Source organism: Paraburkholderia edwinii, from assembly GCF_019428685.1.
Taxonomy (GTDB): Bacteria; Pseudomonadota; Gammaproteobacteria; order Burkholderiales; family Burkholderiaceae; genus Paraburkholderia; species Paraburkholderia edwinii.
Genome location: NZ_CP080096.1, coordinates 865,074 through 921,184 on the forward strand (window position 1 = coordinate 865,074; position 56,111 = coordinate 921,184).

Sequence of the window (56,111 nt, forward strand, 5' to 3'; positions counted from 1 at the left end):
TGCTCGCGCTGTATCTGCACCTCGATTTCACGATGGCCGCCGAACTGGCGGCGCAGATCGATCGAGAAGACATAGCGGAACGCATGCAGGCGCCCCAAAGCATGATGTCGACGCCAATGGATGAGGCAATGCAGGCATCCGTGCTGCGCTTTCTCGAAGCGATGCATCGGCCGCTCGAAGCCGCTGTGCTCGGTACAGGCCTGCTGCGCGAACTGTATTTCCGCGTGCTGACCGGTGCACAGGGGCGCTCGATGCGAGAAGCGTTGGGGATGCGCGGTCAGTTCGGCAGGATAGGCCGATCGCTACGCCTGATTCACGCGGGCTACGCGCAGCCGCTCGATGTGGCGCAGCTTGCCGAGGAAGCCGGGATGAGCGTTCCAAGCTTTCATAGTCACTTCAAGGCGGTGACGCAGGTTTCGCCGATGCAGTACGTCAAGTCGACGCGTCTGCATCAGGCTCGCCTGTTGATGGTGCGCCAGGACCTGACCGCGGAGGCCGCCAGCAACGCTGTGGGTTACGCGAGTCCCTCGCAGTTCAGCCGGGAGTTCAAGCGGTTATTCGGCTTGACGCCTGCGGCGGAGACGAAGCGCATGCGCGAAAGCTTCGCGATTCCGGAAGCGTTCACCGATAGCATATTTGTTTCGTCGCACTGAGGCTGGCGCGCTTCGCTTGGGCGGTTCAGCGATAGATCGTCTTTGACGACTGCAACTTCGTGAATACGCCGCCTTTGAAGCGGAACCAGCCTTGCGAGCCTTGCATCACGACTTCGTTGTCTTGCCAGAACACGCGCTTGACCGTCATGCGCTTATTCGAGCGCTGCACGAGTGGCGGACGGCGGCGAAAGTCGTATAGCACCGGGCCCGAATCCGTTTGCACGAGCATGCGCGTGACCGTGTCATTTGCGCTGGCAATGTCGTCGAAATGCGTGAGCATGTTCGCGTCGAATCGATCGAAAACTTCCTTGTCCAGCATGCCCACGAAATCGTGATCGGCGCGCGCGAATTGCAGTTCGCCCGAGGGCGTGACGAGCGGGCCGGTTGCATTGCTTTGCGCTTGAGCGTAGGTCGCGAAGCAGGTGGCCGCGAAGGCGGCAAGGAAAAGTCGTCTCATGTTTTCTCTGGGATTCGGCCGCATATAAATGGACATAGTGGACATTGTCCCGCATTCCGCTCCATCAGGCACTAGCGAATATCACCCCGTTGGCCTGCAGCTCTAGTTCCGAATAGGTATCTCGCCAGGCTGTCCGTCTCATCTCGCGAAACCAATGAGCGATGGACCGGTCGATGTGCCCACCCTACGATGGCTAGCATCGCACATCACCGTTAGCCACGACATGTCACGAGATCCGTATAGCAGCACGCGCCGCCAGGGGCTGCGCGCCATTGGGCTGGGTACCGTATTGCTGACCGCCCTCTCGGCGGGACGTATCGCCACTGCACGCGAGCGCGGGGCGTCTGACAACGAATCAGCAATTCCGGGCGGCGCCACGACCTTGCAGGACCTTGCCCGCAGACTGGCGCAGGCGCCGCGCCATCGGCAGTTCGAGTCGGTGCCTTTCATGCTGACCGATCAGCACATGTGGGACAAGCAGGCTGCCGACGCTCTGCTCGGCTACCAGTACGCGTATAAACAGATGTGGGACGTCGCGGATCTCGCCGGTCCGTGGCCCGGACTCATGCGCGAGGCGATGAACGGGCAGGTGTTCGCAAACGGTAGACACGACTTTCTTGCCGTCTCCGCAACGCATGGTCTCGCGCATCTCGCGCTGTTCTCTCAAAGCATGTGGGACAAGTACGAACTGGCAAAACTCGCGGGCCCGCACTTTACACGTAATACGCTGATCGCCGAAAAAGACGGTGTCTCGCCGCATGACGCCTTGCAAGACATGGCGGGTTTCTACGGGCCGCAAAACAATAACGTGACGTCGCTGCAGCGGCGCGGCGCGGTCTTTGTTGCGTGTCACGACTCCATACACGCAATCTCGAGAACCCTCGCGCAGTCGTCTTCCTCTTCATCGCGTTCCGCTAATGAAATTGCAGCGGACCTCACCAACAACCTGATTCCCGACGCAGTGCTCGTTCCGAGCGTCGTGGCGTTCATGGTCGATCTGCAAAAGAAAGGCTTCACCTACGCCTAGCCCATCCATGCCGCGCTTTCACGCATGGTGAACGACAGCACCTCTTGTGGCGCCCTGTCGGGCATCACCTATTTTTACGGAGAACAAAGTGCCGAATAACGTGAATCGAACAGTCCGTTGCGCCATTGCAGCTGCCGTTATCGCCGCGGGATTTACTGTCACCGCTCATGCGGAACGCGCGAATCGTGGTAACCCCAAGCTCGAGTACTTCGACCAGAGCGTGGATCAGATGATCTACGACTTCATGGAAGAAAAGCATGTGAGCGGTATTACGATGGCCATTGTTCAGGCGCCGTATATCCCTCGTGTAGCGGGCTATGGTGAATCCGATGTGCAGAAGGGTCTGCTAGCCTCGAGCGACACGTTGTGGAGCATCGGGCCGATCACACAAGGTTACACGGCGATCGCCATCATGCAGCTGGTCGAAGCCGGCAAAATGGCGCTGAACGATCCGATCGGCAAATACGTTGCGGACTTGCCCGCTTCGTGGAAAGGCCTGACCGTGATGGAACTGATGCAGCACGCCACCGGGCTGCCCGATTACCGTCGCGCGCCCGGATTCGATGCGAGCCACGACTACTCGCCGCAAGAACTGCTAAAAAGCGTCCGCGACGAACCGCTTGCGTTCAAGCCCGGCACGCAGGTCTCGGAAAGCGCGACGAATTTTCTTCTGCTTGGCCTTGCGATCGAAAAAGCCAGCGGCATGTCTTATCACGACATGATCTGGAACGGCCAGATCAAACCGCTGCATCTGACCCACACGATGTTCGCCGAAGATTTTCCCAGCATGACGCAGCAGGATCCTGTCGAGAAAAACGGCAACTGGCACTCGCGGTTCACTAAGGACGCGGCCTATATCAACCCGACCGAGCCCGCAACCGGTTACGTGCGCAAGAATGGCCAGAGCATACCCGTGAAGCGCAACAGCACGTCAAGCCTGTTTGCGTTCGGTTCGCTTTGGGCATCTGCCGAAGATGTGAGCTTCTGGGACATCGCGCTTGCCGGCGACACCATTGTCAAGGAACAGGCCCACCGCGATCTGATTTACAAGCCCACCACCTTGCCGAACGGCACCGTCGTTCCCGCCGTGGCGGGCTGGCAATTCACGGCTCACAAGGGCTTTATGGACATCAAGGGTAGCGTACCAGGATTTAGCGCTTACCTAAGCCGCTTTACGGATAAGGACGAACTGGTCTGCGTCACGGTGCTCGCTAACGAGCAGAACGTCGATCTGACGGAGCTTTCGCGCCGCATCGCAGCCGCCTATGACGTGACGCTCGGATCCGGCGTCAACCCCAAAGCGCAGGAGACGTACGCGAGCGTGTTCGACGTCAATGAAACCACGGCGCGGCTCGAGCAGAACATCAAGGCCGCGGGTGGCAAGATATTCGCATCGCTCGATCAACAGGCGAACGGATCTCAGGCGGGGCTCTCGCTGCGACCCACGCGCGTCATTATCTTCGGCAATCCCAAGGCAGGCACAAAGGTGATGCAGGGCAGCGTCGCCGCTGCCGCAGATCTTCCGTTGCGAATCGCAATCTGGAAAGACGATTTCAACGAGACATGGATCGGCTTTGAGAATCTGGACGCACTGGCGAAGCGCGACGGCGTCAAAGACACGGCGCTGATTGGACAGATGAAAGCGGCGGTAGAGGAGATTGTCCGAAAGTCTGCGAATGTGTACCAGTAACCGCTGATGCAACCGTCGTATTCAGTATCGCGAACAAGTGGATGCAAACGCGAAAGGGACTTTATAAAAACAACGCGTTGTCCGAAAACCGCTGAATAAATGACATGGGCGCGATGCGTGGCGCGGCTATGCTGACGACGGTGATAAGCATCATGCGAGAAAGCAATGAAGAACTGGTCCAGACGATCCTTTGTCAAGGCTGCGTTAGCCTCGGGCCCGGCATTGGCTCTGCCGCGGCTCGCACTTGCAGAAGGTCGCACGCTGGCGGACATCCGGAAGCGCGGCACGTTGACGGTCGGCACCGAAGCCGCGTTTGAACCGTTCGAATACGTGGAGAACGGACAGATCGTCGGGTATGGCCACGACGTGCTCGAGCTGATGGCGGCCAGGCTTGGCGTGAAGCTCGATCAGGTCAACCTGCCGTTTCAAGGTTTGCTGCCGGGCCTGATGTCGCGCAAGTTCGACTTTGTCGCGACCAGCGTCGGCATCACGCCGGAGCGTGCCCGAAGGTTTGCCTTTAGCGAGCCGGTTGGCGTGGTGCGCTGGGTGCTGATGGTCCGGGCCGACAATGGCGCGATCAAAAGTAATCGCGACATCGGCGCAAAATTATCGGCACCCAACTCGGTTCGTCTTCCCAACCCGTCGCCGACGAACTGGAGAAGCAACTCAAGGAAAAGGGCGGCGAGGGTTACGCGGCGATCAAATTGTTTCAGGCATACCCGGACGTATCGATTGCGCTAGCAAACAAAACCATTGACGTGGCGCTTATGCCATCGAATGTCGCTGCCGTTCAGATGCGCAGGAAGCCGGACGAATTCCGCATCAGCGGCCAGATCGGGCAACCGTTATTGCTCTCGTGGGTGGCAAACCCCAACGACCTTGAAATCCGCAAGTTCATCAACGACTCGCTCGACGAATTCAGGGCGAATGGCAAGCTGGCCGCCTTGCAGAAGAAATGGTTTGGCGGCCCCATTGACACACCGCTGACAAACTACCTGCCGGCCGGTGCGGTCTGACGTTCACCAGCATGCTGGACTGGATTGCTAAAGGCAGCGCGGTCACACCGTTTTTCAATGGATTGATCGCGGGCGCTGCGCTCACACTGGCCGCTTCTGCCTGTGCATTCGCTATCGGGCTCGTGGCCGGTATCGCGTTGCTGCTTGCACGCGTTTCGCGGTTCGCTGCGGCGCGCGTACTGGTCGTGCTGTGGGTGAGTCTGATTCGCGGCACACCGGCGCTGATTCATCTTTTGATCGCGTACTACATGGTGCCGGCGCTGCTCGATATGTCGATCTCGCCGGTCACCGCCGGCATTGCGGCGCTCGCGTGCAATACGAGTGCCTACATCGTGGAGATTCTACGCGGCGCGCTTGGCACCGTCTCGCGAGAGCAACGCCTGGCCGCATACGCGCTAGGCATGCGGACGATACAGGTCTGGCGGTACGTGCTGCTGCCGCAGATCACTTACCGGGCGATTCCGCCGCTAACGAGCGAGTTCACGATTTTGCTCAAGGCGTCTTCGCTGATGTCGATTATCGCGGTGCCGGAACTGGCCACGGTCGCGCGCAACGCCACGCTGCAGACCGATTTACCGTTGCAGGTCTTCGCCATTACCGCGGCGGTCTATTTCGTCATGCTCTTCTGCATTTCGGCCGCTTGCCGGCTGTGCGAATGGCGTGTCATGAAACTGCTACCCGATGGCCGTTGATTTCTCGATCATCCGCCAAGCGATTCCGGTGCTGGCCGACGGATTGCGCGTTACCGCGATGGTCAGTGCCGCTGGAATTCCGCTCGGCATCGCGGCGGGGGCGATCGCCGCCTATGCAGCGCAATTTAGTACCTGGCTTAGGCCGGCTGCGCTCGGTTACGTGGAACTTGTCCGCAACATTCCATACCTGATCGCCGTGTACCTGTCTTTCTTCGGCTTGCCGAAACTCGGCGTGAGCGCATCGGCGACGATCATCGCGATCGCATGCACAGCGATCTATACCGGCGGCTATTTCTGCGAGATCCTGCGTGCCGCGCTGCGCAGCGTGCCGCGCGGACAAACGCATGCGGCGTTCTCGCTCGGCATGACCTTCTGGCAGACGCAGCGTTACGTCATCGCACCGCAACTCATTGGCTTTCTCGCCCCGCCGACGACAAGCCTCGTCATGACGATGTTCAAGGACTCGGCCATTTTTTCGGTGATGAGCCTGCCGGAAATGACATATCAAAGCAATCTGCTTACGGCGAATACGTTTGCCTATGTCGAAGTGCTAGGCACGACCGCACTGTTCTATTGGGTGTGCAGTGTTCTGATTGCCGGCCTTGGACGTTACGTCGAAGCGGCAATCGGACGTCGCACGCATCGCGTTTGACGTCCGATCTTTCTCAAGCTCTTATTCGCCGAAGATCGGGCCTTGGCCACCGGGCAAAAACGCCGGAAACATGTCGGCATGCGGTGCGCTAGCAGCGGCTTGCGGCCGGAATGTCGGTGCCGGCGGCGGCGCAGGTTCTCGCAGCGTGACCGCGCTATCCGCCGTGATCGGTACACTGGGCATGGCGAGCAGTTCCGTCTTTCTCATCGAACCCGCCGACGTGCCGAAGTAATAGCCGATGATGCTGATCCACGCCGTACCGAGTGCGCCGATCACGACATTCACCAGATTGCTGTTTTCGGGCGGCAACTCCTTTAACGTCATCAGCAGCAGAACGCCGAAGAAGCCGCCGGTTACCGACATCGCAAGCGCTTTGGGCACCCAGTCCTTGTTGGCAATACCCATCGCACGCGCATTGGCGCGATCGCGTGCCTGGATGCGCGCCATATTGGTCTGATAAGCGAAATGCGCCTGCGTGACCACCAGCTGCTGCAACTGCGCCGCGTTAGCGCCTTCGGCTTGCCTGAGCTTGTCGAGTGCCGTGGGGTCGTTTAGCGCGGTTTCGACTGCTTGCGGATCGTTGGGTGTACCGAGCGCGTGGGAAATAAGCGCGGCGGCGGTCGTCACACCGAGCCCGATCGGGCCGCCGATCAGTTCGGCGAGCAAAGGAGTCGCACTGCCAATGCTCGACGCTACTTTTGACCAGTCCATCATGCTGCTCCGAGAAGAAGGTTGGTTGCCATGCGGTCCGTCCATCCACGGCTGAAAGTGGGCCATGTATGCAGGTTTCGCAGATAGCGAAGCCGATAGGCCACGAATCGCAGGATAAATTTCATCGGGTCCGCGCTTTTGACGGCGGCCATCGTGTCTGGGCCGAACTTGCCGTCTTCGTGAGCGCCGGACGCCTTCTGCATCCACAACACCACGAGACCGCCGTTGTAGTTCGCATCGAATATCTGGAAGGCGACACGCGGATCGAGTTCGTCCAGATGGAGCGGGTCCCAGTATTTTTGCTTGGCGATCTGCATCGCGGTTTCGAGCGGCAAGTCCTTCATCGCGCCGGCATAGCCGAAGTTGCGCGCCACGCGTGCCGTTACGCCCCACATCGTTTCGCCGCCAGGGTCCGCGGGATGGAACGAATAGCCGCCTTCGTTTCCGATCAGGGCCTTGAACGCATCGTCGAAACTGTTCATTTAGCGTCTCCTTGCTCGAGATGTTGCTCGACAGACGACTCTTGATAGCTCCATTTACGCATTGACCGTGCCATCGGCCGCTGGCCTTTGCCGGTGGTCGTGCGCGCGTGTCGCACCGGTACAGGGAGCTGAAAAGTGTTGCTCGGTAGCCGACACTTTTGGACGAAGCGTTCGACAACGGAAGACAGCGGCGCCCACCGGAAATTTGAGCCATAAGAGCATGCGATCGACTCGCTACAGCATCGACGTCGTTTCAAGTGCAATTTAAATTCGATCCGCGAAGCATTCGACGGAGCGTATTCAACATGTTTTCAACACTTGCCCCCTGGTTCTTTGTGCTGATCTGGTCGACGGGTCTCGTTGCCGCGCGAGCGGTCGTGCCGCACGCGTCGACGGAACTGTTTCTGCTCGTGCGCCTGTTGCTCAGTGCGGGCCTGCTCGGCGTGCTCGCGTTCGCCGCACGCGAAAGCTGGCCGCGCGGACGGCAGCTTGCGATGCATCTGCTGGCCGGTGCGCTGTTGCACGGCGTCTATCTGAGCGCCGCCTATTGGACCGTTGCGCACGGTATGCCGGCAGGCGTGATGTCGCTGATTGGCAGCATGCAGCCGATCGTGACGGTGGTGGCCATGTTCCTGATATACGGAGAGCGTCCGTCGATGCGGACGGTAGCGGGGCTCGGTATCGCAATCGCAGGCGTCGTTTGCGTGCTCGCACCGGCATTGGGCGCTACTACGGGAGGCGAACATTTCGGTGTATGGGCCATCGTCGTTGCGGTCATCGCGGTGACGGGCATGACGGCCGGCACGATGATCCAGCGCGGACGACTCGCGGGGGACGGCGTGCGTGTCTCAGCGAGCGTGCAGAACGCCGGCGGCGCGCTCGTCGCGCTTGCGGGCATGCTGGTCGGCGGCGGGTACCAGTGGGACCACTCGCCGACGCTGTGGATCGGCTTGATCTGGTCGGTGGTGGGATTGTCGGTCGGCGCCGTGCTGCTGCTCGTCTGGATGGTGCGCATTCATGGTGCAACGAAGATGAGTACGCTGCTGCTCGCGGTACCGGCGCTCGCGGCCGGCGAAGCGTGGATTCTGTTCGGTGAAAAGCTGGGCGCGATCCAGATGCTGGGCTTCGTGCTGGCATTAGCGGGCGTCGTCCTCGCCCGTCGGGTTGCCACGCCTTCTCCGCCAAAAAAGGAGCAGCCGGTTGCGCAACGCGAGTTCATGGAGAACATGAAATAACGCTTGTCCTGCAAACGGTTTGAGTAATTGCATGACATGCGTATTAACGCTTTATTCCTTATGGATAGCGTGATCGTATTCGATCAAAGCTTCAGTTCACAATCCGTGACTTTCACCTGAAAGCATCTCGACTATTCTGTCTCGCCCACCTTCGCGTGGGCTTTCTTTGCATGCGAACCGGGGTTCCATTCTTTCGAATTTCGCAGTGAAGTTTCTATTTAGGATCACACAGTGACAGGATGCCGCGTGGCAGCCGTCTCTGCGGTTTTTTGCGATTCAAAGGGCAGACCATGAAGATCGTTGATGTCAAAAAGCGCGCGCATTCCATTCCTTTAACAAGCCCGACCTATTCGAAGGGCCCTTATCGGTTCATCGATCGCGAGTTTTTGATTGTGACTTATCGTACCGACCCGAAAAAATTGCGCGAGCTCGTGCCCGAGCCGCTCGAGGTCGATATGGACAATCCGCTCGTCAAATATGAATTTATCCGCATGCCCGATTCGGCAGGTTTCGGCGACTACACCGAATCCGGCCAGGTGATTCCTGTCACCTTCGAGGGACGACGCGGCGCCTACGTTCACTCGATGTATCTCGACGATCATGCGCCGACTGCGGGCGGCCGGGAGATCTGGGGCTTCCCGAAGAAGATGGGTCATCCTTCGTTGACGGTGGACAGCGACACGATCGTTGGCGAACTGCGCTACGGCAAAATGCTGGTGGCCACAGCAACGATGGGCTACAAGTTCGAAGCGCTCGATACCTCCGCTGCTAAAGCGACGCTCGAAGCGCCGGGCTTTCTGCTGAAGATCATGCCGCATGTGGACGGCAGCCTGCGCATTCTCGAACTCGTCGAATACCGCTGCGAGGACGTGCAGATCAAAGGGGCATGGAGCGGGCCGGTCGGTCTGGAGTTGTTCTCGCATGCGCTCGCACCGGTCAAGGACTTGCCGGTGCTCGATATCGTCTCGGGCACGCATATCATCGCGGACCTTACCTTGGGTTTCGGCCGCGTCGTGCACGACTATCTTGCGGATTCGACGCCGCGCGCGGTGGCGCGCGCGACGCGCAAAGGCGAGGAAGAAGAGCCGGCTCTCGCTTAAGCAGCAGGCGCCGTCGCGCCTGCTTTACCTGGCAGGCGCGGTCATTCGACGGCGGGAAAATCGATCACGGTGTCGTTGATCCGGTTTGCCAGATTGGTGAACGTAATGACGGCAACCGCGAGTGCGACTTCGATCAGCTGGCGTTCCGTGTAGCCCGCATCTCGCACGCGGCTAACCTCGGCCGCGTCGACCGTGCCGCTTGTCTTGATCAGGATGCGCACGAAACGCACTAACGCGTCGCGTTTGGCATCGCCGGTCGCTTCGCCCGCACGGATTTTACGCATCGTGTCCGGCGAGAGGCCGGCCATCTTGCCGACCACGGTGTGACCCGCAACACAGTAATCGCATCCGCCCAGTTCGCTGACGATCAGCTTGACCGTTTCCTGATCGGCACGCGGCAGACTGCCCTTCGACAGTACCTTGTCTGCGCTCAGAATCGCAGCGAGCGCTGCGGGCGCGTGCGTGCCGATCATGGCAAAAGAGTTGGGGACGCGGCCGACAGACTTCTTGATGGCGGCGAATACTTCAGCCGTTTCGCCGGTAGCGGCGTCGGGCTGGATCGAGGAAAGGCGTGGCATGGTGAATTCCTTTATGCGATGACCGTCGGTGACGGCATGACTGGAATTTAGTGAGCCGAAGCCGGGAAGTTAATGTCCGTCATTGTCGATTTCATGCTCCGGCGGCTCACTCCTGTCCGACCTTCCGTGGACGTACCGAAATTGCAGGATGCGTGAAGTTAGGAGGCCCGCTCAACTTCTCCTCATTTCTGCCGTAATCACGGGTTTAGCGATCGTATTGCCAACGCCTTGAACCCCAGTCTGGCGGCGTGGCAATCAAAATAACCACAATGAGGAGAATGAATCATGCTGTTGCGTCGAATTGCTATCTATGGCCTTGCCATGTCGTTCCTGGCCGGTTGCGCGGCGGGCCGCGGAGTCATCGATGTCTCGGCGCCTCAAGGCACCAACCCTGCGACAGGAAAGTATGTGCGCATCGACGCCGTCCAGGACAAACGCACGTTTACCGTCGCGCCGCCTAGCGCCGACATGGCGTCGCTCGATCCTCACGAAGACGGCAGCGACGCGTCAAAGGCTCGCGCAATCGGCCGCAAACGAAACGGGTACGGCAAGGCACTCGGCGATGTGGTGCTGCCTGAAGGCAAGACCGTATCCGGTCTGATCGAAAGCGCCCTCGCTACCGGCTTTCAGGAAGCGGGCTACGTGGTCGTGAAGCAAGGCGATCCTAACTTTTCCGCCGCCGCTCCGGTATCCGCGGAAGTGATCGATTTCTGGGCATGGTTCCAGCCCGGCTTCTGGGCCGTGACGACCAACCAGAAATCGGAAGTGCAACTGTCCGGCGATGTCGGCGCGCTGCATGGCGAGAAGACCGTCAAAACCCGCGTGAGCGAATCGAAACAGGTCGTGACGTCCAGCGACTGGCGCGAGATCGTGGAAAAAGGCCTCGCAGCAATTACGCTGCAGACAAAGGACCTCGTAAGCGGGAAGTAGCGCCCCGCCGATCACGAACGCTATACGAAGCGTACGGCGCCGGTGAGACCTTGCGAATCCCGCGGGTGCCGGCGCCGCTCACGAAAACATTGCCGCCCACATATATATCATGCTGTGATACTGTGGTGTCTGCGGCCAGGTTATTGCGCTCCCCGACCGACTCGCGCGTGACACGGGGAAATTGCTGATCGCAAGGATCGGCGTCTGTCCGCACACTTAGTACTGCGCTGAATTGTTTTTGCTGCTTCGCACACAGCATTCAACAATCAACCATGGGACGGACATGATGAGCTTTCGCTATCTCGGTCGACGTCTGGTGGGAAAAATGCCGTTTCATCACGGGTCGCCAAGCTTGCACGACTCGGGCGATCGCGGGGGCGCCGCAGGCGTCGTGCAGCAGAAGGCGGTTTTAGCCGAGCTGCGGCGCCAGTCCATGTTGCATGGTCTGCTGGAGCTCAGGTGTGCCGACATCATGCGAGCGCCCGTCATCAGCGTGAGGCCCGATGACACGAAGGCGCACGCAGAAGCACTGCTGGCTCGCTACCACTTCAAGCTTCTTCCGGTTATCGACGCATCCGACCATCTTCTAGGCGTGGTAAGCCGTGCGGATCTGCGGCGCGTCACAGGCCATCTCCATGCGGTTGACGAGGCGCCGTCGAGCGAACCGCGGACGGCACGTGCCGCAAACGGTATCGCCAGCATCATGTCGGTCTCCGTGGCGACCGTTTTTTCAGACGAGAAGCTCACCGATGTCGTTCCGCGCTTTATGGCGAAGGGGCACCATCATCTGCCTGTTATCGATCGCCAGCGCCGCGTGGTCGGCATGCTGACCCAGTCGGATCTTTTCGCATTGATGTGCGACCTGAATCCAATGCGCTAGCCGCACCCACATCCAATTGGCATCGCACCCTCGGTCTGTTGCTCGCAGACCGATTGTGCGACCGCAACAAACTTGACCTCAACGACGCTCCCCGCTATACATCTCGGATGTAAGGCGGATGTCGGCTTTTGGAAGGCAGGAGAGGCTTGAGCCGCGACCGCCTTACGCGGGAAAAAAGTGCACGGTAGTCCCTACTCCTAGACAAGAAAGAGGAAAGGCCATGTACCACCAGACCTATAACCCGTTCGGCAATGCGATCTTTTCAACGGTCGCTGCCGCCATTCCAATCCTCACGCTGCTCTATTTCATCGCCTTGCACCGGCATCGCGATTCGCAGGGCAACGTGCACCTGGGCATCTCCGCGCCCTACGCGGCATTCTTCGGGGTGATCGCCGCATTCATTATTTCGTGTCTGGTGTTCCGGATGCCATTGGTATCGGCTGTTTCGGCGTTCGCGCTCGGCACCCTGTCGGGATTTCTGGGCATCATCTGGATCGTGCTGGCCGCGATGTTCCTGTACACGATGAGCGTCGTGAGCGGCAAGTTCGAGATCGTGAAGGAGTCCATCGTTCATATCTCGTTCGACCGGCGGCTGCAGTGCGTGCTGATCGCGTTCTCGTTCGGCGCGATTATCGAAGGCACGTCCGGGTTCGGAACGCCGGTCGCGATTGCCGGGGCCGTGATGGTGGGCCTCGGCTTCCGGCCTTTTCAGGCGGCGGTGCTGAACCTGCTCGCGAATACGGCGCCGGTCGCGTGGGGCGCGATCGGCACGCCAATCGTGACCCTGGCGGCGGTCAGCGGGCTCGATCAGGTCACGATATCCGCCATGGCGGGCCGGCAACTGCCGTTCGTGTCAGTACTGGTGCCGTTCTGGCTTGTGGCGACCTTCGTCAAGATGGAAGGCGGCACGTGGAAGCAGGTGTTCGAGGTCTGGCCGGCGATGTTGTGCGCGGGTTTGACGTTCGCGCTGATGCAGTTTTTCGCGTCGGGCAGCCCTGCGCTGCATCTGATGACCGATGTGGTGTCGGGTGTGTTTTCGGTGGTCTGCACGGCGCTGTTTCTGCGTTTCGTCTGGCATCCGAAGACGCGCTTTCTGCTGCGCTCCGAGCGTGAAGCGCTCGAACGGGCGGGTCAAAACCCGGAGACCGTCACCGCGGACTCGAACGGATGGAAATACCAGTACACGACCGGCGAAACGATTTATGCGTGGATGCCGTGGGTGATCCTGATCGCATGCTGCGCATTGTGGGGTGTGCCGGAGTTCAAGAAGCTGCTCAACGGTCTGTTCTCAGGCGTTACCTTTTCCACGACCTTGCTCGGTTCGCCGTTTGCCGGCACGCTGTCGCTGCCGGTGTGGGACATGCCCGCGTTGCATAACCTCGTGCAGCGGATGCCGCCGGTTGCGCCCGTCAACGCAAAAGCGGAAGCGGCCAAATTTACGATCAACTGGTTATCGACTGCCGGGACCGGCGTATTCGTTGCGGCGCTGCTTTCCGGTTTCGTACTCAAGTTGAGCGCGGCGCAATGGAAGGAAGCGTTCATGCAGACCATGCGGCGCATGAAAATTCCGGTGCTGGTGATTGGCCAGGTGCTGGGGCTCGGATTTCTGACGCGCTACTCGGGTACGGATGCGGTGTTGGGTCTTGCGTTCACGCATGCCGGCTTTCTCTATCCGTTCTTTGCAGCGTACCTTGGCTGGCTCGGCGTGTTCCTGACCGGCTCCGATACGGCGTCCAACGCCCTGTTCGGCAGCTTGCAACGAATTACCGCTCAGCAGCTCAACCTGAATCCGATACTGATCGTCGCGACGAATTCCACGGGCGGGGTGATGGGCAAGATGATCGATGCGCAGTCGATCATGGTGGCGTGTGCGGCCTGCTACGACGATCCTAAGGAGCGGTCTTTCGCGTTAGGGCCGATCTTCCGGACGGTGTTCTTCCATTCGATCGCGGGGGCCGCAGTGATCGGCATCATCGCGATGCTGCAGGCGTATGTGTTTCCGTGGATGATTCCCCAATAAAGAGGAGGGGGGCCGCCCGCGATCGCATCGCAGGCGGCCCCGTACACCAGGTATCGTTTGCCGATTTACTTGGCGTCGTCGTTACCGGCTGCAAGGTGGGGGAACATCGCAGCTTGCTGTGCTTGCCGCGGCCGGATAAACAGCGCCGTCACCACTAAAGCCGCTACGCAGAACGCGGCGAGCGCGCAGAGCCCATCCGCATAGCTGTTCGACGAGCGTTTGAACAAGCCGACGAGATAAGGGCCTGCAAATCCGCCCAGATTGCCGATCGCATTAATGAACGCAATGCCCCCCGCAGCTGCCTGGCCACGAAGATAAAACGACGGCAGCGACCAGAAGGGCCCCTTGCAACCGAAGATCCCGATCGCGGCCACGCTCAGCGCCACAATCGACCAGACCGACGCGCCCAGTGCGCCGGCGGCGATCAGACCGCCTGCGGCCAGCACCATCGTCGCAGCGAGGAACCAGCGCCGTTCGTTGAAGCGGTCGGACAGGTTGCCCACGATCAGCATGCCGATACATCCCGCGATATACGGAATCGACGTGATCAATCCGACGGTGACGTTGCTATAGCCTTGCTGCTTGATGATTTGCGGCAGAAAGAACGAAAGCCCAAGGTTCGCGCCCGTCGCGCAGAAGTAGATGAACGCGAGCATCAGCACGGTCGGATTCAACAGCGCTTTGCCGAGGCCGCCAATCTTGCTATCTGACGATGCCGAAGCGTCGTCTGCCGCCAGTTCCTTGCTAAGCCATTCGCGCTCGCTCTCAGTCAGCCAGGTCGCGCGCTCCGGACGGTCCGTCAGCAGGCGCAGCGCGAAGAAAGCGCCGATGATCGCGGGCAACCCCTCGATGATGAAAAGCCATTGCCATCCCTTTATGCCCAGCATGCCGTTCATTTGCAGAATCAGCGTAGAGAGCGGCGCGCCGACTGCAATCGAAACGGGAATAGAAAGCATGAACGCCGAGACGATACGTGCGCGATAACGGACGGGAAACCAGTACGTCAGATAAAGAATCACGCCCGGGAAAAAGCCCGCTTCCGCGAGGCCCAGCAGAAACCGTAGCGCGATAAAGCTCGTCGGCCCGGTCGCGAGCGCCATTGCACAGGCGAACACGCCCCATGTCAGCAGGATGCGCGCAATCCATCTGCGGGCGCCGACCCGCACCATCATGACGTTGCTGGGAATTTCGAAGATAAAGTAACCGACGAAGAAGATGCCCGAGCCCAAGCCGAACAGATAAGGCGTGAGACCGATATCCTTGTTCATGGTCAATGCCGCAAAGCCGACATTGATGCGGTCGATAAACGAGATCACGTACAGAACCATCAGAAGCGGGATCACTCGCCAGAAAATCTTGCGAATGACAGTTTTTTCGCTGAGCTGTTGCATGGTGTCCATGGGTGCTGGCGTTGGGTGACGGGAGGGCCGGGCTGGCTAGAACCGTAACGAAGTTTCGAGCTGGGGCACGCGTGCGTGAGCGGCGTCTCCCACCTTGAATACCGCTACCGAATTGCGTAGCAGTTGAGCCTGCTCGGCCATGGATTGCGCCGCCGCGGTCGCCTGTTCGACGAGCGCGGCGTTTTGTTGCGTGACCTGATCCATCTGCGTGATGGCCCGGTTGACCTGGTCGATACCGGTGCTCTGCTCGTCGGAGGCGGCCGAAATCTCTTTCATGATGGCCGTGACGCGCGCCACCGAGCGGACCACTTCGTCGATCGTGCTGCCCGCTTCTTCGACCTGCTTCGAGCCCGAACCGACGCGCTCGACCGACTCGCTGATCAGCTCCTTGATTTCCTTCGCGGCCGTGGCGCTGCGCTGCGCGAGCGTGCGAACTTCACCCGCTACCACAGCGAATCCGCGCCCCTGTTCGCCCGCGCGCGCCGCTTCGACAGCGGCATTGAGCGCCAGGATATTGGTCTGAAACGCGATGCCTTCGATAACCGTGATGATCTCGGCCACCTTCGACGAGCTATCGGTAATGCCGCGCATCGTCTCGACCACGCGTCCGACCACCTCGCCGCCGCGCTGTGCGACGCGTGAGGCGTCGCCCGCAACCGAGGTGGCCTGCCGCGCGTTTTCGGCGTTCTGGCGGACTGCTCCGGTCAGCTCTTCCATGCTCGATGCGGTTTCCTGCAACGACGCAGCCTGTTCTTCGGTGCGGCTGGACAGATCGGTCGTGCCGGAGGCGATTTCGTCGGTGGCGGTGGCAATCGAATCGGCGGACACCATGATCTTGCCGATCATCTGCGTCAGGTGTTCCTGCATTTGCCGCATCGAGTACAGCATGCTTTCGCGATCGCTGGGCACCGTTTCGACCGCCGCGCTGAGGTCGCCGTTGGCGATTTGCGTGGCGATCCGCGCGGCCTGCGACGGGTCACCGCCAAGACTGCGGCGCACACTGCGGCTAATCAGTATCATCGCCGCCGATACGACCGCGCCGATGGCGAGCACGATCAACAGATATTCGAGCAGTAACCGGTGAAAGGCCGCGGCGACGTCAGTCAGGTACAGACCGGAATCGATGTACCAGTCCCATGGCTTGAACTGTTTGATAAAGGAGATCTTGGTTTCGTAGGTAAAGCCGGATCCGCCCGAGCTATTTGGTACGCGCCCCTCGAATTCCGCGTAGCCTTCGCCGTCTGCGTTCTGAGCGGCGCGCACCTGTTCGACGAACAGCAGCTTGCCGTTCGGATCCTTGTTCTCCCGTACATCCTTCTTGAGCAGATCGGGCAGCACCGGATGCATCAGCACCCGCGGATACGAATCCATGATGAAGAGGTAACCGCCCTTGCCGTATCGCATCGCTTTGAGGCGAGCGATGGCCTGCTGTTTGGCGTCTTCGACGGAAATCTCATGGCGGTCGGCGCGCGCGGCGAGATCGGCCACAACCGCCGTCGCCGATTCGACCACGCTTCGGATGGTGGCCTTGCGCTCCTCGAGCATCGTTTTGTGCGATTCGAACACCGCGCTGCCGGCAAGCAGCAGAAGACCTACCCACATGACGGCGAGCGCCGCCCATAACTTTGCATTAAGACTCAGACGACTCACTTCTGTTTCCTCCGCGTCATCTCGATCGACATACTGAACCTGGTCAGGATTTGCCCGGGTTGTTAAAACTGCCTTTGTGTTATCGGTAGGCGTTCAGGCGTTCTTGAGATTAAACTCGCGGAACTATCGATACGAGGCGTCGAGATTTTGTTTTTGTAATTGATTGTTGGTGATACGTAATTGGCGGGCGCTTGTTCACGCCCGCACTTTAATGCTTTGCTGTAAGGCTTATTGAATCTCGCTAAGGCGCTTCGTCTGCCGCCTGACAAGGCGCTCGATATCGGCGATATCGGTGGCAGAAAGCTTGGGACCGGGTTTGCGCAACGCCGCCGAAGCGATCACGCCGCGCTGCGCCATGATGTGCTTGCGTACCGCTAGGCCGATGCCCGACTGCTGCTCATAGCGCGCGAGCGGCAGGTAGGCGTCGAACAGGTCGTGTGCGCGTTCGATATCGCCATTCGCATGGGCCTTGCATACGTCGACCATCATCTCGGGGTAGGCGAAACCGGTCATCGCACCGTCGGCGCCGCGCGTCAGTTCTTCAGGCAGAAAGAGACCGCCGCCATTGCCGGTCAGGATCGAAACACGCTTGACCTCGCCCTTATCGCTCGCCGCGCGGATAGCCGAGAGCTTCGCGAGGCCCGGACAATCTTCGTGCTTGAGCATCACGCAGGTCGGCGAGTTCTTGAGGATTCGCAGCACCACGGGCGTGGACATCTGCACACCCGTTGAGACCGGATGATCCTGCAGAACCCACGGGCAAGCGTCGCCTAAGGTCTCGTTGACCATGTCGAAATAGGCGACGATCTGGTCGTCGGTGCGCAGTGTCGGAGCTGGAGCAACCATGACGCCGGAGGCGCCCATGTCCATCACGCTTGCGGACAGTTCGCGCATCGGCGCGAAACCCGCGGCCGATGCGCCGACCACCACCGGCACGCGATCGGCCACGCGCGCGAGTACGCGCTTGACGAAGGTGCGCGACTCGTCGGCCGTCAGCTTGGTCGCTTCGCCGAGGATGCCGAGAATCGTCAGGCCGGTTGCGCCGCGCTCCAGATAGAAATCCACCATGCGATCGGTACTCTCGAGATCGAGTGCGCCGCTATCGGTGAAAGGCGTCACCGCGATCAGAAAAACGCCTTTGGCAGTGGGATTCAACAGGTTGCTCATGAAGTCCTGCTCCTGGTTAAGTTCAACCTCGCGATGCGGTGTATCGATGCCGCGCTGGCGCTCAACGTTCAAACGCTGGCGATCAGTCCGCCATCGACGCGAATCACCGAGCCGGTGATGTAACCGGCCTGCTGGCTCGCGAGGAACGTCACCGCCGCCGCATACTCGCGCGGATTGCCATAGCGTCCAACCGGAATCGACGCGACGCTTTCCGCACTGACTTCCTCGACACTGCGCCCTTCGCGCTTCGCCTTCTGTTCGTCTAGGAACGTGATGCGCGGCGTGGCGATACGCCCGGGCAGCACGATATTGGTCGTGATGCCGTCGCGGCCCACTTCGCGCGCGAGCGTCTTCGACCAACCGACGAGCGACATACGCAGCGCGTTCGAAATGCCGAGTCCGGCGATCGGTGCGACCACGCCCGACGACGTGCTGGTGATCACGCGGCCCCACTTGCGTTCACGCATGCCGGGCAGCACCTGATCCGTAATCGCAATGACAGACATCACCATCGACTGAAAGCTTTTCGTCCACAGATCGACCGACTGGCCCGCGGCCGGCGTCGGCGGCGGTCCACCGGTATTGTTGACGAGGATGTCAATATTGCCGAACGCGTCGCGGATCGCCTCGATCCGGCTTTCGACGATGCTCAGATCGGACAGATCCCACTGCAGCGGCAGTGCTTCGGCGCCCGCGGCGCGGATGTCCGCAACGGTCTGCGACATGGCGTCTGCATTGATGTCGGCGACGGCGATGCGCGCGCCTTCGGCCGCCAGCGCTCGCGCAATGGCGCCGCCGAGGCCGCCCGCCGCGCCGAATACGAGTGCGGTTTTTCCAGCAATTCCCAGATCCAAGGTGCAACTCCAAAGATGGAAGGTGATGAGGCGGCCGACGTGATGGCGATCAACCTGTTGGCCGGTTAGTATAGGCAACGGGAAGTTCGATACAAAACGGATAGTTTCTAGTCTGAGCATCGAAAAGATTGATACATGATCCGCAATCTCCGCACCTTCGTCGTAGCTGCTGAAACCGAATCGTTCTCGGCGGCCGGTAACCGGCTGGGTTTGACTCAATCCGCGGTTAGCACGCAAATACGGCGGCTCGAGGAAGAGTTGGGCTATGCGTTGTTCGACCGCACGGGTAAATCGGTCACGCTAAGCAGCGAGGGCCGCGACGTGCTCGATCAGGCGGCGCGCATTCTGGAATCGTTCGAGGGCCTGAAGCAGGGCCCGGGCGGCACGGCGCGACGCGTGATCAACGTGGGCGCCATTTCCACCGTGCAGAACAGCTTTCTGACGAAAGCCTTGCTGCGGTTTCGCCGCGAGCACGCGAAGGCGAACATCAATATCGTGCCGGGCACGTCGATCCAGTTGCTCACGCGCGTCGATTCACAAGATCTCGACGTTGCGGTGATGATCAAACCTCACCTCGGCTTGCCTGCCGATCTGAAGTGGCTTCCGCTATTGCAGGAACGCTACGTCGGCGTGGCGCCTGAAGGTTCACCCGACGATCTGGGCGAACTCTTTCGCCAGCAGCCCTTTATTCGTTATGACCGGCGTTCGCACGGTGGCCACCTCGTGGACCGCTTTTTGAAGCGGCATGGTTTGTGGACCATGGATAGCATCGAAGTGGACGAGCCGTCAGTGATCCTGAGAATGGTGAGCGAGGGCTTGGGATGCTCGATTATTCCCGGCGAACTGATTCCGGTGGCGCGTACGGCGGGGATCAAGGTGATTGCATTGCCGGGTCACCCGCTCGCGCGTGAGATCGGCATTCTGATCCGGCGATCGGCGATGAACCGGCAGCCGGCGCTGGCACTCATTGAAAGTCTTACGGCTGAAGCGCAGGCGATGCGAAGTTAGTGCGCGGGTTCAAACGTCAAAGAGATGGCGAGGATCGCGGTCACTTTGACTGCGGCTGTGGCTGCGGTGCGCCAGCGCGAATGGTGCCGTTCGCACGGCCGACGAAGTACCGGTAGATATCGTCGATGTGCCCGGCAATCTGCGGGTTGTCGCGATACGCGGGCATTCCGCGCGGCGGGTCGCCGTCAAGGACCATGCGGTCAAACATCTCACGGCTTTGCGTGCGCGCGTAGTCGACAATCGACGGTGCGGCCAGCCCTTCGTAATCCTTGCCATGACAGCGGGCGCAGTCGACCGCGCGCAGGATGCGCCAGGTGCTGACGATGTTATCGTTGGATGGCGGACGGTCGGCCTGCCCGGAGCCTGCATGGGTGCGTATCGGCATGGCCGCCGCAATGAAAATCAAAGCGACGGACGTGACGCGCAGTACCCCGGCGCGAGCCGCATGCTGTTGTGGCTGTTCATGAGTCATCGACGGCTATAACAGCGCGCGAAACCAGCGCACCACGAGCGGCCCGACGATCACGGCCCACGCCATTACGCACATGAGAAGCGCGACCATCACGGCCGCGCTGCCGAGATCCTTCGCGCGGCGCGACAGTTCGTGGCGTTCGAGCGAGATGCGGTCGATCGCCGCTTCGAGGCTCGAATTGAGCAGTTCGACGATCAGCACGAGCAGCACCGACGCGAGCAATAGCACACGCGAGGCTGGATCGACGGGCACGGCGAGGCCACACGGTATCAGGATCGCGGCGAGCGCGAGTTCCTGGCGAAAGGCGCTTTCTTCACGAATCGCGACGTGAAATCCGGCCAGCGAGTTCTTTACCGCGCGCCAGCCGCGCATGAGACCGCGGCTGCCTTTGTACGGATTGAACGACAACGGCGAAAGTGGATCGTCGGGGGAGAGCGGCTCGGGCGGCGGGACGTATGGCGGCATAGGTCTGCGTGTCGCGTGCTGTTGAATGAATGATGAGATAAACGTAGCGATGCGAATTAATTGACCTGCGCCTGAACCGAATGCTGCCTGGCAGTTTGCGTACGAGGCCGCTGCGTGAACGGGTCGACGTCGTGCCAGTTGGCTTGCGAGCTGAATACGCCGAACAGGTCGTCGGAAACGAAGCGCGGTTTGGTATCGAGATTGTGCAGAAGCGATTCGTCGTAGATCGATGCGATGTCCGCGGGCGCATATCCCATCAGTTCCATCAGCGTCGGCGCGATGGCGAAATGCGAGCCATGCCCCGGGAAGCGCTGCGACACGCCGGTGAAGCGTTGCCTCAGGCCTGGGTCTTCCGTGGCGACCATCAACGGAACGATGCCTTCCTGAGGATCGACATTGCTGGCGGAACTGCAATGGGTCAAGTGTCCCGGGCTGAAGTTCTGGCCATGGTCGGACGTGTAGATCATCGTCATGCCGTTCCAGTTCGCGTCGCGTGTCAGCTTCGCCATGGTTCGATCGGTCGACCAGCGCACGGCACTGGCATAGGTTGCAAGCGTGGCCGGATCGTTGCCGACGAAATTGCCGTCGATGGCAACGGGAGGCTTTTTGTCGCCGGGCGCGTCGTTCACGTAAGGGAAATGGGCGCCATTCTTGTTCGCGTAGATAAACACGCGATCGCCGCGGCTCAGTTCGGACAACGTGATACGGACGAGTTCGTCGTCGAGCTGGTGCGTGGGAATGCTCGCGTCCAGTTTGTAGAGACGGTCGATCGAGTTCGTCTCCGCGGGCGTCATATAGTTTTGCAGCTTGCCATAGGCGCTGATAAAGCCGGCCTGCGCGTCGATATAGACGGTGCGGAATCCGGCCGCTTTCGCGTATTGCCAGACGGTCGGGTTCGTCGTGATGCTGGTCGAGAGATTGCGCGGGTTGGCCATAAAGCGCAGCAGCGCGTTCGAATTGTTGGAACAATTGCTGCCCGACACCGCAGGACTGAAATCGATCCAGGGCTGGCGCACCGCGGCCCATTCGGGGGTGTATGGGTTGCCCGGTTCGAGGCTCACATGGTCGGCGCGCACGCTTTCATCGACCATCAGAACCAGCGCGCGGACCAGTGGCGTACCCGGCGTCAATTGCACCTGATGGCGGTCGGGAAATCGGCCGGTGTCGATCTTGTAGGCGGCGAGGACAGTGAGCGACAGTGGCGCAAACTGCTTGGGCATGGCATCCGAGCCTTTGCCGTCGCGATAAAGCACGACGAGGATCATAAGCACGATGGGCAGCAACGGTGCCATGGAAAGCGCAAACCGCATCGGGCGATGAACTTCGGTGGACAAACCGGTTGGCATGGAGAACGCCACGAAGCTCACAAAGAAGACAGTCAGCGACGGTACGATCGCGCCGGAATAGAAATCCAGTGCCCGATTCGTGTCATGGCGGGCGGACCAGAAGTTCAGCACATCGAATATGAAGAACTCGGATTGCTGAACCGCATAGTAGGCAAAGGCCGCCGTCCCGGCGACGCTGAGTGGAACCGCCCAGAACAGACGCACGACAGGGGAGGGATGGAAGGCGGCGGCGAGAATGGCGGCAAGCGAGAGGATCCAGATCGCGCCGAATATCACAAGCGTTATTAAACGCTTATCGACAAGCAGAAAATGCGCGCGACTGAATGCGCCATGGTTCGTGGCATTGATCACCAGAAGCAGTAATCCGATCTTTACCAGCAGAGTTGGCTTAAGTCTCATGGACCCCTCTCGCTCTCGATGACGAGTTGTCCCGGAGGCAGTGCCTCTGCCGTCACGGTCGCGGTTTTATCCTGCTCATGAAGCGCTGCTCATGAAGCGCGACCATGGGAATCGAAATGCGCCGGTCGCAGAGTTCAATGAAACGCGACCGGTGGCGTAATGTAAATCGTAAAAGCCCCGGCTTTGCGCGCTAGCACACAAATGTGTCATTCGCGTGACTGCGTGACTAAAGTTGCGGGTCGAGCAGCGCGACAACGCGCTCCAGCAGCTTTTCGACGAGTGGGCGGCGGCGCCAGTCGTCGAGCGTGATGCGTTTTGCGTGGGCGATGTCGGCGTCGAAGATCGCTGTTTGCTGCTGCGCAAAATCGCGGTCGTAGATGTTGAGATTCGCCTCATCGTTGAGCTTGAACGAGCGGTTATCAAAGTTAGTCGAGCCAACCGATACCAGATACTCGTCGACCACAAGCAGCTTGCAGTGGAACATCGTCGGCTGGTACTCATGCATCTCGACGCCTGCCGCGAGCAGGTCGCCCCAGCACGCACGCGACGCCTCGCGCACCGTATGGGTGTCGATGCGCTTGCCGGGCGTGATAATGCGCACCTTCACGCCGCGTTTTGCCGCTTCGACGATCGCGTTGATCGTCAGCTTGTCGGGCACGAAGTACGCGCTCGACAAGTGAATGGAATGCGTCGCGGCGGTGATCGCCATCAGGTACATCAGCTGCATATCGTCGCTGCCGCCCGACGGCGAACTGCTGAACATATGCGCGAGGCCGTCGCCCGCGGCGCCGATCTCCGGAAAATAGTGCGGGCCATGCAGCACATTCCCTGTTGCTTTGACCCAGTTGTCCATAAAGACCGCCTGCATCTGTCCGACGGCAGGGCCTTCTACACGAAAGTGCGTGTCGCGCCAGTGCTTCTCGTCCTGTGCGTGCCCCGTCCATTCGTCGGCGATACCCACGCCGCCTGTGAAGCCGATGCGTCCGTCGATCACGAGCAGCTTGCGGTGGGTGCGGTCGTTCATGCGGCCGAGGCCTGTCCAGTGCGGCTTGTGATACTGAATCACTTCGGCGCCGGCGTCTCGCAGCATCTGCAGATAGCGCTTGTCCATCTTCGAGGAGCCGACCCAATCGAGCAGCACATGCACGGCGATACCCGCGCGTGCCTGGTCGGATAGCGCTTGCGCAATGTCCTCGCCGATCGCGCCGGACCAGTAAATGAAGGTTTCGAAAGTGATTGTGTGACGCGCCGAGCGGATGCCTTCCAGCATCGACGGAAAGATCTCGTCGCCGTTCACAAGCACGTCGAAGCGATTGCCTCCGACGACCGGCGGCCCGAGCAGCAGCCCCATCGAGCGCATGAACTGCGGATCTTCGCTGGGATACAGCCGTTCGATCTTGTGCTCGATCTTCTTTTCGCCGCTCGTCAGGTTCGCGATCAGCAGTACGACGACGAGCGTTACTACGACGGTCAGGACAATCAGGGCAATCGTCGGCATGCGCGGGCCTCGCGTAGCGGACATCCGTCCGGAACCGTTAGTGTACGACGGTCATTCCTGTGCCTGAGCCCTGCCGCTTTCAAGCCCGCGATCAGGCTTGCATTCGGACCTTGATTCAGAGGTCTTGATTCACGCCTGCATACGCGGCACAAAAGCCTGCTGCTGGATATCGCCACGGCGGGCAACAATAGCCGTACTCTCCGGCACTTCTTCCCAAGCATCGGGCAGGTCAACCAGCGGCTCCGACAGCACCAGAAAAGCATCTTCGCCAGCTGCCGCAATGCGCGGATCGTGCGGATAAAGCTCATGCAGATGCCTGAACGACGTGCTGTGAAACAGCGTGCGCGACTGCCGCTCGCTCGAGTAGCGAACCGCGACGACCTGCTCGCCGTCCGTGGCGCAAATGGTCATATTGAGCGGCAGCGTCACGCGATGCAGCGCTGCAGTTTGCTCGATCAGTCCGGCCATGCGTTCGAGCGCGGCGACCGGCGACTGCTGAAGTCCATACGTAAGCGCGAGATAGAACATGACTTCCGAATCGGTCGATCCTTCAACCGAACCGAACAGCGCGGGGTCGATCCGCAGCATCAGGTCGCGGCGCAGCACGTGAAAATGCCGGATCAGCCCGTTATGCACGAATAGCCACTGGTTGTAGCGAAACGGATGACAGTTGGATTCCTGCACGGGCGCCTCGGTCGCCGCGCGGATATGCGCGACAAACAAAGGCGAGTGAATGGCCCGGGCGGCCTCACGCAGATTGTGGTCGTTCCACGCCGGGCGAATGCTGCGGTAACGGAACGGAGCCTCATGCGGCCGGCCATACCAGCCGATACCGAAGCCGTCGCCGTTGGTCGTCGTTGCGCCCATGCGCGAGTGCAGGCTTTGATCGATCAGCGAATGCGTCGAACGGAAAATTACCGTTTCGAGCTGAATCGGATTTCCCGTATAGGCAAGCCAGCGACACATGATCCCTCTCCTGGAAAAAAGCGCGATTGCGCCAATCGGCTGACGACACCTTACCGCGATTGCGCTTCTCGCGCGACTGCGCGACGTACTGATCTGATGGCTTTGCCAGGTGGTCCATGGACGCAGCTATGAGCCAAATTTGGGTGCCACATGAATTATTTTCGTTTGTGCCGTGAAGCCCTCATACGGCACTCTCCTCTCACAAAAATGAAGTAAAAACGGAGACAGCGAACGATGGATGCTCTGCCCGAAGCTGGAATACGCGTCGTATTAAGCATGTCGAAAGAATATTGCAAACCGGTCCCAGCTTTCAGCGGCGAGGCGGATGGCAAAGGTGGAGGCGTTCGATGTCTGTAAAAGAATCGAAGCGCCGCGACTTTCTGAAGGGTGCGCTGGCGGCAGGCGCCGCCGCCGGCACGACGCTGGTCGCGCCAAAGCCTGTGCGCGCGCAAACCGGTGGCCCACAGCCAGCTTCGGCGGCGACACCGTCCGCGCCCACCGTAGCAGCAGAAACGATGGGGTCGAACGATCAGCCCATGCCGGAACCCGGCAAGCACGTCGCGAATCCCGGCTCCGATTTCATGATCGACGTGTTCAAAAACGCCAACCTCGAATACGTCGCGATGGTGACGTCGTCGGCGATGCGCGGCTTGCAGGAGTCTATCGTCAACTATGGCGGCAACCGGGCGCCGCAGTTGGTCGTGTGTTGCCACGAAGAAGTCGCGACCGGCATGGCGCACGGCTACGCGAAGATGGCGGGCAAGCCGATGGGCGCGATGATGCATTCGGTGGTGGGCCTGCAACATGCGTCGATGGCGATCTATAACGCGTGGTGCGATCGTGTGCCGGTGATGGTGGTGTCCGGCAATACGGCGGATGCCAACAAACGCTTGCCGGGCGTCGAATGGTTTCACACCGCCGTGGACCCCGGTGCAATGGTGCGCGATATGGTGAAGTGGGACGATGCGCCTGCTTCGCTACAGAATTTCGGCGAATCGTTCATGCGTGCCCGCATGCTTGCGACGACACCACCGATGGCCCCGGTGCTGGTGCTCGCCGATAGTGAATTGCAGGAAGAGCCAATTGGCGACCGCAGTGCGCTAAGCATCCCGCCCTTGCGTGAGGTGATTCCGCCCGAGGCCGATGCGAAGACCATCGCGGCAGTCGCGAAAGCGATTGCGAATGCCGCGCATCCGGTGATCGTGGTCGATCGCACCGCGCGCTCGCAAGAAGGCGTCGAACTATTGGTGAAACTGGCCGAAAGCCTGAATGCGCCGGTGATCGACCTCTATGGGCGCATGAATTTCCCGACTAACCATTTCCTGCATCAAACGGGACGGCGCGGTCATTTGCTGCGCGAAGCCGATGTGATTCTGGCGCTCGAGGTGAATGACGTCTGGGGGCTGGTCAATCATATGTCCGACACGCCGGGCCGGCCGTGGAAGCGCGTGATCAAGCCGGACGCGCAGGTGATCAGCATCAGCTCGAGCTATCTCTATTCCAGATCGGCCTTCGGCGACGTGCAGCGCTATCTGGCGGCAGACATGATGATCGGCGCCGACGCGCAGACTACGTTACCCGATTTGATCGAGGCAGTCACGCATGCGTCCCGCGACCATGCGTCGACCATCGCGGCACGCAAGAAGCCGATGGTCGATGCCTATCTTGCGATGCGCAATGGCGCCCGGCGGCGCGCCGCGGCCGGTTGGGACGCGAGTCCGATTTCAACTGCGCGACTCTGTCAGGAAATCTGGGCGCAGATTAAACACGAGAAGTGGTCGCTCGTATCTCAAGCGCAGTTCGAGAGCTTCTGGCCGCAGCAACTGTGGGATTTCACCGATCACAAGCATTTCATGGGCAATTCCGGCGGCTATGGCATTGGTTACGGCTTGCCGGCGGCGGCCGGCGCGGCGCTCGCGTGTAAGGCCGAAGGCCGCATCGCGGTAGATATACAGCCCGATGGCGACCTGATGTTCGTGCCTTCGGTGCTGTGGACCCTGGCACACCATAAGATTCCGCTGCTGATCGTCATGCATAACAACCGCGCCTGGCATCAGGAAACGATGCACGTGCAACGAATCGCGGTGCAACGCGATCGTGATCCGCACTCATGGCGGGTGGGTACGCTGATCGAGGCGCCGTATGTCGACTTTGCGGGCATGGCGAAATCGATGGGCGTGTGGGCTGAAGGACCGATTTCCGATCCCGCGCAACTGGGGCCAGCGCTGCAGCGTGCGTTGGCAGTGGTAAAGAGCGGCCAGCCGGCCCTGCTCGATGTCGTCACTCAACCGCGTTAGGAGCCGGAATGAAGCCAGGCAAAGTTGCCCGCAGCGCAGCGCTGCTCGTGTGCGTGCTGGCCGCCGGCATCGTGCCGGCCGGCGCGCAAACCCGTCCGATGCCGGGACCTTCCGACGCGCATGCGCGCCACGGACACGAACTGTTTCTCCAGAACGGCTGTTATCTCTGCCACGGCACCGTGGGTCAGGGGGGCGTCGGCCCGGCGATCGGTGTCGACGTATTGCCTTTCGTCGCGATTTCGAACTACGTGCGAGCGCCATCTGGCGAAATGCCGCCTTTTTCGACCAGGGTGTTGAGTGACACGGATCTGCAGGATATCTACGCGTATCTCATCTCGTTGCCACAACCGCAAGCGCCAGACAGCATTCCGTTACTGCCGAAAGTCGATGTGGCGGGCGCGCATTGAATGATTGAATGCGCTCCGGGATCACGACTGGAACTTCGACGTGCCGACGCTTCTCGCCCGTAGCATCCCTTGCGCGCATCGACGGTAGTAAGCGGCCGGATGCACTGAACCGTTTGCTGTTTGTGCGAGTAAGGCTGGGTCGTCGGCCGTCGAATCGTCGGCCCCCGGTCCGCCGTCCGCCATATCGCCAACCGGCACGATTCCACCCGGCCTCACGCCTCGTACGCCCTTCGACATAGCCGCAAGCACGCGTGCGATATCGTCATTGCTACCGTTGATACGGCTCGCGCGATCCAGCTCTACGCGCGCGCCCTTAACGTCCCCCTTGCAGTAAAGCGCGATACTCCAGCCGATTCGTGAAGGCCCATGGCGATCGCCGCTGACGCTCACCGCCGACGAAAATTTCGCCACGGCCTCATCGAGTTTGCCATTCGACAGCAGCGCTTCACCCCAGTCATGAAGATTGTCGGCAAAGCGCGGCTCCGCTTCGTGCGCCGACTTGAATGCTTTGATTGCGTCTTCGTATCGTTTCGGGTCGCCGCTTTCGTACCACGCATGGATCAACACGTCGCCATAGACGCGCCATGTTTCCGCCGTCGCGTCCGAGCGCCGGACGCCGGCACGCAATTCGCGGATCGCTTCGTCCCGATGTCCGTTGTGCTCGAGCGCGACCGCGTTGATCTGATGCAGTGCAGCCGATTCACCGAAGCGGGCGGCGCCTTCCTTGCTGAGCTCGCGTGCATCTTCGAATCTGCCGCGAATGATCAGGATGTCCGCTTTGCCTGCCTGAGCAGTCGCCTGAGCGATCGCCTGCGCTTGCGCGCCGGAACGGCCCATCGGCAATCGCAGCACTTCGTCGTAGATGCGTTCGGCCTTGCTGAAGTTGAGGTCGCAACCGGCGCCGCTGCAGTGATTGTCTTCGGCTTCTTTAACGAGGTGGCTCGCAAGAACATTCGGCTGCGCCAGCCGCATTGCGGTGGTGCCGACTTCCTTGATGAACGCGTCGATCTCCGCGGTGTCGGGGCCGGCCTCGACTTTATCCTGTCTTCCGTCGAACGGGCCACCCTCTACGCGAAGATGCGCGACGAGTGCAGAACCTTCCTTTTCGGCAATATCGATGCGAACCGCCACGTCGGCGCGGTGCGTCATCTGCTTCAGAAAGTCGAGCACCGCGTGATACGTGATGTCTTGCCCGGGTATCCGGATATCGAGTCTGGATTCGGAGGCGCCACTAATCTCTTCGTGCGGGATCGTCACATTCGCGAGCGCACCCATTCTCTGCATCTCGATCGTTACGAGACCTGCCACAGATTCCGGCCGATAGCCGCGGTTTTCCAGCGACGGCGGCACGCTAACGGGCGGTACAGTCAATCTTAGCGTGTAGCAGTCGACGGCGAGATGCGCGATCAGATAAAGCACGGCAACGGTACACGCCCAGCTTAAGATCCATCGGTGCCATTTCTGAGGCGTTAGAAAGAGCAACGCCAGCGCGAGTCTTAGTGTGGAACGGCCTTTTGTTTTAGATCCTCGTGCTTTAACAAAGCGGATGCTTGCAGAACGGGAACCCGAATTCTTGCGGTCGACTGATTCCATGGTTGGTCTCCTCGGTGACGGTCTGCTCGTAGAGCTTCCGGTTCGCGAGCGAGCGCATTCCTGCATCGACTGTGCCAAGGCAGGGGAGCCCCGTGCGACGGGCGTTCGAGGGGATAAGGTTCAATCAGCCGCGAGCGGATGTCGCGGCCGCGACAACAGATTCCGGCGTTGTGTTGGATGGCTCACGACAACGCCAGCGCGACCTGCTCGCGAAGCGTCGGCAACACGTCCGCTTCGAACCATGGGTTGCGCTTGAACCACGCGATGTTGCGTGGCGAGGGATGCGGCAAGGGAATGATCTTCGGGCTGAAGTCGCGCCACCGCAGCAGCGTCTCGGTTAGCGTCGTGCTCGATGCGTTGCCGAGTCCAAACCGTAACGCGTATTGTCCGATCAGCACCGTGAGCCGAACCGAGCGCATCTGCGCCAGCAGATCGTTGTGCCAGCGCGCGGCGCATTCCGGGCGTGGCGGCAGATCGCCGCTTGCACCGCGGCCCGGAAAGCAGAAGCCCATCGGCACGAGGGCGAATTTTGTGTCGTCGTAAAAGGCTGCATCGTCGACGCCGAGCCACGTGCGCAGCCGCGTGCCGCTCGCATCGCTCCATGGGATGCCCGACGCGTGCACGCGCGCGCCGGGCGCCTGGCCGATTATCAGAATTCGCGATTTTTCGGACGCGGCCACGATCGGCCGAGGCGCGTGCGGCAGCACAGGCGCACAGATCGTGCAGGCGCGGATGTCGCGCAGCAGGGCATTCAGAGGAGATTGCTTCATGATCCGCATTATCGACGAACTGTGCCCGGGCCATGCGGAGTCCGGCAATCACCTCACAGAAACTTCACCTCGCCACCGTTCAGTTCGTACATGGCGCCGACGATCTTGATCTGCCCTTTGCTTTCCAGATCGTGCAGCGTTGGGCTGCCATTACGGATCGACGTGATCGTCTGCTGAACGTTGGTGCGCGCGACGGCGTCGACAAATGCGAGGTTCTTGCTGCTCCGTTCCCCCGTGTACTGCGTCGCTTCGACCGCCGGTTTGATCTGGTCGAGCAGCCCCGTCAGATTGCCGAGCTGCACGTTGTCGATCGCTCCTTTGATCGCCCCGCACGATGTGTGGCCCATCACGAGGACCACTTTCGCGCCGGACGCCGCGCATGCGAACTCGAGACTGCCCAGGATGTCCGGATTGGACACGTTGCCGGCTACACGCGCATTGAACGTGTCGCCGATGCCCGCGTCGAGAATGATTTCCGCGGGGGCGCGCGAATCGATGCAACTGAGGATAACGGCCGCCGGGTACTGTCCCGCGGCACTCGCCCGCTTCTGTGCGAGAAAGTCGCGCGGTTGCATCTTGCCCGCGCGAAAGCGCGCGTTGCCCTTTTTCATCAGCTCGATGATCTGGTCGGGTGTCAGCGAATCGCGCTTCTCCTTTGTGAGCGCGGCGGCTTCGGCGGTATCTGCCTCGAACCCGATTCCCGCCACGATCGTTAGCGTGCTCACCGCCGCTTTCAGCCACATGCGGCGCCCGGTGTTCATGGAGTGAGCCATCCGGCAGCAATTTCTGATTGCGTCCATTGTTTCCTCCTTCGAATCAGCCGCGAGTTCGTGTTCCCTTCGTGTTGCCTTCGTATTGCCTGTTTGACTATATGCGCTGGGGGAAGGGACCTCATAAAAAAGTCAGCGATCAACGGATCGTCATTTCAACAATACTTGAAATATCGAAACGAGGCCTGTATCGTAGAGGCATGGACTCGAACCTCGTCGTACGCGCGCTCGGCGCGCTCGCTCACGAATCCCGCCTCGCCATCTTTCGCGCGCTGGTTGTCGCCGGCCCGGACGGCATGCCCGCAGGCGAAATCGCGCAGCAGCTCGGCATCGCGCCTTCAGGCCTGTCGTTTCATCTCAAGGATCTGACGCATGCGGAGCTCGTCAAGCCGCGGCAGGAAGGGCGTTTCGTCATTTACACAGCCAATTTCGAGGCGATGACCGATCTCATCGCGTTCCTGACTGAGAACTGCTGCGCCGGCACACCGTGCGCGGCAAGCGACCCCTCTTCCTGTTGCGGAGACAAATCATGAAGCGCATGCACATTCACGTGTCGGTCGAGAATCTGAGCGACAGCATCCAGTTCTATCGTGCGATGTTCGGCAATGCGGAGCCGACCGTCATCAAGCACGACTACTGCAAGTGGGAACTGACCGATCCGGCGGTCAACTTCGCGATTTCCCAACGCGGCGCGAAGCTCGGTATCGATCATGTCGGCATTCAGGTCGAGACCGATGTGGAACTGGCCGAGATGAACGAGCGCTTCGCGGCGGCGCAATTGCCCGTCGAGACGCAGACCGGCACGACATGCTGCTACGCGAAGTCGGATAAGGCATGGACCGTCGATCCGCAGGGCGTTGCATGGGAGACGTTCCGGACACTTGAGGCGGCGCCTGTTTATGGGCAGTCGCGCGAGTCGTCGCAAGCGGCTGCCACCGCGTGCTGTACACCGGTTGAATCGGTCGTCGGTTTCCGGAGCCGCACGTGAGTTCCAGACCTTGGACGATCCTCATTCTTTGCACGGGAAACAGCGCGCGCAGCATCATGGCCGAAGCGTTATTCAATGTGCTCGGCAAAGGCCATTTCCGCGCATACAGCGCGGGCAGTCATCCGACCGGTGCGGTCAACCCTTTGGCTGTCGAACGTTGTGAAGCGCTGGGTTATGACACGTCGAATGTACGCAGCAAGAGCTGGGATGAATTCGCCACGCCCGATGCGCCGCCGATGGATTTCATCGTGACGGTATGCGACCAGGCCGCGGGTGAAGTCTGTCCGATCTGGCCCGGCCAGCCGATTACCGCGCATTGGGGCTTTGAAGACCCGGCCGCATTCGAAGGCAGCGTCGATGAAAAGCGCAAGGTGTTCGACAAGGTGTTCCGGCAAATCATGAGCCGCGTCAGCCAGTTCGTGAATCTGCCGTTGCATGTGCTCGACCACCACGCAATCCAGCGCGAAATGCGCGAGATCGGCGCGCAGCCCGCGGAGGTGTCGAATGAGCCACGCTGAAGCCGCTGCTCGTGGCGCGCGTCCGACGATCGGCTTTTTCGAACGCTACCTCACGATATGGGTGGCGCTTTGCATCGTCGCCGGCATTGCGCTCGGGCAGGTGCTGCCGCAGGTTTTCCAGGCGGTCGGCCGCATGGAGCTGGCGCACGTCAATCTGCCGGTCGGCGTGCTGATCTGGGTGATGATCGTGCCGATGCTGGTCAAGATCGACTTTTCGGCAATGGCGCAGGTCAGGAATCAGTGGCGCGGCATCGGCGTCACGCTGTTCGTGAACTGGCTCGTCAAGCCGTTTTCGATGGCATTGCTCGGCTGGTTCTTTATCCGTCACGTGTTCGCGCCATGGCTTCCCGCCGGCCAGCTCGACAGCTATATTGCCGGCCTGATTCTGCTTGCGGCCGCGCCTTGCACGGCGATGGTCTTCGTGTGGTCCAAGCTATGCGAAGGCGATCCGTATTTCACGTTGTCGCAAGTTGCGCTCAACGATTCGATCATGGTCGTCGCATTCGCGCCGCTGGTCGCGCTGCTGCTCGGCCTGTCGGCGATCACGGTGCCGTGGGACACGCTGGTCATTTCGGTGTTGCTCTACATCATCGTCCCTGTGGTCATTGCGCAGGCCGTGCGGCGCGTTCTGCTGGCGCACGGCGATGCGTATTTCCAGCGAGCCGTCGCGCGCCTCGGTCCGTACTCGATCTGCGCACTGCTCGCGACGCTCGTGCTGCTGTTTGCGTTTCAGGGGCAAGCGATCGTGCGGGAACCGCTCGTCATAGCGATGCTTGCCGTACCGATCCTCGTGCAGGTTTTCGTCAATTCCGGGCTCGCGTACGTGCTCAACCGCCGGCTTGGCGTCGCGCATTGTGTTGCCGGTCCATCGAGCCTGATCGGCGCGAGCAACTTCTTCGAGCTGGCCGTCGCGACCGCGATCAGTCTGTTCGGCTTTCACTCGGGGGCGGCGCTGGCGACCGTGGTCGGCGTGCTGATCGAAGTGCCGGTGATGTTGCTGGTGGTTGGTATCGTCAACCGCTCGCAGCGCTGGTATGAGGCTGGCAAACATGAGGCTGGCAAAGCGGGCACACGCGAGTCTAGCGGCCATCGGCATTTCAATTCATGACTGCCACATCGAACGGCGGCAACGCATCGACATGGGCGCTTGCAACCGCGCAGCTCGTCGCATGGGGCGTGATTTACTACGCGTTCTCGCTCTTTGTCGTACCGATGGAAAGCGCGATGGGGTGGAGCCGCACGGCGACCAATGGCGCGCTTTCCGCCGGTTTGCTGGTGTCCGGGCTGGCCTCGTGGCCGATCGGCATCTGGATCGATCGCGGCCACGGCCGGCAGGTCATGACCTGGGGCGTGGTGCTCGCGACGGCGATGCTGGTCTTGTGGTCGCAGGCGCATAGCCTCGTCACGCTGTTCATCGTCTGGATAGGCCTCGGTGTGGCGATGGCCGCGACGCTCTATGACCCTGTGTTCGCCGTTATCACACGCCGTTTTCCCGATAGCTTTCGCAAAAGGATTACGCTCATCACGCTGGTGGGCGGCTTTGCCAGTACTGTGTTTATTCCGCTCACGCACAGCCTCGTCGATACGCTTGGCTGGCGCGGCGCGCTGCTTGTGCTGGCGGCGATCAATCTGGCGGCCTGTCTGCCGCTTAACGCTATTGCGATTGGGCGCGATACCGCGCGGACCGGTCATGCCGGCCACGAGGCCGCCACGCGGCGATCCAATGCGGCTGCCACGCGGCGTGCGCTGCGCACGCCGACGTTCTGGGCGCTCGCTGTCTGCTTTACGGCCTACTACGTGACTTTCGCGGCGCTGACGTTTCATCTCGTGCCGTTGATGACCGAGCGCAGCGTGTCGCCGGCGATCATCGTCGCGACGATGGCGGTGATCGGCCCGGCACAGGTGCTCGCGCGCGTGCTCTGGTTCACGGTCGGCCGCAACGTTCCGCCGTCGAAGATGGGCATTGTCATCACCACAGCGTTTCCTGTCTCGGTTGTGATTCTGATGCTGGCCGGCAAGTCGCCCGTTTTGCTAATCATTTTCGCCATGGTGTACGGCGGCGCGAACGGAATGATGACCATCCTGCGCGGGACGATTCTGCAGGACGTGTTGTGGACCGAAGGCTATGGCGCGGTCAGCGGCCTGCTTTCGATGCCGTCCAACATCGCCAAAGGCCTTGCGCCGATTTCCGCTGCGGCTATCTGGGCGATCGGACACAACTATGTCCCGGTGGAATGGGCGGTATTGCTGGTTTCGCTTGTGTCCGCCGCCGCGTTCATTACGGCAATGCGCATCGCCGCGCACGCGAAACATCGAAGCGTCGGCAAGGTGACCAGCGTTTGAGCGCCGTGCCACCCGAATGTCGTTCGCTTTTGCCATGCTGGAAGCCGCCGCCCACGCGCGCCCGAACGCGAATGGCCGGTCATGCCGTCTTTGACACCGCTGCAAAGGCGGCGGCCTGTGGAGAAGGCTGACGGGTCTGCAATACCAGCCACATCGCGGATCGCGCGCCCTTTTCCTTGATCGGCCTGTACACCACGCCGTTCGCGCCGATGCTGCGTAGCGAGTCCGGCACGACCGCGACACCGAGCCCTGCCGCAACCAGTCCGACGATGGTTGCCATGGCATGCGCTTCCTGCGCGATGGTCGGGGCGAAGCCTGCCTGCCGGCACAGCATGATGATCTGGTCGTACACGCCGGTCCCACTATCGCGCGGGTACATGACGAATGCCTCATCCGCCAGCGCGCCGATGGGCAGCGGCTTGGCGGCGCCGGCAAGCCGATGCTGGGCAGGCAATGCCACCACCAGCGAATCTTCGAGCAGACGCGTCGCGCGCAGCGTAGGGGGCAGGTCGGGCGCTGACACGCTGCGCACGATGGCTATGTCTAGCCGTTGTTCGAGCAGCGCGTCCAGTTGTTCCTGGGTGGTCAGTTCATCGATGCGCAGACGCACGCCGGGAAAACGCTGGCGGTACGTCAGGATCAAACGCGGAATCACGACGGTGAACATGGCCGACCCCGTCAATCCGACACGCAGCTCGCCGATTTCGCCGCGCTGCGCCCGGACCGCCACCGTCGACGTCCGTTCCGCTTGTGCGAGTAGCGCCCGTGCCTCGGGCAGCAGCGCCTTGCCGGCCGGCGTCAGTTCCACGCGGCGGTTGCTGCGCTCGAACAGCCGCGCGCCCAGTTCCTGCTCGAGAACTCGGATTTGCTGGCTGAGCGGCGGCTGCGCGATGTTCAGGGACGACGCGGCGCGGCCGAAATGCAGGGTTTCGGCCAGCACGACAAAGTAGCGAAGACGTCGCAGATCCATGATATGGATTATGTATCAATTACGGCGCAAACGATATTGGACGGCCATCCTTCCGAGTCGGATCATTCGATATATACGCAAGATTGATCGATTGGGAAAGACCATGGCAGGACAAGACGCCGACACATTGGAACAGGAAATCGCGCCCGTTATAGATACCGCGGAGGCGGCGGAGACGGCGCCGCTCGCATCGCATGCGGCGATCGCGGCACCCCGGAAGATCGAATTCGGCACGCCCGAATTCGTCCGCACCAACTGTGCGCTGTTCGCGGCCGGCTTTGCGACGTTCGCGCTGCTTTACTGCGTGCAGCCGCTGATGCCGCTCTTTTCCGAGAGCTTCCATGTGAGCGCGGCGGGCGCGAGTCTCGCGCTGTCGTTGACGACCGGCCTGCTTGCCGTTTCGTTGCTCGTGGCTGGCGGCCTTTCCGAAGCGTGGGGCCGCAAACCGATGATGGTCGGCGCATTGGTCCTGTCCGCCGGGCTGGGCGTGCTCAGTGCGGTACTGCCCCAATGGTCGGCGTTTCTCGTTATGCGCGCGCTGATGGGGGTAGCGCTGAGCGGACTGCCGGCGGTCGCCATGGCCTATGTCGGCGAAGAGATGCATCCGCGCTCGCTCGGCATCGCGATGGGGCTGTATGTCGGCGGCACCGGTTTGGGCGGCATGTCCGGCCGTCTGCTGACGGGTGTGGTGACGGATATGTGGGGCTGGCGCGCGGCCGTGATGACGATGGCCGTTCTCGCGGTGCTGTGCGCGCTGATTATGTGGCGCTATCTGCCGGCGTCGCGGCATTTCGTTCGTCGTCCGTTGCATCTTGGTCTGCTAGGGAAGACGTACGCGCTGCAGTTGCGGGATCGCACGCTGCCGTGGCTATTTGCAGAGGGCTTTTTGCTGGCGGGCGGGTTCGTGGCCGTCTACAACTACATCGGTTACCGGCTCGTCGCGCCGCCGTTCTCGCTTAGCCAGACCAAAATCGGTTTGATTTTCGCTGTCTATCTGTGCGGGATCGTCAGCTCGGCATGGATCGGCAGCCTGTCCGGATGGCTTGGACGTCGAACGCTATTGCCTATAACGCTCGGGCTCATGCTGCTCGGCACCTTGCTCACGCGTGCGGATTCAATGCCCGTGATCGTGCTCGGCATCGCGGTGTTGACGGTGGGCTTCTTCGGCTCGCATTCCGTTGCGAGCGCATCGGTTAGCGCTCGCGCGCAGACCGGTAAGGCGCAAGCTTCATCGCTGTATCTTTTTGCGTACTACGCCGGGTCGTGCGTGGTGGGGTCGCTGGGCGGCGTGTTCTGGAACCTCGGCGGCTGGTCCGGCATGACGTGGATGACCGGTTCGCTGCTGCTGGTCGCGATTCTCGTCTCGCTCTGGCTGCGCGCAACGGGCAGAAGCGCGTAGCGGCAAAGTTCGTCGTTACACGCGATTCACGAGATAGTCCGTTGGCGATTGCCCCATCGTTTTACGAAACATGGCGGCGAATGCGCTAGGGCTCGCATACCCGAGGCCGTTCGCCACGTTAGCGACAGACTCCCCGTTCTCCAGCCGGTTCAACGCTTCGGCAAGGCGAACCTGTTGGACCCAATGGCGGAACGTCTGGCCGGTTTCCTTGATAAACAGGCGTATCAATGTCCTTGAACTACCGCCCACTTTCTCGGACCAGTAATCGAGACTCATCGGGGTATCGGGTGCATTGAGCACGGCTTCGCATATCGTCAAAAGCCGGCGGTCCTGGGGCCATGGAATTTCGAGGTTGAGGGTACGCGCCGTTTCGAGCTCGATCAGGATTAACGCGACCAGATGTTGATTCTTTTCACTTAGCGAATATTCGATTGGCTCGGCGAGTAGCGCGAGTATCAGTTCTTTCAGCAGCGCGCTGACTTCGATGGTTCGACAGGTATTCCCGAGGCGTTCGGCTGTTGCCGGCTCGATATAGAGCGTTCTGATCGTTGTCGGGCTCAGCATGCGCTGGTCGTGAACGACACCGGCGGGAATCCACAACCCTCGTTGCGGAGGCAGAAGCCAGATACCGGTGTCGGTCGCGGCTCGCATCAAGCCCGACGTCGCATAGAGCAGCTGACCGCGCGGATGGCTGTGAGGCGCAATATAGTTGCCCGTCGCCTCGTTGCGCGCCAGGGCGGTCATCACCCGCGGAACCGACTGATAGTCGCCGTGATCGATGCTTCTCGACGACGGTTGCGTGTTGTCACTTCGGCGACGAATCTTGTCATTCACCGTCGTTTCCTCGCGCGCTTGCGCAAACTAATATCAGACTCCGCTGCACAACCCTTTAAAGGTGTTTGTCCAATGAGCGCTGATATTCAAACCCATAGATTTTCGGTTGAATACCGAATGGTCTCGGTATTTTGCGTACTGATTCTTTCATTCGCATTGCGGCCCGGTATTGTATCGATCGGGCCGGTGCTTCTGCATATCAGACATGATTTCGGACTGACTTATTCCGAAGCGTCGCTATTGACCTCGATTCCCGACGTCTGCATGGGCCTGTTCGTTTTGTGTGTGCCAGGGATTAGCCGGCGCTTGGGCACGGATCGAACGGTGTTGCTTTCGTTGCTGCTGTTGGGCATTGCGATGCTGCTGCGCGCAGTAACGTACTCGACGAACCTCTTTCTGTTCTGGACCATGCTGGTCGGGATCGGCATCGCCATCGCGGGCGCCTTGATCGGCGGCTGGATCAAGCAGCACTTTCCGCACGAATCGTCTTTTTTTATGGGCATTTATGCGGGCGGGCTCAGTGTCGGGGCGACGTTGGCAGCAGGAACGACAAGTTATATCTCCAATGCGTTCGGAAGCTGGAGATTTGGCGTGGGCTTCTGGTTCATCCTCGCTCTTAGCGCGATTGCAAGCTGGTTGTACCTCACGCGCCGGTTTAACGCGGCGCTTGGCAATACCCATCGTCAGGACAGCAAGACAGCGATCGCACTGCCGTGGTTCAACACGCGCGCGTGGCTTCTTGCGATCTTTTTCGGGTTGAGCCAGTTTATCGCTTACGCGTGTCTTGCCTGGGTTGCGCCCTGGAACAGCGAGACACACGCGAGCAATATACCGAGCGGTCTCGTGCTTAGCCTCTTCACGTTGCTTCTCGCCGCGGGCAGTTTTGCGGCCGGGGCGGTCGCCGGCAAATCATCCGACAGGCGTCCATGGTTGGCGCTGGGCATGATCCTCACTGTGGCAGGGTTCGCGGGACTCGCGTTTTCCCCGACCTCGTTCCCGAGCGCTTTTATCGTGATGATCGCGTTTGGACAGGGGGTCTGCTTCGCATTGGGAATGACGCTGCCTCTGGATTGCACGACAACGGCGAGCGAGGCGCATGCGTGGACGATGTTCGTTCTATGCGTGGGCTACATGATCGCGGCATTGGGTCCTTTGAGCTTTGGATTCCTGCGCGACTGGACAGGCGGATTCTTTGGTCCGTTCCGGATGTTGCTCGCCGTCAGTTCGATCATGACGGCAATGATCCCGCTGCTTAAACGTCCGGCGCCCGCGTAAAACGCGCGGCGACACGCTTGCAATGTGTCAGCGGGAAATTCAGTAATCGAAAGGATGGGGCGGCTAGCGCCGCGCCCGTCAGATTGAAATTCTCTTTTGCTTAACTGCACACGAAGAGCGTATCGGCATCGGTTATCTTTTAAGCGTGCATTTAATCAGGAGTCTGGACGACGTCTCATACGCCTGATTGATGCAGACGCGGCTGCACGGAAATCCGGAGGACCGGAGTTTCCGCATGCCCTCATGCCCGAGCTGAATCATCGGCTGCGGGCACGTATTCAAAAGATAAAGGTGAATCCTCATGCCGACACTATTCGATCCCCTCAAGATGGGCGACCTCTCGCTGAAAAATCGCATCATCATGGCGCCGCTTACGCGGGCCCGCTCAAACAAGGTCCGCGTGCCGAACACACTGATGGTGCAGTACTACGCGGAGCGCGCATCCGCCGGGATGATTCTCTCTGAAGCAACGTCGGTCACGCCGCAAGGCGTGTGCTATGCGGACACGCCGGGTATCTGGTCCGACGAGCAGGTGGAAGGCTGGAAGCGCGTGACCGATGCCGTGCACAAAGCTGGCGGCCTGATCGTTTTGCAGCTATGGCACGTGGGCCGCGTATCGGATCCGGTCTTCCTGCATGGCGACCTGCCCGTTGCCCCTAGCGCGATTGCGCCGCTAGGCAATGTGAGTCTGTTGCGTCCGCGAAGAATCTTCGTCAGGCCGCGTGCGCTTCTTATCTCGGAGATTCCGGGCGTTGTCGCTGCGTATCGTAACGGCGCGGAAAACGCGAAGAAGGCCGGCTTCGACGGCGTGCAGGTGCACGGTGCAAACGGCTATCTGCTCGACCAGTTCCTGCAGGACAGCTCGAACAAACGCACCGACGCGTACGGCGGCCCGATCGAAAATCGCGCGCGGCTCATGCTCGAAGTGGTCGACGCATGCATCGATGTATGGGGTGCGAATCGCGTCGGCATGCATCTCTCGCCACGCGGCGACTCGAATTCGATGGGCGACTCAAACCCGGCTGCGACCTTTGGCTATGTCGCACGCGAACTCGGCAAACGCAAGATCGCGTTTATCTCGGCACGCGAAGCGCTCGGCGACGACCGCATCGGACCGCAACTTAAAGAAGCATTCGGCGGCGCGTATATTGCGAACGAGAAGTTCACGAAGGAAACCGCGCAACAGTTGCTTGACGCCGGTGAGGCCGACGCGGTCGCGTGGGGCAAGCTCTTCATCGCGAATCCGGATCTGTCGCGCCGCTTCGAACTGAACGCACCGCTTAATGAGCCGAACCCGTCGACGTTCTATGCGGAAGGCACGACAGGCTATACGGACTATCCTTCGCTCGATGCCGCTTGAGCGATTAGCGTGCCAAAGAGTCCAACAAACTGAGAAAGTGTCCCGACATGCGACCGACTCGAGCATCGCGGTTTGCATGCGGGAATGTTGTGCATCGGTGAGCGCGCCTCAAACCACTAAGCCGGTTCGGCGAGCGGGACGATGTTCTGGTTCCCGCGAAACACATTCTCGGGATCGTATTGCCGTTTAACCGACGCCAAACGCGCATAGTTGGCGCCGTACGCTTCCTTCACGCGGTCTTCGCCTTCGTCGCCGAGGTTGTTCGCGTAGACGCCACCAGTCGAATACGGTCTGACGGCTTGCCACACGCTCCTTGCCCATTGAATGTGAGCGGCATCCTGCGCGGCATCGTCCCAGATTGCGATCGGAAAGCAATCGAAATTCGCGTTGCGATTCGCGTAGGCGGTCCGCGCACTGGGCACGCGTGCGATCGCGCCGCCCACATGCTGCAAGACGAGCAGCGTCGCTGACGAAGGCGAGGCGGCATAGGTATCGAGCATCGCGTCAATCGCGCCGTCTCCGATCTTGGCGAGGAACTGTGCCTTCCAGTAGTACCTGCGGCCTCGTGGAAACAGGCTGTCGGCAGCGGATTGAATCTGCAGGTAGGGTGTGGGCTCGAGCCGCCAATCCACAAGAGAGCCGAACTCCATTAACGGCGCGAGTATCGGCCGGCCTGCTTCCGGCGCGCCGGCATAACAAGCCGTTATGTTGAGAAATCGTTGCCCGGTCGGGAACGTCACCAGCGCGGCATCGGCGCTGACTTCGTCGGGTGCTTCGCGCGCAAAGCGTTCATAAAAACGTAACGCGTCCGCCGCTTGCTCGTGCGGATACAACACCGTTCCGACTAGCAACGCCTCAGGAAGAGGGTGAAGCCGGAAATGAAACGCGGTGACGATACCGAAGTTGCCGCCGCCACCGCGGAGGGCCCAGAACAGGTCGGCGTGCTCGCGCTCGCTGACAAAAAGTTTTTGCCCTTGCGCAGTGACGAGTTCGACTGCGATGAGGTTATCGCAGGTCAAGCCATGCTTGCGGCCGAGCTTGCCGAAGCCGCCGCCCAACGTCAGACCGGCGATGCCCGTGTCGCTATTGACGCCCATCGTGGTTGCAAGGCCATGCGCGAGTGTCGCGCGATCGAACTCGCCGATGTTGAGACCCGCTTCGGCGCGCGCGATGCGCTGTTCGGCATCGACATCGATCTGCTTCATCAACGAGAGATCGATGACGAGACCATTGTCGCAGACCGAAAGTCCGGCCACGTTGTGACCACCGCTTCGTACCGCGAATGCCGTATGTGTCGATTGGGCGAAGCGCAGCGCGGCAACGACATCGTCGGCGTCGAGGCAATAGACGATCAACGCTGGCCGCTTGTCGATCGCGCCGTTCCAGACCCGCCGTGCCGATTCGTATTGCGAATCGTCGGGCAGAACAAGCTGGCCGCGCAGCGCATCGCGCAATTGTGCGATCGTGGACACGGTGAAGCCGCTTGCGGCATACGCAGTGTTGATTGTCATGTCCTTGTTCATATTTGCCTCTACAGATCAATCGATGCCGATGCGGGCCGTGCGAACGCTCATTTCATGATTGCATCTCGCGAAGCTTGCAGCAAAGGCAAAGAATTCAGCTTGCAGATGAGAGGAACTCACCTAGACTCAACGCATGCGAAAGTTGCCTCCGCTGCGTTCGTTGCAGACGTTCGAGGCGGTCGCGCGGCATCGCAGCTTCGTGGCCGCCGCGGCCGAACTCAACGTGACGTCGACGGCGCTCAGCCACCAGATCCGCGCGCTGGAGGAAGCCTGCGGCAAGCGGCTATTGCTGCGGCGTCCACGGCCGATCCGGCTCACGACCGAGGGTCAGCTTCTGTATCCGGCGCTGCGTAGCGGGTTCGAAGCATTCGATAAAGCGATCTCGATGGTGGTCCAGATGAGCGGCGAGGTACCGCTACGCGTTACGTGTCCCAATGCATTTGCGAGCCGCTGGCTCGTGCCGCATTTGCCGCAGTGGTACGACGCGCACGCGGACGTTCCATTGCAGATCATCGGAACCGATGCCGTTCTCGACCTCGACGCAGGCGAAGCAGACGTAGCGATTCGCTATGCGCGTACCGCGCCGAAAGGGGTGGTTTCAGAAGAGATCGGACGCGACGCGTTCTATCCTGTCGCGAATCCGGCGCTGCTCGTCAGCGCAGTCAGTGCGACGAGACAACCGCTCACCGCAGACGATGTGTTGCGATTCCCGCTTATTCACTACGAGTGGACAAACGGCGATCCGGAAGCGCCTTCGTGGTCGCAGTGGTTCACTGCCGCGGGCGTCGCGTCCGCGGGAACCGCGCCAGTTTCCATCAGGCATGAACTGATCTTTCGGGAAGAGCTTCATGCAATCGATGCCGCGCTGGTGGGTCTGGGCGTCGCGCTATGCAGCGACATCGTGCTTGAGCAACCCTTACTGGACGGAAAGCTGGTGAAAGTGGTTCCGTTCGCGTTGCCGGGCTTCGGGTTCCATGTGGTGCATGGCGCTCGCCATCCGCGCGCCGACGCGGTGCGGACCTTCACGCAATGGCTGCTCTCCCACTTCCGTTCCCGACACGTTTCGAGCCTGCCGGATCTCAGTCTGCCTTCCCTGTAGCTCTCCCGAGCCCGCTGAACCCCACCGGGCCTCTTCCCGCATCGTTACGCCTGGCGTAAACGTCCGCCATCCGGTTGATTGATCGGTTTTTTTCGACGCCTTAATGTGCGTGGCATACACCAGCTCGTCAGCGACCGAACTTCGACGGAAAAAAGCGGGATGGTGAGCAAGATAACCACTCTTCTGAAAGGAAAAAGAAAATGATGCTCCGCAAGCTGATGCCCGACAAATTCACATTGGCTCTGGTCTGTACCGTTGTGTTCGCAACGCTGCTGCCGTGTCGAGGCTCCGCGGCCACGGCTTTCAACTGGCTCACCGACGCCGCGATCGCCGTGCTGTTCTTTTTGCACGGCGCGAAGCTTTCGCGGGAGGCGATCGTTGCCGGCGCGACAAACTGGAAGCTTCATGCCGCGGTGTTCTGCAGCACCTTTGTGCTTTTTCCGCTGCTTGGCGTCGCGCTGCACCCGGTGCTCGGCGCGTTTGTTCAGCCCTGGCTGTACCTCGGCGTGCTGTTTCTGTGCACCTTGCCGTCCACGGTGCAATCGTCGATTGCGTTCACGTCGATGGCGAAGGGTAATGTTCCGGCGGCAGTTTGCAGCGCCTCCGCATCGAGCCTGATCGGCATCTTCCTGACGCCGGCGCTCGTTAGCCTGATTGTAAGCAACCATGCCAGCGGAGGCGTGTCGTCGTTTAGCACGGTGGGCGATATCGTTCTGCAGCTTTTCGTGCCGTTTGTCGCGGGCCAGTTGCTGCGCCCCGTTATCGGTCGCTGGATTGATGCGCGTAAGGAATTACTGCGTATTGTCGACCAGGGCTCGATTGTTCTGATCGTCTATGTCGCGTTCAGTGAAGCAGTGAACGAGGGTATCTGGCATCAACTTTCCGTGAGCTCGCTGCTTGGCATCGTCATCGTCAATGTGATCCTGCTTGCTCTCGCACTTGTCGTGACGACCTATGCGAGCAAGTGGCTGGGCTTTTCGGATGAAGACCGGGTGACGATCATTTTCTGCGGTTCGAAGAAAAGCATGGCATCGGGTATCGCGATGGCGAAGGTCCTGTTTGGCACCCATGCCGGGCTGATCGTGCTTCCCGTCATGCTGTTTCACCAGATCCAGTTGATGACCTGTTCGGTGCTGGCGCAACGCTGGGGTTCACGTACGAATGCCGAACCGCTTCGCCATGGCCCGGCAAATCACGCCAAGCTTCAGTAAAGCCGGGTCTCGTTCGCGAATGCTCAGGAAGGTCAGGCCGATCTGCTGCTTCATCTGGAAACGGGAATCGAGCGGGATGAAATGAACACGGTCTTTCAGAAACCCTCGAATCCGCCCCGGCAAAAGCGTGTATCCGACGCCGCCGCTCACCAGACTGGTCAATGAAAATACGTCGCCGACCGTCATGGCGACGGTCGGCGTCGTGCCGGCCAGATGAAACGCGCGCTGGAAGCCGTGATACGTCGCGAAGCCTTCATGCAGCGAGACAAACGGTTCGTGCGAACAGGCTTGCAGATCGATCGTCTTGTGCTGCGCGTACTTCGAGCCGGTGGGCGCGGCGAAGAAGATTTCGTCCTCGAACAGCTCAATGGTCTGGAACTCTGCGCCGAGTTCGGAGACGGCCAGCAGCGCGGCGTCCAGCGTGCCGTTGGACAAGCGATCGAGTAGTTCCGTGTTGGAGCCGAGTGTGAGGTCGACCTCGAGGCCCATCTCGCGCGCCTTCAGTTCGCCGATCATCGCCGGAACGGTTTCGAGCGTCAGCGAGTACAGCGAGCCTAAGCGGAGCACGGACGAGGCATAGCCGGCAACCTCGCGTGTCGTGCGAATTCCGGAGGAGAGGGTCGATAAAACCTCACGCGCGGTTGCGGCTAACGTTCTCGCGGCGTCGGTTGGAATCAGTTGTCTGCCTTGATGCAGGAACAGTTTGCAGCGCACGCCTTCTTCCAGAGCATGCAATGCGCGGTGAACACTGACGGTGCTGGTGTCGAGCATTTCCGCGGCTTTTGCCAGGCTGCCGCCTTCCATGAAGGCCAGTAGAACTTCAAGCCGGCGGAAGGTGATTTGCTCGTCGATTCGCTCGTGCATGGTGGCGGCAAGTGTGGGTATGGCGATGATCATACCTTTACGTGCCGGTTGTGCCGTCAGATATTCGCTCCACCCGCTCCCTTCCTGATCCCCGACGCGATCGTCGTCGCGATGTCTTCACTAACGGCCGCCAGTGCGCGGCTATGCGCATCCACCAGTGCATCGTAACCGTCGCGATCGACCTGTTGAACAACGACGGATTTTCCGTTGAGCGCCCGACTCGAATTCGGTGTGAGTATCGACCAGGACACGACAAGTACCGCACCTGACCCAGGCACGGAGTCGAACGTTTGCACGTTGATCGCTAAACGAATGGTCGGCCGGTCAGTCGACTGCGAAGAGGTCGAAACAACGGTATCGCGGCATAGTTGCCCGAGATCTGCCGCAATTACAGTTGCGATCTGTTTTTTCAAAGGTGCACGCCAGCGGGCAGCATTGTCGACCCGCACCTGCGACTGGCCGACACGAAGCACAAACTGCGGCCGGTCAACCAGTTTGGGGATGGATACATAGTCGATAACGATGGCGAGCGGCATGCCAGGGTCCGTATCCTGACGCAGGCGCTCGGCATTCAGACTGTAGTTGCTTCCGTGCGGCGCATTTGCACATGCGCATACGAACGTCCACAGCAGCATCGCGACTACGGGCAGCAAAAAGCGCTTCACTTTGTGACCTCCGTCTTGCCTCCACCGTCGACATGCAGGGCAGGCTTATTCAGCATGACCGCATTAAATATTCCTGGGTCGTACAGATCTGTTCCAGTTAAGTGCCACACGAGTAGGTATCCGAACTAAAAAGGAAATCGCGCACAAAATAGCGATATCCATCATATTTTTAGGACTTTGGTCCAATAGCGAAAGCCTCCTCCGCGTGCAATTCTGATTAGGTATTCACCCACGCGCGGGAGGTCAGGATGATGAAGGGAACACACCACACCAGTGTCTCCGCTATTGCGGTCGCTGTTCTGCTCGTCGCCGGATGCGCGAGCAATAACACGCCGAACCAGGCGGAGTATTCTGGCTTTCTGCCGAGTTACTCGGATCTGCAGCAGACCCAAGGTCCGGACGGGCAAACATTCCTGAGGTACGTCAACCCCAAGCTCAACCCGACGAATTACAGCGCCGTCATCGTCGAGCCGTTCACGATGTATCCGAAAGCCGAGCCGACGGAGCAGTTGAGCCAGGCGACGATCGATCAGATACGCAGCTACGGCACGACCTGCCTGCGACAGGCGATCGGATCGAGAGTCAAGGTCGTGGATACACCCGGGCCAGGTGTGGTCAAGCTGCAAGTGGCCGTCACCGGCGTTGCCAGCACACCGGAAGGGCTCAAGCCGTGGCAGGTCGTGCCGACGGCATTCGTCGTCTCGATGGCGGTCGATACGGTGGCGGGTGCGCAGCAGCAGGCGAAGTTGCTGGTCGAGGCAATGTCCACCGACAGTGTCTCCGGGGAGGTCCTGTCCAAAGTGGTGCGCACGCATACCGGCGAGAAGCTGAAACGTGTTGCATCGAATGAGCCTGTTATCACGTTCGATTCGGTCAAGCCGATCATGGACGAGTGGTGCGACTCCGTTTCCAAAACGGTGGTGCAGTTCGTCAAACCTAAATAAGCCGCCGAATAACTGGCCAGATAGGCGCCTTTAAAAGCCGGATGGCGGAGAGCCGAGGTGCGCAACCCGTTCGCGCACCTTGCAAATCCAATCGCTCGAAAACGCCTTGAAAAAACGAGGGCAAATCATGATCAAGCACGTCATGTGGTTTGCGATGGTGCCCGCGTTGCTGTTCGCGACGATCGCCGCCGCGCAGCAATACCCGATGCTCGACTCCGTCGCGAACCGGCTTGTGCAGAAGTACCAGCAATCGAGCTGTGAGCAGTTGTGGCAGGAACGCGCGGCGAAGAAAGGCCATCCGAAGCCGCAGGGCGAGCAGAACGCGATGGAGATGCTGAAAAACGACCCGCAGATGCGCGCCGAGTTCATCAACCGGGTGGCCGCACCAATCGCCAACAAGATGTTCGAATGCGGGATGATCCCCTGATCGTCGCAAAGGCTTGCCGCGACATCCGGTCCAACGCATGAGGCTGCGATGAGTTCCTGGAAACTGGTCTGCCGCGCAATGGTCTTCGCGATGGCTGTATGCCTTGCCTCGGGCGTCGGCGCACAGCAAGCGAAAGCGCCGGCAAAAGCCGCAGCGAAACAAGCGAAATCCGCCGCCGCGCCCGATTACCAGCCAGGACTCGATCCGCGTGCGCTTGCGATCATCAAGGCCGCGTGCGACCGCCTTGCTGCGGCTAAATCGATGACCTTCACGGCGATCGTTTCATACGAGAATCCGAGTCGCCTCGGCCCGCCGCTCATCTACTCGACAAAATCCGAAGTCACGATGCAAAGGCCGGACAAGCTCAAGGTGATCACGCCCGGCGACGGCCCGCGCACCGAGTTCTACTACGACGGCAAGACGATGACGGCGTTCGCGCCCGCGGAGAAGCTCGTCGCTGTCGCCGAGGCGCCGCCGACGATTGACGCCGCAGTCAGGAAGGCTTATGACATCGGCGCAATCTATTTCCCGTTTACCGACGTGATCGTCGCGGACCCGTACAAGGACATCGCCGACGGTCTGAAGATTGCGTTCTATATCGGCCAGTCGATGGTTGTCGACAACACGACGACGGACATGGTCGCGTACGTGACCGGCGACGTGTTCGTGCAAGCCTGGATCGGCACGGAGGACAAGTTGCCGCGCCGCATCTACGCGGTCTATATGAACGATCCGGCCCGGCTGCGCCATGTGCTGTCGCTGTCGAACTGGGTGCTGGATCCGCTCCTTGCGGCGGACGCCTTCGCGCCGTCCGACACGGCCGGTGCAGAGCGCATCGCGTTCGAGCGTCCCGACGCCACCAAGGGCATCAACGCCGCGAACGCGCCGGGGCTGAAGCCGTCGCCGAAAGCCGCGCAGGCCAGGCCTCAATGAGGAGGCGCATCGTGAGGACAGTATCGATCTATCTGGCCGGCTTGCTGATTCCGGCGTTCGCATCGAACCTGGCTGCCGCGTGGGAACACGCGGGCAGCTGGTCGCACGAGGACATGCGCGGCGGGACGGCGTGGCACTCGGCTGGTTCCGATTCGACGACCCGCAGCAATGCGTGGGGCGGCAGCGAAACGCATACGTACGGACAGGGCACCACCGCGACCGGCCGCTACGGCGGCACGGCCACGCATACGGAAGGCTCCGGGCTGACCAGCTACTCCAATCCGTACGGCGGCAGCGCGACGCGGACCTATGGGCAAGGCACGACCGCGACGAACCGTTATGGCGACACGGCCACGCACCAGGCCGGCTCGAACCAGACGACTTACACGAATCCGTACGGCGGCAGCGCGACGCATACGTACGGGCAGGGCACTACCGCGACCAATGCCTACGGCGGCACGGCCACGCACGTCGAAGGATCCGGCTACACGACCTACACGAACTCGTCGGGAGCGACCGCGTATCACAGCACCTACTACGGTGCGACGTACAACACTTACCACCCGCCGACCACGGTGAACGTTTACGGCTCGGGCTGCTACAACTGCGGCGGCTGGTCCACGGCGGGCGCGGCAGCCGCGGGCGCTGTCGTAGGGGCGGCAGCCGGCGCGGCGGTGGCTTCGGCCAATACGCAGGCGACTGCGGCGAACGCGTACAACGCCGGCTATGTGGCGGGCGCAACGACAGGCGCGCCGGTGGCGGTGCCGGTCAGCGCGAACTATACGATGGGTGCGATCTACGCGACGCTGCCGGCCGGCTGTATCAAACCCACGGTTCAGGGCGGCACTTACTACCTGTGCGGCAATACGTGGTTCAAGCCGTCTTATGGTGCAAATGGCATCTACTACCACGTGGTGCCGGCGCCCTGAGGGGCGCGCCGCGCGCGGGGCAAAGGATCGGACAATGCATCATTTGATCGTCGCAGTGATCGCGTTTGCCTGCGTCTTCGGGAGCGCGCTGCTCGGCTTGCATATCCGCACCAGGCTGCCGGGGCAGCATCTGTCCGACGACTCGATCGAGGTTGTAAAACTCGCGACTGGCCTGATCGCCACCATCGCGGCGCTGGTGCTTGGCTTGTTGATCTCGTCGGCCAAGAGCTCGTTCGACACCGTGAGCGCAGAGGTGACGCATGCTGCGGCCAATGTCATCATGCTCGACCGGGTGCTCGCCCGATACGGGCCGGAAACGCAGGAGATCCGTAGCTCGTTGAAGCAGGTTCTTACCGCCGGCGTGCAGAAGATTGCGTCAGGCGACCCCGCGCAGCTGCACACCATGTACAGCGCCGAGGCCTACCAACGCGGGGAAAACATCGAGCGCGAACTGGCGGAACTCACGCCGCAGAACGACGCGCAACGGCGGCTTCAGGCGCGCGCGATCGAGATGGCCGACAACGTGCTGGCCGTGCGCGAGCTTGGCCTGCTGCAAGCGGTTAGTGCTACGCCGCCGCTGCTGCTGGTCGCGCTCGTGTTGTGGTTGTGCATTATCTTCGGTACGTTCGGCCTGTTTACGCGACTCAATGCGACGGTCGCGACGGCGTTGTGTCTGGGGGCGTTGTCGACGTCTGTTGCTATTTTTTTGATCCTCGAGATGAATACGCCGCTTGAGGGGGTGATTACGGTGTCGTTTGCGCCGATGCGGGCGGCGCTTGCGGTTTTGGGGCAGTAGCGCTTGAAATGCTGTCTTGAGTGCACGCTTGGATAACACGGAATGTCTTGGGACTTTCGCTTAAAGGCGGGGATTGCTTATGCTCTTCTTAGGGCGATTTGAGAAGTGCGCAATATAAATAGCAATTCATTGATTTTGGCACGTATTTGACAAATATTTTCGATTTGAATGATCTCGACAATCCATTGCATTTCCAAATTCATTCAGCGAGAATAGGTCGGATCGCTAACAAATGTTAAATCGATCTACAGCAGAAGGAATTCGAAGAAGGGGAGAGCAGGAAGGAGAAGAAGCGCGGGCCGCATGGGCTGGACCCCACACGACCCGCTAACCACAACCAACTCACACAGGAGTTGACATGGCTAAACGTAATCATAAAACAGAGGACGGAACTCAGGTTCGCTACTTGACGGTATCGAGACTACGACAGCCGTTCTATCGGCCTAAGGGATGGCCGTTTTGGAAGAACACTCCAGCAGATTATCCGCCTGCGCCCTGGATTCGCTTGTCGGGGCGCTGGCTGAGAGAGGCGGGGTTTGAGATTTCCGACAAGGTCCGCGTGGAAGTGCAGCAGGAGAAGTTGGTCATTACGCCGGCGTGACCTGAATAGAAGAAGTGCGAGGACCAGAGCCAGTTCGCTCTGGTCCTGAAGACGCTCTTCTTTCAGGCAATCCGCCACGTTCCCGGGCGAACGAATATTTATGCAAATAGCATAAATCGACGCGATACTGATCTTCCCACCTGCTTGGGTGATCTTTTGAATTTTTCGCACGCATCTGCATACGTGAACACATCACACGCGTCGCAGCATCATGAATGTGCCTGTTGTTTTGTCCGAAATCTATCTGGTACCCGCGAAGATCGTGGATTAAACTTATTTTGCTATGCGACCTTATTGCATGGCTGACTCACAAAGTCACCCTTGCGCGGACTTTCGTGCACCTCTTCTGCGCGTGTCTGCTGGCGCCAGGCAAAAGATAATTGCCTGGTAAAGCGATTGGCATTCGCTCAGTTGTTCCTCAGTTGTTCATTACCTGGCCCACACCGCGGTTTTCCCGTTTCACAATCGAAAAATACTCAGCCGCTCTGACGGCCATTCGTTTTCCTATTGCTTCTTCCACGAAAGGCGGCAGCAGGATTCACTGCGGCCTTTTTAAAGTCCATTTGAATTGGGCGATCAATCCTGCCACGCAAATTCGCTTGTGCGCGTCGTGATGTCAAGCGCCCGATTCGCTGACAAGGAGACGACCGTGAAGATCAACCATTTAAGCATTGCATCGGCCATAGCCGTTGCACTTGTCTCGCTCAGTGGGGCCGCACAGGCCGGCGGCGGCGGCGGCGGTGGCGGTGGCGGCCTTTGCTCGACCGCGACGTTAAAGGGACCGTTCGAGTTTATCGGTCACGGAAATATTCTTGGATTGATAGGGGCCGACGGCAAGTTGCATCCGTATGCCGCCGCATCGATTCTCGATGACGTCGCCCTCGTGACGTTCGACGGTATGGGTCATTTTGCGCGCACCGACTTCGGGATGATCGGCGGGCTGCCGAAAGGAGGGCAAACGACATTCAATCCGAACCAGAGCGGCACCTACTCGGTGAACGCCGATTGCACAGGCACCATGAGCATCGTCTATACCGCCGGCGGAGCCGTGCCGGCCGGTGTTGAGACAGATCTGAACATCGTTGTCGCTTCCGACGGGACGCTCGTCGAATCGGTTGTCTACAAGGCGGTTACGGTGTCAGGCCAGAGCGCGGACGGCCAGGCGGTGTGCCCTCCGTATTGCGAGCAAGGTGTGCAGGAAGCTTTTGAGGGGAAAAAGGTCTTGGTCTTCGGCTTCCGTCAGTAGCCCGGAATGTTATAGGTGGCGTCAGTGTTCGTGATGCGCGCGGACACTGGCGCCACTAGCATGATGATGGGCCGGCCCGAGGAAACTTTCACACGTCTCACCCCTTCTTCTTCGTGCTGCCCGGTACATGCCACGCGGTTAGATCCTTCTCCGGCCGATCCACCGCGCACCCCCAATCCAGCATCTCATCCTGATCAAATCGCTTCCCAAGCTGCCAGGCGATCTCCGCGCGCGCGAGCTGCACGCCAAGATAAAACGCATGCCCGCCATCATGTTCAACCTTCAACCGCGGATAAAACTCAAACGGATCGACACCCGTCAAATGTCCATCGCGGTTATAAACGTGAATGCCATCGCTAGACACCTGCACGCGAAAATTCGGATCCCGCACACCGGCAGCGAATTCAGCGATTTCACTCGCGTCATAAGGAAACGGCCGCTTCGAATGCAAGGCAGCGAGATCACCTGAAATACCTTTAGGCAGCACCTGTGCCTTTTCGGCCGCATGCATCACGCGCCGCGCCACATCGGCTTCACGCACTGCGCGCCGCGCATGCAAACTGACCGAAGTGGTGAGCACCGCAGCAACGTGCAACTCAGCGGCGATACCCATCAACACCGCATTAATCCCCGTCGTATCCGCTTCAGTGAGCTCAGTCACATTGCCAATCCCCAGCATGATCGCCACATCCGGATACCGCTCACGCAACGCGACATAGCGCGCGACTGAAGCCGCAAACCCAAACGGAATCGGATCGAGAATCGGATCGGCGAGAAACGGCTTGCCGCGCGCAAGCAATGTATCGATCGCCTGATGCAATGACGCGGTATCGCGAGGTTCACGCGCAACGACGATCGGCGTCGCCAGCACTTCATCCGCAATCCACAGCGTATCGACGTTCAGGCTCATCAGATAATCAGCACCCGCACGTCCGCCACGCAGCAATTCTTCGGTAACCATTGAATCGACGCTAACGCGGTAGCCCTTATCTTTCAGCATCCGCACCGCGTCTTCGAGATGCGGAAACGGCGTATCAGGCAAGCAGCCGACATCGATCACATCAGCGCCTTCATCCTTATACTGCCTGGCGCGCGCCGCAATACCCTCAAGATCCAGCCGAGGCGCATCGACAATTTCCGCGAAAATCTCCGTCTCATAGCGCGACAAATCGAGCTTGCGCGCCGCCTGCCCAAAGAACTGCGGCAAGTCCTTGATCTCCTCGGGCCCACGCTCAACCCGCACGCCAAAATGTGCTGTCAACGCATCCATATCGCCACGACAACGTCCAGGCACAATCACGCGGTCCGCATTCACCGGCACCGCCACGCGCCGCCGGATCATATCGGCCGTCATGAGTCCCGCGACTTGCAGACCGATTTCGCGCACTTCCCACGTAAACGTCGGATTCGCGAAACCCTCGAGCACCTGCACGACGCTTTTTTCGGCGAGCCTGCCGGTCAGGAAGACGATGTGTTCCATGCGAGCCCGAGTGTCGACAGCCGTTGCGTGAGCGCGGTGCGCAGTTCGTCGAGCGAGCGCGCGACCGTCGTGTGTTCGATCCGCGCGAGCCGCTCGACGTTCTCGAGTTCGATCGCGCGCGGACGCAATTCCACCCAGTCGTGCGGACTCTGCGTAATCACGGTCGGCTCCGTGTCACACGCGAAAACGATGCCGGGCACGCATTGCTTGCCCGCTTGCGCATAGAGATTCGTCGGCAGCGTATCGGAGATGCCGAACGCGCACTTCGCAACCGTATTACTCGTTGCGGGCGCAATCACGACGGTGTGGTAAAGGCCTTCGTACAGCATGCCGACCGGCACACTGCTCGCGCTGTTGTCGCGTATCACGCGAAAGTGCTCGCGCAGCTTTGCAACAGGCCAGCCGTAGAGCGGCAAGACTTCTTCGCCCGCTGAAGAAAGGAACATATCGACGCCCGGCAGTTGCAGCGCGAGGTCGACCGATTCCTCGATCATGTGGCCCGAGCCCGTCACGCACCATGCAAAGCGCGCGTCGGACCTGAATTCGCCGGGGCGGCGGGCGGGCGACGGCGCGCTCATCGAACCTCACGCATCGTTAAGCGGCGGCGTGTCGTGCGAGAGCCGGATAAACAGTCTGTGCATCTTCCGGTACAACGTGTTGCGGCTGATGCCGAGCGTCTTCGCGACATTACTGACATTCCAGCGGTGTTCGTCGAGCATCGCGAGCACCGTTTCGCGCTCCTTGATCTGTATCGCGTTCAGGCTCGACACGTCGCAGTCGTCCGGCAGCGCGAGCATGTCGTTCATCGACGACGGCGCAGATTGTGCGGCGGCGCGCGCGGCAATGGTTGCGGACGCAACGTTGCCTTGCGTGATTTCAGGCGGCAAATGCGCGCAGCGAATCTCCGGTCCGTCGCATAGCGCAATCGCCATTTGCAACACGTGACGCAACTGGCGAATATTCCCGGGCCACGCATAGTTGAGCAACGCCTGGCGCGCTTCGGCGCTTAGCGGCGGTGCATCGTCGGCTTCGCTATCGAGCAGATGCTGGATCAATGCGCCGATATCCGCGCGTTCGTGCAGCGCCGGCAGATTAATCTCGATGCCGCTTAGCCGGTAATACAAGTCTTCGCGGAACATGCCACGCTGCACGAGATCGAGCAGATTGCGGTGGCTCGCGCTGATCAGCTGGAAATCCACCTTTAATGTAGTCTCCGTGCCGAGCGGCGTGACCTCGTGTTCTTCGAGCACGCGCAACAGGCGCGCTTGCAGCGTCATCGGCATATCGCCGATTTCGTCGAGAAACAGCGTGCCGTTATTCGCCTGCACGATCTTGCCGCGCCGTCCTTCACGTTGCGCGCCCGTAAACGCGCCCGCGCGGTAGCCGAACAGTTCGCTCTCGATCAGGTTCTCCGGTAACGACGCGCAATTCACCGCGACAAAGCTGCCGCCGCTATTCGGGCTGATGCTGTGCAGCGCATTCGCGAATACTTCCTTGCCGGTACCGGTCTGGCCACGCAGGATAATCGGGATCTTGCGTTGAATCGCGCGCGCGGCAAGCTGTATCTGCGAGGCCATGCGCGGATCGCCGAATTCGAGTTGCGACAGCTTGTCGAGGCGTCCGCTTGCCGGCGCACGCGCTTCCTTCGCTTTAGCAACGGAGGTGCGGCCGCGCGGCGGAGCATCGCTGCTGGCTGCCGCGGCACCCGGCGCCGGCAACGTCGAGAACGCACTCGCGAACGTCGTCGCGTCGCGCGGCGTTTGCGCGACGAGGAAGAAGCGATTGTTCGTATGCGCGCCGTAGACCGTCACCGGATGGAACGAGCCGCGAATGCTGCGCGCGATCATATCTTCGAGGCTGGCGTTGAACGCCTCTTCAATGCGTTTCCCGCATAACTGGTCGGGCGAGCGCAGATCGAGCTGGAACAGTGCGCTGCGGCTCGCTGCAAGCACGATTCCTTCGTCGTCTACAGCGAGCTTGCCCGCGTGCAGCGTGCCGACGAATTCGGGCCGGCTATGAAAATGAATCATGTTGGCGCGCCGGTAGCGCGAATCGATCAGCCGGTTCTCGATCATCTGCCGCGACATGCCGACTAGCACGAGCGAATGCTGTTGCAACAGCCTCGATCGGCTCGTCACGTCGAGCACACCGGCCACCGTGCCGCGGTCGTCGAAAATCGGCGCGGCCGAGCAGGTGAGCGACGTATAGCGCGGATAGAAGTGTTCATGCTGATAGACCGCGAGGCATTCGCGTTCGGCAAGGCAGGTGCCCATGCCGTTCGTGCCCGCAGTGCGCTCGCTCCACACGGCGCCGACGCGCAGGCCATCCGCGGCGACTGCTTCGCCGAACGGCACCGACGACACCTGATGCACGATCACGCCGTCCGCATCGGTCAGCACGACCGCGAGGCTCGGGTCGGCGAGTTGCTGATACAGCGTGGTCATTTCGAGCTTCGAGCATGCGATCAGATCGCTCGCGGCTTCGCGGCGCGCGGCCAGTTCATGCTGTGTGAGCACGGGCG

The 56,111-nt window shown here is 60.4% G+C and carries 53 protein-coding genes and 2 pseudogenes (2 of these 55 cut by a window edge); 31 read left to right on the plus strand and 24 right to left on the minus strand.

Translation table 11 applies throughout. From position 1 onward, the window contains the following. Positions 1-653 carry the 3' portion of an AraC family transcriptional regulator gene (locus KZJ38_RS25570; RefSeq protein ID WP_246642004.1) on the plus strand. Its footprint begins 319 nt before the window's first position, so 653 of the gene's 972 nt are visible here — the last part of the coding sequence; the start codon falls outside the window, past its left edge; it ends in the stop codon at positions 651-653. Between the two features lie 25 nt (positions 654-678). On the opposite strand, the gene KZJ38_RS25575 is transcribed toward KZJ38_RS25570, so the two are convergent. Then, complete coding sequence (locus tag KZJ38_RS25575) at positions 679-1,110, minus strand: hypothetical protein (protein WP_219802587.1); 432 nt, start codon at positions 1,108-1,110, stop codon at positions 679-681. Positions 1,111-1,333: 223 nt separating this feature from the next. Between KZJ38_RS25575 and tetH the strand changes: the two genes are divergently transcribed. The 5 genes and pseudogenes from tetH to KZJ38_RS25600 all read left to right on the plus strand — a co-directional run bounded on the left by tetH (position 1,334) and on the right by KZJ38_RS25600 (position 6,187). Beyond that, a complete protein-coding gene (gene tetH / locus KZJ38_RS25580) occupies positions 1,334-2,137 on the plus strand; it encodes a thiosulfate dehydrogenase (RefSeq protein WP_219802588.1) in 804 nt (267 codons plus the stop codon). Positions 2,138-2,237: 100 nt separating this feature from the next. Then, positions 2,238-3,827 carry a serine hydrolase gene (locus tag KZJ38_RS25585; RefSeq protein ID WP_219802590.1) on the plus strand — a complete coding sequence of 530 codons (1,590 nt, stop codon included), beginning with the start codon at positions 2,238-2,240 and terminating at the stop codon, positions 3,825-3,827. A gap of 165 nt (positions 3,828-3,992) precedes the next feature. Beyond that, positions 3,993-4,843 (plus strand): annotated as a pseudogene (locus KZJ38_RS25590) (transporter substrate-binding domain-containing protein). An 11-nt stretch (positions 4,844-4,854) separates the two neighbouring features. After that, on the plus strand, positions 4,855-5,535 hold the full coding sequence (locus tag KZJ38_RS25595; protein WP_219802591.1) for an amino acid ABC transporter permease: 681 nt from the start codon (positions 4,855-4,857) through the stop codon (positions 5,533-5,535). Continuing rightward, positions 5,525-6,187 carry an amino acid ABC transporter permease gene (locus KZJ38_RS25600; RefSeq protein WP_219802593.1) on the plus strand — a complete coding sequence of 221 codons (663 nt, stop codon included), beginning with the start codon at positions 5,525-5,527 and terminating at the stop codon, positions 6,185-6,187. Before KZJ38_RS25595 ends, KZJ38_RS25600 begins: the two co-directional genes overlap by 11 nt. A 21-nt stretch (positions 6,188-6,208) precedes the next feature. Here KZJ38_RS25600 and KZJ38_RS25605 read toward each other — a convergent pair whose 3' ends face one another. Then, the gene (locus KZJ38_RS25605) at positions 6,209-6,898 is read right to left on the minus strand and encodes a hypothetical protein (protein WP_219803621.1); all 690 of its coding nucleotides are present in this window, start codon (positions 6,896-6,898) and stop codon (positions 6,209-6,211) included. Further along, positions 6,898-7,380, minus strand: a complete 483-nt coding sequence (locus KZJ38_RS25610) for a glycoside hydrolase family 108 protein (RefSeq protein ID WP_219802594.1) — start codon at positions 7,378-7,380, stop codon at positions 6,898-6,900. The genes KZJ38_RS25605 and KZJ38_RS25610 overlap by 1 nt, the downstream gene beginning before the upstream one ends. Before the next feature lie 305 nt (positions 7,381-7,685). On the opposite strand from KZJ38_RS25610, the gene KZJ38_RS25615 reads away from it, so the two are divergent. Together KZJ38_RS25615 and KZJ38_RS25620 are read left to right on the plus strand one after the other, a co-directional pair. After that, entirely contained in the window at positions 7,686-8,615 is a 930-nt protein-coding gene (locus KZJ38_RS25615) for a DMT family transporter (protein ID WP_219802596.1), read from the plus strand. 290 nt (positions 8,616-8,905) lie between these two features. Then, on the plus strand, positions 8,906-9,715 hold the full coding sequence (locus KZJ38_RS25620) for an acetoacetate decarboxylase (protein WP_219802598.1): 810 nt from the start codon (positions 8,906-8,908) through the stop codon (positions 9,713-9,715). 41 nt (positions 9,716-9,756) lie between these two features. Here KZJ38_RS25620 and KZJ38_RS25625 read toward each other — a convergent pair whose 3' ends face one another. Then, positions 9,757-10,293: a carboxymuconolactone decarboxylase family protein gene (locus tag KZJ38_RS25625; RefSeq protein WP_219802600.1), complete on the minus strand. Its 537-nt coding sequence runs from the start codon at positions 10,291-10,293 to the stop codon at positions 9,757-9,759. 285 nt (positions 10,294-10,578) lie between these two features. Between KZJ38_RS25625 and KZJ38_RS25630 the strand changes: the two genes are divergently transcribed. The 3 genes from KZJ38_RS25630 to KZJ38_RS25640 all read left to right on the plus strand — a co-directional run bounded on the left by KZJ38_RS25630 (position 10,579) and on the right by KZJ38_RS25640 (position 14,123). Then, a complete protein-coding gene (locus KZJ38_RS25630; protein ID WP_219802601.1) occupies positions 10,579-11,223 on the plus strand; it encodes a YajG family lipoprotein in 645 nt (214 codons plus the stop codon). Between the two features lie 283 nt (positions 11,224-11,506). Further along, positions 11,507-12,103 carry a CBS domain-containing protein gene (locus KZJ38_RS25635; protein WP_219802608.1) on the plus strand — a complete coding sequence of 199 codons (597 nt, stop codon included), beginning with the start codon at positions 11,507-11,509 and terminating at the stop codon, positions 12,101-12,103. 220 nt (positions 12,104-12,323) lie between these two features. Further along, positions 12,324-14,123 (plus strand): L-lactate permease, encoded by a 1,800-nt coding sequence (locus tag KZJ38_RS25640; protein WP_219802610.1) that lies wholly within the window; start codon positions 12,324-12,326, stop codon positions 14,121-14,123. Positions 14,124-14,188: 65 nt separating this feature from the next. On the opposite strand, the gene KZJ38_RS25645 is transcribed toward KZJ38_RS25640, so the two are convergent. From KZJ38_RS25645 to KZJ38_RS25660, 4 genes are all read right to left on the minus strand, one after another. Next, on the minus strand, positions 14,189-15,523 hold the full coding sequence (locus tag KZJ38_RS25645) for an MFS transporter (RefSeq protein WP_219802611.1): 1,335 nt from the start codon (positions 15,521-15,523) through the stop codon (positions 14,189-14,191). A gap of 36 nt (positions 15,524-15,559) precedes the next feature. Then, positions 15,560-17,125: a methyl-accepting chemotaxis protein gene (locus tag KZJ38_RS25650; protein ID WP_219802613.1), complete on the minus strand. Its 1,566-nt coding sequence runs from the start codon at positions 17,123-17,125 to the stop codon at positions 15,560-15,562. 276 nt (positions 17,126-17,401) lie between these two features. Beyond that, on the minus strand, positions 17,402-18,340 hold the full coding sequence (locus KZJ38_RS25655; protein WP_219802614.1) for a dihydrodipicolinate synthase family protein: 939 nt from the start codon (positions 18,338-18,340) through the stop codon (positions 17,402-17,404). A gap of 68 nt (positions 18,341-18,408) precedes the next feature. Beyond that, positions 18,409-19,194, minus strand: a complete 786-nt coding sequence (locus KZJ38_RS25660) for an SDR family oxidoreductase (RefSeq protein ID WP_219802616.1) — start codon at positions 19,192-19,194, stop codon at positions 18,409-18,411. Positions 19,195-19,329: 135 nt separating this feature from the next. Between KZJ38_RS25660 and KZJ38_RS25665 the strand changes: the two genes are divergently transcribed. After that, positions 19,330-20,202 (plus strand): LysR family transcriptional regulator, encoded by an 873-nt coding sequence (locus KZJ38_RS25665; RefSeq protein WP_219802618.1) that lies wholly within the window; start codon positions 19,330-19,332, stop codon positions 20,200-20,202. Positions 20,203-20,242: 40 nt separating this feature from the next. Here KZJ38_RS25665 and KZJ38_RS25670 read toward each other — a convergent pair whose 3' ends face one another. From KZJ38_RS25670 to KZJ38_RS25690, 5 genes and pseudogenes are all read right to left on the minus strand, one after another. Beyond that, on the minus strand, positions 20,243-20,608 hold the full coding sequence (locus KZJ38_RS25670; protein ID WP_246642005.1) for a c-type cytochrome: 366 nt from the start codon (positions 20,606-20,608) through the stop codon (positions 20,243-20,245). 72 nt (positions 20,609-20,680) lie between these two features. Further along, positions 20,681-21,115: pseudogene (locus KZJ38_RS25675) on the minus strand (diacylglycerol kinase); the annotation flags it as partial. A gap of 80 nt (positions 21,116-21,195) precedes the next feature. Beyond that, the gene (locus KZJ38_RS25680; RefSeq protein WP_219802622.1) at positions 21,196-22,884 is read right to left on the minus strand and encodes a sulfatase-like hydrolase/transferase; all 1,689 of its coding nucleotides are present in this window, start codon (positions 22,882-22,884) and stop codon (positions 21,196-21,198) included. A gap of 226 nt (positions 22,885-23,110) precedes the next feature. Beyond that, entirely contained in the window at positions 23,111-24,382 is a 1,272-nt protein-coding gene (gene cls, locus KZJ38_RS25685) for a cardiolipin synthase (protein ID WP_219802623.1), read from the minus strand. A 129-nt stretch (positions 24,383-24,511) separates the two neighbouring features. After that, positions 24,512-25,348: a class II glutamine amidotransferase gene (locus tag KZJ38_RS25690; protein WP_219802625.1), complete on the minus strand. Its 837-nt coding sequence runs from the start codon at positions 25,346-25,348 to the stop codon at positions 24,512-24,514. A 347-nt stretch (positions 25,349-25,695) separates the two neighbouring features. Between KZJ38_RS25690 and KZJ38_RS25695 the strand changes: the two genes are divergently transcribed. Then, on the plus strand, positions 25,696-27,645 hold the full coding sequence (locus tag KZJ38_RS25695; protein ID WP_219802627.1) for a thiamine pyrophosphate-binding protein: 1,950 nt from the start codon (positions 25,696-25,698) through the stop codon (positions 27,643-27,645). 8 nt (positions 27,646-27,653) lie between these two features. After that, entirely contained in the window at positions 27,654-28,052 is a 399-nt protein-coding gene (locus KZJ38_RS25700) for a c-type cytochrome (protein ID WP_219802628.1), read from the plus strand. A 21-nt stretch (positions 28,053-28,073) separates the two neighbouring features. Here KZJ38_RS25700 and KZJ38_RS25705 read toward each other — a convergent pair whose 3' ends face one another. From KZJ38_RS25705 to KZJ38_RS25715, 3 genes are all read right to left on the minus strand, one after another. Further along, positions 28,074-29,471, minus strand: a complete 1,398-nt coding sequence (locus tag KZJ38_RS25705) for a tetratricopeptide repeat protein (RefSeq protein WP_219802630.1) — start codon at positions 29,469-29,471, stop codon at positions 28,074-28,076. Positions 29,472-29,827: 356 nt separating this feature from the next. Next, positions 29,828-30,424 carry a uracil-DNA glycosylase family protein gene (locus KZJ38_RS25710; protein ID WP_219802631.1) on the minus strand — a complete coding sequence of 199 codons (597 nt, stop codon included), beginning with the start codon at positions 30,422-30,424 and terminating at the stop codon, positions 29,828-29,830. Between the two features lie 44 nt (positions 30,425-30,468). Next, positions 30,469-31,215, minus strand: coding sequence for a carbonic anhydrase family protein (locus KZJ38_RS25715; RefSeq protein WP_219802633.1), 747 nt, complete (start codon positions 31,213-31,215; stop codon positions 30,469-30,471). Positions 31,216-31,385: 170 nt separating this feature from the next. Here KZJ38_RS25715 and KZJ38_RS25720 point away from each other — a divergent pair, with 170 nt between their 5' ends. Genes KZJ38_RS25720 through KZJ38_RS25740 form a run of 5 tightly spaced genes read left to right on the plus strand, consistent with a single transcriptional unit; the run spans position 31,386 to position 35,034 of the window. Continuing rightward, positions 31,386-31,718, plus strand: coding sequence for an ArsR/SmtB family transcription factor (locus KZJ38_RS25720; RefSeq protein ID WP_219802635.1), 333 nt, complete (start codon positions 31,386-31,388; stop codon positions 31,716-31,718). Then, complete coding sequence (locus tag KZJ38_RS25725; protein ID WP_219802636.1) at positions 31,715-32,173, plus strand: ArsI/CadI family heavy metal resistance metalloenzyme; 459 nt, start codon at positions 31,715-31,717, stop codon at positions 32,171-32,173. Before KZJ38_RS25720 ends, KZJ38_RS25725 begins: the two co-directional genes overlap by 4 nt. 56 nt (positions 32,174-32,229) lie before the next feature. Continuing rightward, entirely contained in the window at positions 32,230-32,691 is a 462-nt protein-coding gene (locus KZJ38_RS25730; protein ID WP_425518436.1) for an arsenate reductase ArsC, read from the plus strand. Continuing rightward, complete coding sequence (gene arsB, locus KZJ38_RS25735; RefSeq protein ID WP_219802639.1) at positions 32,678-33,799, plus strand: ACR3 family arsenite efflux transporter; 1,122 nt, start codon at positions 32,678-32,680, stop codon at positions 33,797-33,799. Before KZJ38_RS25730 ends, arsB begins: the two co-directional genes overlap by 14 nt. Beyond that, positions 33,796-35,034 (plus strand): MFS transporter, encoded by a 1,239-nt coding sequence (locus KZJ38_RS25740; RefSeq protein WP_219802641.1) that lies wholly within the window; start codon positions 33,796-33,798, stop codon positions 35,032-35,034. Before arsB ends, KZJ38_RS25740 begins: the two co-directional genes overlap by 4 nt. 79 nt (positions 35,035-35,113) lie before the next feature. Here KZJ38_RS25740 and KZJ38_RS25745 read toward each other — a convergent pair whose 3' ends face one another. Further along, on the minus strand, positions 35,114-36,004 hold the full coding sequence (locus tag KZJ38_RS25745; RefSeq protein ID WP_219802643.1) for a LysR family transcriptional regulator: 891 nt from the start codon (positions 36,002-36,004) through the stop codon (positions 35,114-35,116). Between the two features lie 103 nt (positions 36,005-36,107). Between KZJ38_RS25745 and KZJ38_RS25750 the strand changes: the two genes are divergently transcribed. Next, entirely contained in the window at positions 36,108-37,403 is a 1,296-nt protein-coding gene (locus KZJ38_RS25750; protein WP_219802644.1) for an MFS transporter, read from the plus strand. A 15-nt stretch (positions 37,404-37,418) separates the two neighbouring features. Here KZJ38_RS25750 and KZJ38_RS25755 read toward each other — a convergent pair whose 3' ends face one another. Then, entirely contained in the window at positions 37,419-38,147 is a 729-nt protein-coding gene (locus KZJ38_RS25755) for an AraC family transcriptional regulator (protein WP_219802646.1), read from the minus strand. Positions 38,148-38,174: 27 nt separating this feature from the next. Between KZJ38_RS25755 and KZJ38_RS25760 the strand changes: the two genes are divergently transcribed. Beyond that, on the plus strand, positions 38,175-39,512 hold the full coding sequence (locus KZJ38_RS25760) for an MFS transporter (protein ID WP_246642007.1): 1,338 nt from the start codon (positions 38,175-38,177) through the stop codon (positions 39,510-39,512). 301 nt (positions 39,513-39,813) lie between these two features. Further along, positions 39,814-40,872 carry an alkene reductase gene (locus KZJ38_RS25765; protein WP_219802648.1) on the plus strand — a complete coding sequence of 353 codons (1,059 nt, stop codon included), beginning with the start codon at positions 39,814-39,816 and terminating at the stop codon, positions 40,870-40,872. Between the two features lie 116 nt (positions 40,873-40,988). Here KZJ38_RS25765 and KZJ38_RS25770 read toward each other — a convergent pair whose 3' ends face one another. After that, positions 40,989-42,383 (minus strand): FAD-binding oxidoreductase, encoded by a 1,395-nt coding sequence (locus KZJ38_RS25770; protein WP_219802649.1) that lies wholly within the window; start codon positions 42,381-42,383, stop codon positions 40,989-40,991. Between the two features lie 145 nt (positions 42,384-42,528). Between KZJ38_RS25770 and KZJ38_RS25775 the strand changes: the two genes are divergently transcribed. Together KZJ38_RS25775 and KZJ38_RS25780 are read left to right on the plus strand one after the other, a co-directional pair. After that, a complete protein-coding gene (locus KZJ38_RS25775) occupies positions 42,529-43,494 on the plus strand; it encodes a LysR substrate-binding domain-containing protein (RefSeq protein ID WP_219802651.1) in 966 nt (321 codons plus the stop codon). A 200-nt stretch (positions 43,495-43,694) separates the two neighbouring features. After that, complete coding sequence (locus tag KZJ38_RS25780) at positions 43,695-44,705, plus strand: bile acid:sodium symporter family protein (RefSeq protein WP_219802652.1); 1,011 nt, start codon at positions 43,695-43,697, stop codon at positions 44,703-44,705. On the opposite strand, the gene KZJ38_RS25785 is transcribed toward KZJ38_RS25780, so the two are convergent. Continuing rightward, positions 44,646-45,569 (minus strand): LysR family transcriptional regulator, encoded by a 924-nt coding sequence (locus tag KZJ38_RS25785; protein WP_219803624.1) that lies wholly within the window; start codon positions 45,567-45,569, stop codon positions 44,646-44,648. The genes KZJ38_RS25780 and KZJ38_RS25785 overlap by 60 nt on opposite strands. Positions 45,570-45,625: 56 nt before the next feature. Beyond that, positions 45,626-46,234, minus strand: coding sequence for a PqiC family protein (locus tag KZJ38_RS25790; protein WP_219802654.1), 609 nt, complete (start codon positions 46,232-46,234; stop codon positions 45,626-45,628). 248 nt (positions 46,235-46,482) lie between these two features. Between KZJ38_RS25790 and KZJ38_RS25795 the strand changes: the two genes are divergently transcribed. From KZJ38_RS25795 to KZJ38_RS25825, 7 genes are all read left to right on the plus strand, one after another. Then, the gene (locus tag KZJ38_RS25795) at positions 46,483-47,178 is read left to right on the plus strand and encodes a DUF3313 domain-containing protein (protein ID WP_246642008.1); all 696 of its coding nucleotides are present in this window, start codon (positions 46,483-46,485) and stop codon (positions 47,176-47,178) included. 127 nt (positions 47,179-47,305) lie between these two features. Next, a complete protein-coding gene (locus KZJ38_RS25800; protein ID WP_219802656.1) occupies positions 47,306-47,605 on the plus strand; it encodes a hypothetical protein in 300 nt (99 codons plus the stop codon). A 48-nt stretch (positions 47,606-47,653) separates the two neighbouring features. Next, positions 47,654-48,538 carry a DUF2092 domain-containing protein gene (locus tag KZJ38_RS25805; protein WP_219802657.1) on the plus strand — a complete coding sequence of 295 codons (885 nt, stop codon included), beginning with the start codon at positions 47,654-47,656 and terminating at the stop codon, positions 48,536-48,538. A gap of 11 nt (positions 48,539-48,549) precedes the next feature. Next, positions 48,550-49,467 carry a hypothetical protein gene (locus KZJ38_RS25810; RefSeq protein WP_219802659.1) on the plus strand — a complete coding sequence of 306 codons (918 nt, stop codon included), beginning with the start codon at positions 48,550-48,552 and terminating at the stop codon, positions 49,465-49,467. Between the two features lie 34 nt (positions 49,468-49,501). Then, complete coding sequence (locus KZJ38_RS25815; protein WP_219802661.1) at positions 49,502-50,263, plus strand: bestrophin-like domain; 762 nt, start codon at positions 49,502-49,504, stop codon at positions 50,261-50,263. Positions 50,264-50,621: 358 nt separating this feature from the next. Next, positions 50,622-50,864, plus strand: a complete 243-nt coding sequence (locus KZJ38_RS25820; protein ID WP_219802662.1) for a SymE family type I addiction module toxin — start codon at positions 50,622-50,624, stop codon at positions 50,862-50,864. Between the two features lie 649 nt (positions 50,865-51,513). Beyond that, positions 51,514-52,110 carry a hypothetical protein gene (locus tag KZJ38_RS25825; RefSeq protein ID WP_219802664.1) on the plus strand — a complete coding sequence of 199 codons (597 nt, stop codon included), beginning with the start codon at positions 51,514-51,516 and terminating at the stop codon, positions 52,108-52,110. Between the two features lie 97 nt (positions 52,111-52,207). On the opposite strand, the gene KZJ38_RS25830 is transcribed toward KZJ38_RS25825, so the two are convergent. The 3 genes in view from KZJ38_RS25830 to KZJ38_RS25840 are tightly spaced (at most 6 nt apart) and all read right to left on the minus strand, a layout consistent with a single transcriptional unit that may run on beyond the window. Then, on the minus strand, positions 52,208-53,590 hold the full coding sequence (locus KZJ38_RS25830) for a DUF6513 domain-containing protein (RefSeq protein ID WP_219802665.1): 1,383 nt from the start codon (positions 53,588-53,590) through the stop codon (positions 52,208-52,210). After that, positions 53,569-54,168 (minus strand): flavoprotein, encoded by a 600-nt coding sequence (locus KZJ38_RS25835; protein WP_219802667.1) that lies wholly within the window; start codon positions 54,166-54,168, stop codon positions 53,569-53,571. Before KZJ38_RS25835 ends, KZJ38_RS25830 begins: the two co-directional genes overlap by 22 nt. A gap of 6 nt (positions 54,169-54,174) precedes the next feature. After that, positions 54,175-56,111 carry the 3' portion of a sigma-54-dependent Fis family transcriptional regulator gene (locus KZJ38_RS25840; protein ID WP_219802669.1) on the minus strand. 154 nt of this gene lie beyond the right edge of the window, so only the last 1,937 of its 2,091 coding nucleotides appear in the window; its start codon lies off the right edge, out of view; the stop codon is at positions 54,175-54,177.

What these genes read in the sequence shown, in the direction of transcription:
- cls (WP_219802623.1), bottom strand. Translation starts at nt 24,382, where the DNA reads ATGCCGACGATTGCCCTGATTGTCCTGACCGTCGTAGTAACGCTCGTC.
- KZJ38_RS25645 (WP_219802611.1), bottom strand. Translation starts at nt 15,523, where the DNA reads ATGGACACCATGCAACAGCTCAGCGAAAAAACTGTCATTCGCAAGATT.
- KZJ38_RS25700 (WP_219802628.1), top strand. Translation starts at nt 27,654, where the DNA reads ATGAAGCCAGGCAAAGTTGCCCGCAGCGCAGCGCTGCTCGTGTGCGTG.
- KZJ38_RS25695 (WP_219802627.1), top strand. Translation starts at nt 25,696, where the DNA reads ATGTCTGTAAAAGAATCGAAGCGCCGCGACTTTCTGAAGGGTGCGCTG.
- KZJ38_RS25750 (WP_219802644.1), top strand. Translation starts at nt 36,108, where the DNA reads ATGGCAGGACAAGACGCCGACACATTGGAACAGGAAATCGCGCCCGTT.
- KZJ38_RS25625 (WP_219802600.1), bottom strand. Translation starts at nt 10,293, where the DNA reads ATGCCACGCCTTTCCTCGATCCAGCCCGACGCCGCTACCGGCGAAACG.
- KZJ38_RS25680 (WP_219802622.1), bottom strand. Translation starts at nt 22,884, where the DNA reads ATGAGACTTAAGCCAACTCTGCTGGTAAAGATCGGATTACTGCTTCTG.
- KZJ38_RS25720 (WP_219802635.1), top strand. Translation starts at nt 31,386, where the DNA reads ATGGACTCGAACCTCGTCGTACGCGCGCTCGGCGCGCTCGCTCACGAA.
- KZJ38_RS25830 (WP_219802665.1), bottom strand. Translation starts at nt 53,590, where the DNA reads ATGGAACACATCGTCTTCCTGACCGGCAGGCTCGCCGAAAAAAGCGTC.
- KZJ38_RS25800 (WP_219802656.1), top strand. Translation starts at nt 47,306, where the DNA reads ATGATCAAGCACGTCATGTGGTTTGCGATGGTGCCCGCGTTGCTGTTC.
- KZJ38_RS25615 (WP_219802596.1), top strand. Translation starts at nt 7,686, where the DNA reads ATGTTTTCAACACTTGCCCCCTGGTTCTTTGTGCTGATCTGGTCGACG.
- tetH (WP_219802588.1), top strand. Translation starts at nt 1,334, where the DNA reads ATGTCACGAGATCCGTATAGCAGCACGCGCCGCCAGGGGCTGCGCGCC.
- KZJ38_RS25595 (WP_219802591.1), top strand. Translation starts at nt 4,855, where the DNA reads ATGCTGGACTGGATTGCTAAAGGCAGCGCGGTCACACCGTTTTTCAAT.
- KZJ38_RS25710 (WP_219802631.1), bottom strand. Translation starts at nt 30,424, where the DNA reads ATGCGGATCATGAAGCAATCTCCTCTGAATGCCCTGCTGCGCGACATC.
- KZJ38_RS25650 (WP_219802613.1), bottom strand. Translation starts at nt 17,125, where the DNA reads ATGTGGGTAGGTCTTCTGCTGCTTGCCGGCAGCGCGGTGTTCGAATCG.
- arsB (WP_219802639.1), top strand. Translation starts at nt 32,678, where the DNA reads ATGAGCCACGCTGAAGCCGCTGCTCGTGGCGCGCGTCCGACGATCGGC.
- KZJ38_RS25630 (WP_219802601.1), top strand. Translation starts at nt 10,579, where the DNA reads ATGCTGTTGCGTCGAATTGCTATCTATGGCCTTGCCATGTCGTTCCTG.
- KZJ38_RS25635 (WP_219802608.1), top strand. Translation starts at nt 11,507, where the DNA reads ATGATGAGCTTTCGCTATCTCGGTCGACGTCTGGTGGGAAAAATGCCG.
- KZJ38_RS25775 (WP_219802651.1), top strand. Translation starts at nt 42,529, where the DNA reads ATGCGAAAGTTGCCTCCGCTGCGTTCGTTGCAGACGTTCGAGGCGGTC.
- KZJ38_RS25730 (WP_425518436.1), top strand. Translation starts at nt 32,230, where the DNA reads ATGGCCGAAGCGTTATTCAATGTGCTCGGCAAAGGCCATTTCCGCGCA.
- KZJ38_RS25715 (WP_219802633.1), bottom strand. Translation starts at nt 31,215, where the DNA reads ATGGACGCAATCAGAAATTGCTGCCGGATGGCTCACTCCATGAACACC.
- KZJ38_RS25620 (WP_219802598.1), top strand. Translation starts at nt 8,906, where the DNA reads ATGAAGATCGTTGATGTCAAAAAGCGCGCGCATTCCATTCCTTTAACA.
- KZJ38_RS25745 (WP_219802643.1), bottom strand. Translation starts at nt 36,004, where the DNA reads ATGGATCTGCGACGTCTTCGCTACTTTGTCGTGCTGGCCGAAACCCTG.
- KZJ38_RS25795 (WP_246642008.1), top strand. Translation starts at nt 46,483, where the DNA reads ATGATGAAGGGAACACACCACACCAGTGTCTCCGCTATTGCGGTCGCT.
- KZJ38_RS25815 (WP_219802661.1), top strand. Translation starts at nt 49,502, where the DNA reads ATGCATCATTTGATCGTCGCAGTGATCGCGTTTGCCTGCGTCTTCGGG.
- KZJ38_RS25820 (WP_219802662.1), top strand. Translation starts at nt 50,622, where the DNA reads ATGGCTAAACGTAATCATAAAACAGAGGACGGAACTCAGGTTCGCTAC.
- KZJ38_RS25765 (WP_219802648.1), top strand. Translation starts at nt 39,814, where the DNA reads ATGCCGACACTATTCGATCCCCTCAAGATGGGCGACCTCTCGCTGAAA.
- KZJ38_RS25600 (WP_219802593.1), top strand. Translation starts at nt 5,525, where the DNA reads ATGGCCGTTGATTTCTCGATCATCCGCCAAGCGATTCCGGTGCTGGCC.
- KZJ38_RS25755 (WP_219802646.1), bottom strand. Translation starts at nt 38,147, where the DNA reads ATGACCGCCCTGGCGCGCAACGAGGCGACGGGCAACTATATTGCGCCT.
- KZJ38_RS25805 (WP_219802657.1), top strand. Translation starts at nt 47,654, where the DNA reads ATGAGTTCCTGGAAACTGGTCTGCCGCGCAATGGTCTTCGCGATGGCT.
- KZJ38_RS25665 (WP_219802618.1), top strand. Translation starts at nt 19,330, where the DNA reads ATGATCCGCAATCTCCGCACCTTCGTCGTAGCTGCTGAAACCGAATCG.
- KZJ38_RS25770 (WP_219802649.1), bottom strand. Translation starts at nt 42,383, where the DNA reads ATGACAATCAACACTGCGTATGCCGCAAGCGGCTTCACCGTGTCCACG.
- KZJ38_RS25640 (WP_219802610.1), top strand. Translation starts at nt 12,324, where the DNA reads ATGTACCACCAGACCTATAACCCGTTCGGCAATGCGATCTTTTCAACG.
- KZJ38_RS25610 (WP_219802594.1), bottom strand. Translation starts at nt 7,380, where the DNA reads ATGAACAGTTTCGACGATGCGTTCAAGGCCCTGATCGGAAACGAAGGC.
- KZJ38_RS25725 (WP_219802636.1), top strand. Translation starts at nt 31,715, where the DNA reads ATGAAGCGCATGCACATTCACGTGTCGGTCGAGAATCTGAGCGACAGC.
- KZJ38_RS25690 (WP_219802625.1), bottom strand. Translation starts at nt 25,348, where the DNA reads ATGTGTCGCTGGCTTGCCTATACGGGAAATCCGATTCAGCTCGAAACG.
- KZJ38_RS25785 (WP_219803624.1), bottom strand. Translation starts at nt 45,569, where the DNA reads ATGCACGAGCGAATCGACGAGCAAATCACCTTCCGCCGGCTTGAAGTT.
- KZJ38_RS25835 (WP_219802667.1), bottom strand. Translation starts at nt 54,168, where the DNA reads ATGAGCGCGCCGTCGCCCGCCCGCCGCCCCGGCGAATTCAGGTCCGAC.
- KZJ38_RS25655 (WP_219802614.1), bottom strand. Translation starts at nt 18,340, where the DNA reads ATGAGCAACCTGTTGAATCCCACTGCCAAAGGCGTTTTTCTGATCGCG.
- KZJ38_RS25605 (WP_219803621.1), bottom strand. Translation starts at nt 6,898, where the DNA reads ATGGACTGGTCAAAAGTAGCGTCGAGCATTGGCAGTGCGACTCCTTTG.
- KZJ38_RS25740 (WP_219802641.1), top strand. Translation starts at nt 33,796, where the DNA reads ATGACTGCCACATCGAACGGCGGCAACGCATCGACATGGGCGCTTGCA.
- KZJ38_RS25780 (WP_219802652.1), top strand. Translation starts at nt 43,695, where the DNA reads ATGATGCTCCGCAAGCTGATGCCCGACAAATTCACATTGGCTCTGGTC.
- KZJ38_RS25575 (WP_219802587.1), bottom strand. Translation starts at nt 1,110, where the DNA reads ATGAGACGACTTTTCCTTGCCGCCTTCGCGGCCACCTGCTTCGCGACC.